The sequence below is a fragment of the Thioalkalivibrio sp. ALE11 genome (assembly GCF_000381205.1).
Taxonomy (GTDB): Bacteria; Pseudomonadota; Gammaproteobacteria; order Ectothiorhodospirales; family Ectothiorhodospiraceae; genus Thioalkalivibrio.
This window is the reverse complement of the sequence record NZ_KB906173.1, coordinates 1-56,418: the sequence shown is the minus strand read 5'-3', so window position 1 is coordinate 56,418 and position 56,418 is coordinate 1. Positions and strand designations below refer to the sequence as shown.

Genomic DNA, 56,418 nt, shown 5'->3' with positions numbered 1-56,418 from the left:
GGCCCTGGCCGAGCGCAAGACCATCGAGCGTGCCAAGGCGCTGCTGATCCAGCACCGCGGCCTCAGCGAGGACCAGGCCTACAAGCTCCTGCGCCAGACGGCGATGAACCAGAACCGGCGCCTGGCCGAGGTCGCCGAGGCGACCGTCGCGATGTCCGACCTGCTGGGCAAGGGCGGCCTGTAGCTAACTCCCCGGGAAACGGATGCCGGCCCTGTGGGAGCGGGCTTGCCCGCGAAGCACCTACCAGTGTCCGCGACTGGCAGGGGCTTCGCCGCCAAGGCGGCTCCTACAGGTAGTGCACCAGCGCGGTTCATCTGCACCGCCGGTGTGCCCCAGGGTGGTGCCGCTTGCGAGTGATATTCCCCTGCGAAGATTCGATTGAGTACCGGGAACCGTCCGATTTTTCCGCGTCAGGATAGGCTTTGCGCCCTATCGGTCGATCAGCAACGGCTAATTGGCACACCTCCTGCAGGAATACCGGCAAGACGAGCCAACGGCGGTTCGTCGCCTGACAACAGGGAGACCCGACGACCGGGCCTCCCACGGGACTGGACAAAGGCGTCCATCACCCGGCTGCAAACGCGGCCGGGCTGATAGGACGCCTTTTTTCGTTTTTGGGATGTGTTTGCTGACAAGGGGAGTGAACCCGCAATGACCGATCACACGAATGACACGAAAAAGACCTCCGGCCTGTCGCGCCGGCGTTTCCTTCAGGCCGGCGGCGTTCTGGCAGGGGGCGCCGCCTTGGGGATGCATCCGGATTTTTTCCGGTCGGCGGCCTATGCCGGGGGATCCGAAGGGCTGGAAAAGACCAAGCTCGAGTTCGGATTTATCCCCTTGACGGATTGTGCTCCGCTCGTAGTCGCCCAGGAGAAGGGATATTTCGCTCGCCACGGGCTCGACGTCCATGTGGCCAAGGAGGCTTCCTGGGCCAATATTCGCGACAAGGTCTCCGTTGGGAGCCTGGATGGCGGGCACATGCTGGCGGGGATGCCGATCGCCGCGACGCTGGGCGTGGGTGCTACCCAGCGCAACACCATCACGGGGTTCAGCATGGACCTCAACGGCAACGCGATTACCGTTTCCAACGAGCTCTACGACCGGATGGTCGAGGCCGATCCGGAGGCTATGAACGAACGGCCGATTTCCGCGCGCGCCCTGAAGAAGGTCATCGATGCCGACCAGGCAGCGGGCCGTGCCCCGATGACCTTCGCCATGGTTTTCCCCGTATCCACGCATAACTATGAACTGCGCTACTGGATGGCCGCTTCCGGGATCAACCCGGATCGGGATGTCCGCCTGGTTGTGATCCCGCCACCCCAGATGGTGGCCAACCTGCGCGCGGGCAACATGGATGGCTACTGCGTCGGCGAGCCCTGGAACATGCGTGCGGTGGACATGGGTATCGGCAAGACCCTGGTCACCAACTACGAGATATGGAACAACAATCCGGAGAAGGTGTTTGGCGTACTGGAGAGCTGGGCGGAAGAACACCCGAATACGCACCAGGCAGCGTTGCGGGCCTTGATCGAGGCCAACGAGTGGATGGACAAGCCCGAGAATCGCGAAGAAGTGGTGCGCATCATTTCGGGCCGCCGTTTTGTCAACGCCCCTGAACACGTAGTGGCCATGTCGATGACGGGGACGCTCCAGTTCAATCCGGACGGAGACCCCGAACCCTTCCCGGACTTCAATGTGTTCCACCGTTACGCGGCCAGCTTTCCGTGGCGCTCGCATGCGGCCTGGTTTGTCACGCAGATGGTTCGTTGGGGGCAGCTGGAAGAGCCTGTGGATATGCGTGCGGTGGCCGAAAAGGTCTATCGCCCCGAACTGTATCGGCAAGCGGCTGCAGAAGTGGGCGTCGCCTATCCCGAGATCGACTGGAAGACGGAAGGCACACGCAATGAACACTGGACCCTGGAGGCGGCCTCCTCGCCGATCGAGATGGGCCCTGACCGGTTCATTGATAACCGCGCCTATGACCCGGATGACCTTGTCGGCTATGTCGACGGTTTCGATGTACACAGTCGCAAGGTCGCCCTCGATGACCTCGCCGACGTCAACGGCTGAGGGAGGCCCACCATGTCCACCAATTACGCCGATATGCAACTGGCGGTTGAACGCGAGAACGACAAGGACGCCGAAGGTCGAACGGAGGCCGCCGCTGGCCGGGAAACCAAACCGGCGGAACGCAACGACACCGCCGGGGCGATCGAATCGGCACACGATGACCGATTCGAGGTGATGGCGGATATGTTCCAGCGCTGGATTCCTGTGCTGGCACTCCCGCTGATTGCGTTCGGATTGCTGCTGGGGGGCTGGGCCTGGCTGCAGTCGACGGTCTCGCCGGACCTCCCGACGCCCGGGCAAGTGTGGGCCGAGGCCGTCTACCTGCTAAGCGATCCGTTCTACGACTACGGTCCGAACGACATGGGGATCGGCTGGCAGGTGATGTATTCCCTTGGCCGCGTCCTGGCGGGCTTCGGCCTGGCAGCACTGGTCGGCATTCCGCTGGGCTTGATGATGGGCGCTTCGCTCTCGATGCGCCGCGCCATTAGCCCGGTCGTGCAGCTGTTGCGTCCCGTGTCCCCGCTGGCCTGGCTGCCGCTCGGTCTGCTGGTGTTCCAGGCGGTCAATCCCTCCGCGATCTTCGTGATCTTCATCACCAGCATCTGGCCGATCCTCATCAATACCGCGGCCGGGGTCCAGGCCATCCCGCGTGACTACACCAACGTATCCCAGGTGCTCCGTCTCGGGCGCCTGGAGGCGGCGCGCAAGATCCTGATCCCCGCAACCATGCCCTACATCCTCACCGGCATGCGGTTGGCGCTGGGGATTGCCTGGATGGTGATCGTGGCGGCCGAGATGCTCACCGGCGGGGTCGGCATCGGATTCTTTATCTGGGACGAATGGAACAACCTCAATGTCGCTTCGATCATCGTGTCGATCTTCGTGATCGGTCTTGTGGGCATCGCCCTGGACGCTGGGGTGGGCCTGATCAAGAAACGCTTCGACTACGCGCCCGCGTAAGGAGAAACACATGAGTCACTATCTCAATCTCGATTATCTGGACATGACGTTTGCGACTCCACGCGGGCCGCTCAACGTGCTGAACAACGTGAATCTGAAGGTCCAGAAAGGCGAATTCGTATCCATCATCGGGCATTCCGGCTGTGGCAAGTCCACCGTTCTGAACATCGTGGCTGGGCTGCTGCGCGCAACCACTGGGGGCGTTCTTCTGGAAGAGCGCGAGGTAGTGGAACCCGGGCCAGAGCGTGCCGTGGTGTTCCAGAACCACTCCCTGCTGCCCTGGATGACGGTGTACGAGAATGTCCGTCTGGCCGTTGACAAAGTGCGCCGCGGAGCTCCCCAGGCCGAGCGCGACGCCTGGACGCTGGAGAATCTCGAACGTGTCCACATGACCCACGCGAAGGATCAGTACCCCGGTGAGATCTCCGGGGGTATGAAGCAGCGCGTCGGGATCGCCCGGGCGCTGGCGATGGAGCCCAAGGTCCTGCTGATGGATGAACCGTTCGGCGCGCTGGATGCGCTGACCCGGGCACATCTGCAGGACGAGGTCATGAAGCTGCGGTCGGATCTGGGCAACACCGTGCTGATGGTCACCCACGACGTGGACGAGGCGGTGCTGCTGTCCGACCGCATCGTGATGATGACCAACGGCCCGGCCGCGACCATCGGCGAGATCCTGGAGATCGACCTGCCAAAGCCGCGCGAGCGCCTGGTGATGGCCGACAACGCGCAGTACAACCACTACCGGGCCGAGGTGCTGCGCTTCCTCCACGAGCGTCACAAGAATCCCGAGTCGGAGGCCGCGTGATGGATACCGCGAACGACAAGCCGCGGCTGGTCCTGATCGGCAACGGCATGGCCGGGATGCGCACGGTCGAGGAGCTGCTGAAGCTCAAGCCGGACATGTACGACATCACCGTGTTCGGTGCCGAGCCCTGGGGCAACTACAACCGCATCATGCTCTCGCCGGTGCTGGCCTCGGAGAAGACCGTCGACGAGATCATGCTGAACGACGATGCCTGGTATGCCGAGCGCGGCATCACCCTGCACAAGGGCCGACGCATCGAACGGATCGACCGCGTGAACCGGCGGGTGATCGCCGAGGACGGCACCGAGGCGCCCTATGACCGCCTGCTGCTGGCGACCGGCTCCGACCCGGTGATGATCCCGGTGCCGGGGCATGAACTGGAGGGCGTGGTCGCTTTCCGCGACATCCACGACGTGGACGCGATGCTCGCGGCCAGCCGCGCACACAAGCATGCGGTGGTGATCGGCGGCGGCCTGCTGGGCCTGGAGGCCGCCAACGGCCTGATGCGCCAGGGCATGGAGGTCACCGTGGTGCACCTGATGGAGCACCTGATGGAGCGCCAGCTGGATGCCGAGGCCGCCGGGATGCTGCGCGGCTCGCTGGAGGAGCGCGGCATGCGTTTTCGCATGGCGCATCAGACCGAGACGATCCTGGGCGAGGGCCGCGTCACCGGTGTGCGCTTCACCGACGGCAGCGAGGTCGAGGCGGATCTGGTGGTGATGGCGGTCGGCATCCGCCCGAACACGGCGCTGGCCGCGTCCGCCGGGCTGCACTGCGAGCGCGGCGTGGTGGTGAACGACACCATGCAGACCTATGACCCGTCGATCTACGCGGTCGGCGAGTGCGTGCAGCACCGCGGCGCCACCTATGGCCTGGTCGCGCCCTTGTGGGAACAGGCAAAGGTCTGCGCCAACCACCTGGCCGAGTACGGTATCGGGCGCTACGAGGGCTCGATGACCTCCACCAAGCTGAAGGTGACCGGGATCGACCTGTTCTCCGCCGGCGACTTCACCGGTGACGAGACCACCGAGGACCTGGTGTTCAAGGATGCCGCGCGCGGCGTCTACAAGCGCCTGGTGCTGAAGGACAACCGCATCCAGGGGGTCGTGCTGTACGGCGATACCCTGGACGGCTCCTGGTACTTCCAGCTGATGCGCGACGCCACGCCAGTGGCCGACATCCGCGAGAACCTGCTGTTCGGCCAGGCGCATATCGGCGACTCCGGCCACGGCGACGAGGCCTCGCGGGTCGCGGCCATGCCCGACGAGGCCGAGATCTGCGGCTGCAACGGCGTGTGCAAGGGCGAGATCGTCCAGGCAATCAGCGAGCACAAGCTGTTCACGCTGGAGGACGTGCGCGCCCACACCAAGGCGTCGAACTCCTGTGGGTCCTGCACCGGGCTGGTGGAGTCCGTGCTCGCCACCACGCTGGGTGGAGACTACTCCGACGCCCCGGCGAAAAAGCCGGTCTGCGCCTGCACCGACCACAGCCACGACGAGGTGCGCGCGGCCATTGCCCGCGACGGCCTGAAGACCATGGACGCGGTGTTCGAGGCCCTCGACTGGAAGACCCCGAACGGCTGCCATGTCTGCCGTCCGGCGCTCAACTACTACCTGCTGGCGGCCTGGCCGAAGGACTACCAGGACGACGCCCAGTCGCGCTTCATCAACGAGCGCGCGCACGGCAACATCCAGAAGGACGGAACGTATTCCGTCGTGCCGCGCATCTGGGGCGGAGTGACCACGCCGGCCGAGCTGCGCGCGATTGCCGAGGTGGCCGAGCGCTACCAGGTGCCCACGGTCAAGTTCACCGGCGGCCAGCGCATCGACCTGCTGGGGGTGCAGAAGGCCGACCTGCCGGCGATGTGGCGCGATCTCGGCGCCGCCGGGTTTGTCTCCGGCCATGCCTACGGCAAGGCCCTGCGCACGGTGAAGACCTGTGTTGGCTCCGAGTGGTGCCGCTTCGGCACCCAGGACTCGACCGGACTCGGCATCCAGCTGGAGCGGATGACCTGGGGCTCCTGGACGCCACACAAGTTCAAGATGGCGGTCTCCGGCTGTCCGCGTAACTGCGCCGAGGCCACGATCAAGGACCTGGGCGTGGTCTGCGTGGACTCGGGCTACGAGCTGCACGTGGGCGGCAACGGCGGGGTGAAGGTGCGCGCCACCGACTTCCTCTGCAAGGTGGAGACCGAGGTCGAGGTGCTCGAATACGCCGGGGCCTTCATGCAGTTCTACCGCGAAGATGCGCGCTACCTGGAGCGCACCGCCCCGTGGATCGAGCGCGTCGGCCTGACCCGGGTGAAGGAACGCCTGGTGGACGACGCCGAGAACCGCGCGGCGCTGTACGCCCGCTTCCTGGAGTCGCAGGAGGTGGCGCAGGTGGACCCCTGGGCCGAACGCGCCGCCGGGCATGCGGCGCACGAGTTCATCCCGATCAAGCCGGTGGACGCGGCCCCGCGCCAGGGGGTGTCGGCATGAGCTGGCTTGCGATCTGTCCGCTCGAGGACATCCCGCCGCTGGGTGCACGCGTGGTGGCGGGCCCGAACGGCGACATCGCCGTGTTCCGCACTGCGGATGACCGCGTGTTTGCCCTGCGCGACCAGTGCCCGCACAAGGGCGGGCCACTGTCGCAGGGCATCGTCCACGGCGAGCGCGTGACCTGCCCGCTGCACAACTGGGTGATCGACCTGCAGTCCGGCGAGGCCACCGGGGCGGACAGTGGGTGCACCCATGCCTTCCCGATCCGGGTGACCGACGGTCAGGTGTGGCTGGACCTCTCCGGCGCCACGGCCAACGCTGCGGACGATTCCGCGGCGGTGCCGTCCGCCTGCCGCGAGGCGGGCTGAGATGGCTGCGGAACAGTCGGTCACCCGTACGACCTGCCCCTATTGCGGGGTGGGCTGCGGCGTGGAGGTGACCGCGACGCCGGAAGGCGAGTTTCCGGTCGCGGTGCGCGGCGACCCCGCCCATCCGGCGAATGCCGGTCGCCTGTGCTCCAAGGGCGCGGCACTGGCCGAGACCCTCGACGACGAGGGCCGGCTGCTGCACCCGGAGATCGGCGGGCGGCGTGTCGACTGGGAGACCGCGCTGGATCATGTGGCGAACGGCTTTCGCGAGACCATCGCGGCACACGGGCCGGATGCGGTCGCCCTGTACGTCTCCGGGCAGATCCTGACCGAGGACTACTACGTCGCCAACAAGCTGATGAAGGGCTTCATCGGTTTGGCCAATATCGATACCAACTCCCGGCTCTGCATGTCCACCGCCGTGGCCGCCCATACCCGCGCCTTCGGGGTGGATGGCGTGCCGGGGAGCTATACCGACCTCGAGCAGGCCGATCTGGTCGTGGTGACGGGCTCCAACATGGCCTGGGCCCACCCGGTCCTGTTCCAGCGCCTGCAGGCCGCCCGCGCGGCGCGCCCGGAGATGAAGCTGGTGGTGATCGACCCGCGGCGTACGGCCACCGCCCAGGCGGCCGACCTGCACCTGCCGCTGGCGCCGGGTACGGATGCCTGGCTGTTCAACGGCCTGCTGGACCATCTGCGCCGGGAGGATGCGCTGGACCCTGGCTTCCTGGAGCGGCATGTCGACGGCTTCGCCGACGCCCTGGCGGCCGCGCGGGCCTCCAGCCCGTCGATCGCCGCGACCGCCGAGGCCTGCGAACTGGAGCCGGAGGCGGTGGCAACGTTCTTCCAGTGGTTTGCCCGTACCGAACGCACCGTGACCGCCTTCTGCCAGGGCATCAACCAGTCCGACAGCGGCGTGGACAAGGCCGGGACGATCCTCAATGTGCACCTGGCCACCGGCCGTATCGGGCGCGCGGGCATGGGCCCGTTCTCGCTGACGGGCCAGCCGAACGCGATGGGCGGGCGCGAGGTCGGCGGACTGGCCAGCCAGCTGGCAGCCCACATGGGCTTCGACGACGCGGCCCTGGACCGGGTCGGACGTTTCTGGGGCGCACCGAACCTCGCGCGCCAGCCGGGGCTGAAGGCGCTGGACCTGTTCCGCGCGGTCGAGTCGGGGCAGGTGAAGGCGGTCTGGATCATCGGCACCAATCCGCTGTTCAGCCTGCCCGAGGCCGCGCGCTTCGAGCAGGCCCTGGCCGCATGCCCGCTGGTCGTGGTCTCCGACTGCGTGCGCGAGACCGAGACCACGCGGGTAGCCGACGTCCTGCTGCCGGCGACCACCTGGGGCGAGAAGGACGGCACGGTAACCAACTCCGAGCGCCGCATCTCGCGCCAGCGCCCGTTCCGGGCGCCCCCGGGCGAGGCCCGCCACGACTGGTGGGCGCTGGCCCGGGTCGCGCAGCGCCTGGGTTTCGCCGACGCCTTTCCCTATACCCGCCCGGGCGAGGTCTTCCGCGAGCATGCGGCGCTGTCCGCCTTCGAGAACCACGGCACGCGCGACTTCGACATCGGCGCGCTGGCCGGGCTGTCCGACGCCGAGTACGACGCCCTGGAGCCGGTGCAGTGGCCGCTGCCGGCGGGGAGTCGGACGGGCGCCGAACACCTCTATGCCGATGGCCGTTTCTTTACCGCCAGCGGCCGCGCGCAGCTCGCGGCCGTGACCCCCCAGACTCCGACCGACCCAGTCGATGCCGAGTATCCGCTGCGCCTGAACACCGGCCGCATCCGCGACCAGTGGCACAGCATGACCCGGACCGCACGCACCCCGCGCCTGAGTGCGCATCAGCCGGAACCGTTCGTCGAGATCCATCCGGTGGATGCCGGACTGTTCCGGGTCCAGGCCGGCGATCTCGCCGAGGTGACCAGTCGCCACGGTCGTCTGCTCGCGCGGGTGCAGGTGAGCCGCGAGCAGCGCCCGGGCAGCGTGTTCGTGCCCATGCACTGGAGCCGGCCGATCGCGCGGCTCGCCCGAGTCGATGCGCTGGTGCCCGCGCATGTCGACCCGGTCTCCGGGCAGCCAGCGTTCAAGCATACGGCCGTGGCCGCCCGCCCGGCGACGCTGGACTGGCACGGCTTCGTGCTGAGCCGCGAGCCGATCGCCGCGCCGGAGGCGGACTATGCGGTCACCGCCCGCGGTCCCCGACACCTGCGCACCGAACTGGCCGGGCGGGGCGCACCGCCCACGATGGATGCGTGGCGCGAGCGCCTGGACGGGCCGGGGGAATGGCTGGAGTTCGCCGACCCCGCCGGGGGACGCTATCGCGCCGCGCGGATTCACGAGGGCCGGCTCGCCTGCGTGCTGTTCGCGGGCCCCGACCGGGGCTTGCCCGAGCGCGAGTGGCTGGCCGGCCTGTTCGCGGCCGAGACGATCAGCGATACCGAGCGCATGGCGCTCCTGACCGGGCGACCGCCGAACGGCCAGGCCGCGCGCGGACGCATGGTCTGCGCCTGCTTCGGCGTGGACGAGACGCGTATCCGGGCCGCGATCCGCGAGCAGGGGCTGGCCACCTGCGAGGCCGTCGGTGCGGCCCTCGAGGCCGGGACCAACTGCGGCTCCTGTAGCCCCGAGATCCAGACCCTGTTGAATGAAGAAGCCGAGGCGCCCACGGACCCCGTGGCGCGGGAGGGATAAGCATGGAACACCTGCCGATCTATATGCAGTTGCACGGCCGCGAGGCCCTGGTGGTCGGGGCCGGGCCGGTGGCCACGCGCAAGGCCGCGCTGCTGCTGGAGGCCGGGGCGCGGGTGCGCCTGCGGGCCCCCGAGTACAGCGCCGCCGCCGAGCGCCTGCTGCGCGAACAACCGGGGGCGATCCGCCGCGATCCGGGGATCTATGACACCGAATGCCTGGCGGGGGTGGCGATCGTGATCGCCGCGACCGACGACGCGGCGGTGAACCGTCAGGTCTCGGAGGACTGCATCGCGCGTTCGATCCCGGTGAACGTGGCCGACCAGCCCGAGCTGTGCAGCTTCATCCTGCCGGCGATCGTGGAGCGCGGGCCGCTGACCATCGCGATCGGCTCCGGTGGCCGCGCCCCGGTGCTGGTGCGCCTGCTGCGCGCGAAGATCGAGAGCCTGATCCCGGCCGGCTATGGCCGGCTCGCCGATCTCGCCGGGCGTCTGCGCGACCGGGTGCGCACCCACTTTGACAGCGTGAACGCGCGCCGCGCGTTCTGGGAACGGGCCTTTGCCGGGCCAGCCACCGAGTTCGCCCTGGCCGGGCGCATGGACGCGGCCGAGGCGCGCCTGGAGCAGGAGCTGGCGGATGCCTCGGCCCGCACGCCGGGCGAGGTCTACCTGATCGGCGCCGGGCCGGGCGATCCCGACCTGCTGACCTTTCGCGCGCTGCGCCTGCTGCAGCAGGCGGATGTGGTCGTCTACGACCGGCTGGTGTCCTCCGAGGTGGTGAACCTGGCCCGGCGCGAGGCCGAGCGCTTCTATGTCGGCAAGGAGCGCGACCATCACTGCGTGCCGCAGGAGGAGATCAGCGCGCTGCTCTCCCGACTGGCGCGCGAGGGCAAGCGCGTGGCGCGGCTGAAGGGCGGCGACCCGTTCGTGTTCGGCCGGGGCGGCGAGGAGCTGGATGTGCTGGCGCGCGACGGCGTGGCCTACCAGGTCGTCCCCGGCATTACCGCGGCCAGCGGCTGCGCCGCCTATGCCGGCATACCGCTGACCCACCGCGACCATGCTCAGTCGGTGCGGTTCATCACCGGCCATACCCGCGAAGGGCGGCTGGATGTGGACTGGTCGCAGCTGACCAGTACCCGCGAGACCCTGGTGTTCTACATGGGCCGCAAGGGCGTGGGCGAGATCTGCCGGGGGCTGAAGGGTGCCGGCCGCGCCGGGCAGACCCCGGCGGCGATCATCGAGAACGGCACCACCGCCCGCCAGCGCGTGGTCAGCGGCACGCTGGATAAGCTGGCCGCGCGTGCCGAGCGCGAGCAGGTGGGTTCGCCCAGCCTGATCGTGATCGGCGAGGTAGCGGCCTGCCACGCGCGTCTGGCCTGGTTCCAGCCGGATGCCGGGGCCGCCACGGTGTTTCCGCAGCCGATGCCGATGTCGGGGCCGGGGTCGCGGGCCGCGGCGGCGAGCGCGGCGTGACGGCCGCATCCGTCCTGCCGGAGGTGGCGGCCAGTGGCCTCGCGGGTCGCCGCGTCGCCTTGCCTGAGAGCCGGGCGCTGGAGGTCTTCGCCGGTCTGCTGGAGCGGCGCGGGGCCGAGGTCTGGCGCTGTCCCCTTATCGCGATCCACGACAGCCCCGACCGCACGGCGATCGAGGCCTGGCTGCACCGGGCGATCGAGGCGCCGTTCGACCGCCTGATCTTCCTGACCGGCGAGGGCTTCACCCGCCTGACCGGTTTTGCCCGGAGTGCCGAACGCGAGGACGCCTGGCTGGCGGCCGTGGCGCGGACGCCGACCCTGGTGCGCGGCCCCAAGCCGGGGCGGGCAATGAAGCCCTTCGGCGTGCGGCCGGATGCGATCGCGGCCACACCGACGACCGAGGGCATCATCGAAACCCTTTCCGGACAGGATCGGGCCGGGCAGCATCTGGCCGGGCAGCGTATCGGGGTGCAGCTCTACGGCGCGGAACCCAACCGCCGCCTGCTCGAGTTCCTGGAGCAGGCGGGCGCCGAGGTCTTTCCCGTCTGGCCCTACCGCTATGCGGACGCCGCCGCGACCGGGCGCGTGACCGGGCTGATCGAGGCCCTGATCGCGGGGGAGGTGGATGCGATCGCCTTCACCAGCCAGGCCCAGGTGCGGCGCCTGCTGCGTGTCGCCCGTGACTCGGGGCATCAGGACACGCTGCTGGCAGCGCTCGGCCGGACCGTCGTCGCCGCGATCGGCCCGGTGGTGGCCGAGGAACTGCGCACCCACGGCATTTCTCCCGCGGTGGTCCCCGAAGGCCGCTACTTCATGAAGCCGCTGGTCTCGGCGCTTACCCGGCATCTGCGGGCGGCTGCGTAGGGAACTTGTGGCCCGGGCGGATGGCCCACGGATTGAATCCCCTGCGGTGATCCGGGCCATGAAACCAACGTCCACACGGCGTTCGCGCCGATCCTTCCTGCGCTGGATGGCCGGCTCCGCCCTTGCGGCCGGTGCCGGCTCGCCGGTCACCGCCAGGGTCGCCACCGCCGCGCCCATGCTCTTGCCGACCACGTACGGGCGCAGGTCCGTGTAACGTTCGTCCAGGGCGCGGAGCAGGGCGCGGGCGTCGACGGCCAGGGCCGTGTGGCCGGCCCAGTACCCGGCCGAGTCGGTGCGGCCGAAGCCGCGCTGGTCCGGGGCGTAGACCGCAATGCCGCTGGCGGCCAGCGGGCGTGCGAGGGCGTGCATGCTGCCGCCGTAGTCATTGAAACCGTGCAGGGCCAGGACCACCCGTTCGGGCTCGCGCGGACCCCAGCGGCGCAGCGGCAGTTCGCTCCCGTCGGGCATCCGGGCCAGACCCTGTTCCAGCCGTGCGGGCTCGGGATTCTCGGTGGCCGGTGCGGGAAGGCCGGCGGGCGTGGCGGCGCAGCCACCGAGCAGCAGGCCGACCAGCAGTGCCGGGATGAGGCGGGCGAGGCGTGTCATGCGCGCTCCGGAGGCGGCGGGGGGTCAGGGCTTGCTGCGCAGGTCCAGGTCATAGAGGTTGTCGCCGCCCAGCCGGAACTCGCGAAACGGCGGTCGCAGCGCCCGCGACAGCGAGTCGATCGGGGGCAGGGTGATGCCCGGGCGGCCGGAGCCGATGATCATCGGGGCGATGGTGAGATGCAGGCGATCCAGGGTGTCGGCGGCCAGGAAGCGCGAGACCGTGCGTCCGCCGCCCTCCACCAGCAGGCGGTTCAGGCCGCGTGCCTCGAGGTGGTCGCGCACCCGGCGGGGGGCAAAGCGTTCGCGCTGTTCGCCGTCGGCCATGACCGTCTCGACGGGCAGCTCCGCGCGTTCCACGTGGGCCGGCAGGTGATCCGGAGCATGCCCGGGCTTGTGCAGGACCAGGGTGGTCGGCCCGCCGGCCGCGAACACCTTGTGATCGGCCGCGAGGCGGCCTTCGGGGTCCAGCACCACGCGCAGCGGATTGCGGCCCTCGACCTCGCGTACCGTCAGCTGCGGGTCGTCGCTGGCCACGGTGCCGGCGCCCACCACGATGGCATCCACCAGGGCCCGCAGTCGGTGCAGGTGGCGGATGTCCTCCGGTCCGGTCACGTACTGGGAGTGCCCGGTATGCGTGGCGATCCGTCCGTCGAGGCTCTGTCCCAGCTGGCCGATGGCGATGGTGTCGGGTTCGAGGATCGGGCCGTAGAGGTCCAGGACCTCGTGGGCGGCCGGGGCCAGCGGGCCCGGCAGGGGCTGGCAGGCCGCATTGTCACAGCGGGTCAGCAGCCATCGCCAGGCTCGCGCTTCGGTGATGATTTCTTCGCTCATGGCTTCTCCCCGAGCAGGGTTTGGGGACGGCGGCGGGGCAGTTGGGGTAGTCTGACCGTTCGAGGAGCTAACTTCATCAACCCGACTCCGTATGGAAGTACCCGATGCACAACGCCGATCGCGGGATCTTTGACCTTCGCCGGGGCCATCCGATTCGTGTCAGCGGTTCCGGAACGGATGTCCTTGCAGCGGCCGTCGAGGGCCTGACACCGGGACAGCTCGATCGTCTGACCGTGATGACCGGCGGACGCCCCCGCCTGATTCTAACCCCCCACCGGGCGTCGGCAATGGGCTGGCCGCAACCGCTGGAAGAAGGCTGGGAAGGCGTGGCACTGCAGCCGACCGGCACGGTGGATCCGGAATCGCTGTTTGTCCTCGCCAGCGCGCCCGAAGGCTCCGATGATGCCAGTTCCGCCGCCCGCCTGCTGGAAGGCGCGGTGCTCCAGCGCGCCGCCGAGAGCGAGGCCGCCGCGCTGGAGCTGGTGCGCGCCGGTCGGCTGCTGCCGGCGGTGGTGACGGCCTTCATCCCCGATCCGGAGCCCGAGGCGATCGCCTCGGCGGTGGCCGACGGCATGCTGCTGGACGTGGACGCCGCGCAGGCGCGCGAGGTGGCGGAGCATCCGCGCCTGGAGCTGGCGCATGTCAGCGAGGCCCCGGTACCGCTGGCGGACGCTCCGGTGACCCGGTTCATGCTGTTTCGCGAGGGCAACGGGATCCAGGAACACGTGGCGTTGGTGATCGGCGAGCCGAGCCGCTGGCCGGATCCGGTGCCGGTGCGCCTGCATTCGGCCTGCCTGACCGGCGACCTGTTCGGCAGCCTGCGCTGCGACTGCGGGGATCAGCTGCGTCGCGGGGTCAAGATGATCAACGACAGCGGTGGCGGGGTGCTGCTGTATCTCGCTCAGGAAGGCCGCGGCATCGGTCTGGCCAACAAGCTGCGCGCCTACACCATGCAGCATGCCGGCATGGACACCATCGACTCCGACTGCCAGCTCGGCTTCGGTGCCGACGGGCGCCGCTACGAGGCGGCGGTGGAGATGCTGGAGTTCCTCGGGATCGAGCGTGTGCGCGTGCTGACCAACAACCCCGCCAAGATCGATGCCCTGCGCGCCGGCGGGATCGAGGTGGCGTCGCGCGAACCGGTGCACGGCACCGTCAACCCGCACAACCTGCGCTATCTCAGCACCAAGGCGGATCGTGGCGGGCACTGGCTGGAAGAACTGCTCGCCGCCGAGGCCGAGCGCGGCTAGGGGGGTGCTCAGACCCCCTTGATCTGATCGTCGCGCCAGGCGTAGAGGAAGCGCTGCTGCGACTCGGTCAGGGTGTCGAGGCCGATGCCCAGGGTCTCCAGCTTGAGCTCGGCCACCTCGCGGTCCACCGCGTCGGGCACCGGGTGGACACCGGGCTCCAGCCCCGCCGCGCGCTCGACCAGATGGCAGGCGGCGACGATCTGCATGGCGAAGGTCTGATCCATCACCTCGGCCGGGTGGCCCATGGCGGTGGGCGTGGCCAGATTCACCAGCCGCCCCTCGCAGACCAGATGCAGGCGGCGGCCGTCGGCCAGGCGATACTCCATGATGCCCGGCCGCGCTTCGTGCGGCGGCTCGACGCTCAGCCCCGCCAGCGCCTCGGCGTCGATCTCCACGTTGAAGTGGCCGGCGTTGGCCAGCAGCGCGCCGTCGGCCATCGCCTCGAAGTGCTCGGCGCGGATCACGTCGCGGTTGCCGGTGGTGGTGATGAAGATCTCGCCCCAGGCGGCCGCCTCCAGCATTGGCATGACCTCGAAGCCGGCCATGTGGGCGCGCAGTGCCTGGCGCGGTTCGATCTCGGTGATCGCCACCCGGGCCCCCAGTGCCCGCGCCTTGCCGGCGATGCCGAGACCGCAGTCACCAAAGCCGGCCACCACCACCCGCTTGCCGGCCAGCAGCAGATTGGTGGTCAGCAGCAGGTTGGTGAGCGACGACTCGCCGGTGCCGTGGATGTTGTCGAACTCGTGCTTCATCGGCGTGTTGTTCACCGCATAGGCGGGGAACGGCAGGGCGTCGGCGCGCGCCATCGCCTGCAGCCGCTGGACACCGGTGGTGGTCTGCTCGCACATGCCGATGAAGCCGTCGAGCAGCGCCGGGCGCTGGTGGACCAGCCGCGCGGTCAGCTCGGCGGCGTCGTCGAGGATGAAGGTCGGTCCGTGGTCCAGCGCCTGTAGGTGCAGCGCCTCCAGCTCCGCCTCGGAGACCCCGCGCCGGGCGTAGCCGGTGATGCCGTCCTGCTCGTTGAGGGCGGCGACCACATCGTCCTGACTGGAGCCCGGCTCGCTGCCGGTGAACACTACCTCGGCGCCGGCGGCGGCGAGCGTCTCGACGAACACGCCCGTCTTGGCCTCCACATGAGAGCAGACACCCAGGGTGATGCCGGCCAGCGGCCGGCTGTGGCCGAGGCGTTCACGCAGGGCGGCGTGCACCGGCATGTGCTCCCTTGCCCAGGCGAGTTTCTGGCGACCCTGTTCGATGTCCGCGGCCATGACGTCCTCCCGTGAATGCGAAAGGCGGGAGTGTGCCGCGCCCCGGTGGGGACGTCCACCGTCGTCAGAGCAGGGCCACCACGAGGATGGCCACCAGGCCCAGGGCGAGCAGGCCGAGCATGACCACGGGCGAGGCTCCCGCGGCACGCTGCGCCCGCCGGCCCGCGCGGCCCTTGAAGGTCATCGCCAGGGCATGCGAGGCGGCATCGAGATGAGCATGCAGTTCCGCGTGCAGCCGCCGCGACCGTTCTTCATCGAGGGGTTCGAGAATCCGGCCGTCGATCCGCGCCCGGCCGTTGTCGAAGCCGACGGTCACGATATCCACCGGCCAGTGGCGTTCGGCGCGGAACAGGTCGACCAGCGCGGTCTGCGCGCTGGGGCTGGTCCTGAGGGCCTCGTGATCCGCTGCAGAGGCGGCGCGAATGCGCACACGCCGGGTCAGCCGTGAATCCGGCAGGGGGCGTTCCAGCGGCCCCAGCAAAGGGCGCAGCAGGCGCTGCCACCAGCGTCGGCGCCGGAGGGTCAGACAAAGGTCCGGCGGGGCGTCCCGCTCGATCCGGAGCAGGTCGCCGGACGCGGCTGCCTGCGACGGGGTCCCGGGGGACGCGCCCGGTGCGGGCCCGGGCAGGTCCGCGCGCAGGGGGGCGGGGTGCCCGGGCGGATGCATGGGTGAATGCATGGGTGAAGGTCCCTCCGATTCAGGATCTTGGCCAGACCTTGAGGGAATTCACACGGCGGAACAATATACCCAATGGGCCATTCCGTTAGCCGGGCGTGAAGCCGCACGGCCCGCGCCGCCTCGGGCTACTGCATGACCCAGTTGCCGTAGACGTCGCGGCAGGCGGTGCCGGTGATGGTCTCCGCTTCGCCGTCGATGGTCGCCAGGACTTCGTATTCGCGGCACGGGCGGCCGTCGCGTTCATAGGTACGTTTCGGCGTGGCCCGGTACTGCTGTCCGGTGTTGGGATTGCGCCACTCCCGGGTTTCGCGGTCTGGGGCGGTCTCCAGGGTCTGCTGCACGCGCATGCGGTCGACCTCGTCCATGGAGCGGCCGATGGCACCGCCAATGGCCGCACCGGCGAGGGTCCCCGCGATGGTGGCGGCCATCTGCCCGCGGCCGCCGCCGATCTGGCTGCCGATGACGCCCCCGGCCGCGCCGCCGATGACCGCGCCGGTCTGTTCGCGGGTGGGAGGGTGGGTGCAGGCGGCCAGGGCCAGGGCGGTGCCGCCAACGATGGTGACGATGAGGGACTGGCGAACGAACTTCATGGTTTTCTCCCCACGGCCGCCCACCGCGCCGCGTGAATGCGGACCTGCAGCCTTGACGTGCCGTTGTAATGGTTCCATTCAGGAGACCCCGCAAGCTGTATCCGGGTTCCCGGCGGCCACGGATCCCGTGCATCCGGTTCCAGCGCATTGAACCAGATCCCCTGCAAGTCACCATCGGCCGTCTCCAGACGCAGCCGCAGATGGCGTCCGTCGCCCATCCGGCGCAGGCCGCGCAGTACTCCCTCCCAGACGAACACCGGGCGCGGGAAACCGCGGCCCCAGGGCGCCAGGGCGTCGATCTGCTCGAGGGTCCCGGCCGCCAGGGCACGCGGGGACGGGCCCTCGCCATCGATCTCCAGCACCGGGCCGGGTGTCCAGCCGTGCTCGCGCTGACTGTCGGCGCAGACCCGTTCCCAGGCACGAGCCAGGCGTTCGCGGTCGGCGCGGGCCAGCGTCAGGCCGCCTGCCTGCGCGTGGCCGCCGTATTTCTCCAGCAGATCGGGTTCGGTGGCGGCCATCGCGGCGAATGCATCGGCGACATGGAAGCCGGGTACCCCGCGCGCGGAGCCGGTCACCCGCCGGTCGCACTCCCATACCGGCGATACGCACAGCACCGGCAGGCCGCGGGCCTCGACCATGCGCGAGGCGATGATGCCGTGTACCCCCGGGTGGCCGTCGGGCAGCCACAGGCACAGACCCGAGACCCCGCGGGCGGCGGCCCGGGCGGCCTCCTCACGCGCACGCACGGTGAGCTCGCGCTCGATGCGGCGCCGATTGTCGTTCTCCTCGTCCAGAGCCGACCACCAGTGCTCGGCTTCCGCTTCGTCCTCCGCCAGCAGGAAGCGGACCCCGGCCATTGCCTCGTCCAGGCGGCCGCGGGCGTTGATGCGCGGGCCCAGACCAAAGGCCAGGTCGGATTCGTCCAGCGGGCGCTCGCCGCCGGTGAGCCGCCGCGCCGCGACCCGCCAGCAGGGCCGCGCGTTGTCGGCGTTCATGCGCCGCAGGCCCTGATGGACCACCACCCGGTTGTTGAGGCTGTCGCCCAGCGTCACGCAGTCGGCCACAGTGCCCGCGGCCACTTCGGCCAGCAGGTCGATCAGCAGCGTGCGTCCGGCGGCGTCCTCGCGGCCGGTGTCCTGCTGGCGCAGGCGGTGGACGCGCATCAGCAGCAGCCAGGCCACCATGCAGCCGGCGATGGCGGGGTCGCCATAGCGGCTGTCGCTGCGCGCCGGGCTGACGCAGGCCAGCGCCGAGGCGGGCACGCCGTCTGTCGGGATCACGTGATGGTCGGTGACGATGGTGTCGATGCCGGCGGCGTGCAGGCGGGCGATGCGTGCCTCGTCGCCGGAGCCGTTGTCGGCGGTGATCACCAGATCCGGCCGGGGGCGGGCGGCGAGGATACGGTCGGCCAGGGCATCGGACAGGCCGTAGCCCTCGCGCAGCCGGTGGCCGATCCAGGACCGCAGACGCACCTCCGGGTGACCCAGTACCCGGGTCAGGCCGCGATACAAAAGCGCGTGACTGGTGACCCCGTCGACGTCGTGGTCGGTTTCCAGGGCCACGGTCTCGCCGGCCTCCAGCGCCCGCAGGATGCGCCGTGCCGCCGTGTCCAGATCGGGCAGGGCATCGGGGGGCGTCAGGGCGCGCAGCGGGCGTTCGACAAAGCCGGCCCGCAGGACATCCGGGTCGGTCTCGCTCACCCGGGCGGCGATCAGGCGGGCCTGCAGCGGGGTCAGTCCGGCCGCGCGCGCCGCGGCCTCCACGTCCGGGTCCGGCCGGCGCCGGACCCAGGCTGGCTCCGGCGGGGGCGCAAGGTTCTGATCAGGCAGGGGATCCGTGCTGGACATCGGGGCACCGCGACCGTGGGTCGTCGGGAAACGGGCGCACAGGATAGAGGGCGCGGCGTCTGCCGAGAAGTGTCCCGTTCGCGGGCAGGGCAATGCCCGTCCCGGACAGCGGTTCGGACAGCGGTTCGGTCCGTCAGTGGTCGGACGCCGCCGCGGGCCACAGGGCCGGCCACAGGCGCAGGGTCAGCAGCGCCAGCCCGGCCGTGGCGAGGGTGATCCCGGCGGCGGCCAGTGCCGGACCGACGAGCCAGCCGCCGATGGCGGTGACGGCTGCCCCGGCGTTGAGCAGGCCCCACTGGGTCCAGGACCACGGGCCCGCGCGCACCGGCCGCTCCATGAAACGCGGGATCATGTGTTCCGCCAGTCCGGCGATGAACGGGGTCACGAACCCGAGCAGGAAGACATGCAGTGCACCCGGCCACGGCCCGCCGGGCGGAAGCAGGTCGCCGTGCAGCGCCAGCAGGCCCCCGGCGATCGCCAGCCACACGACCGCGGACAGCAGATGGGCACGGCTGGACGGCGCCAGGGCGATGCCCACCGGCGCCGAGTGGCCGCTGCGCTCGGGCGTGCCGGCCACGATTTCGCGCGCCTCCTCCGGACTCTGCACACCGACCCCGCGCAGTTCGCCGTCCACGACCGTTGCGGGGACGGTCTTCAGGCGCAGCCGCTGGACCAGTTCGCGGCCTTCGGGCGTGCCCATGTCCACCACGCTGAAGTCGAACTCGCGTTCGGCTGCGATCCGGCTCCACACGGCCTCGGCCGAATCGCAGGAGGGGCACCATTGAGAGACCAGAAGCTGTACGCGCATGCGTGCCTCCGGGATCAGTCGGCGCAGCGCATGCACTGGACGCCGTAACGTTCGATCCACTGTTCCAGCGACTCGCGGGCCCGCTCCCCGGTGTACAGGTGTTCGCGCGCGGTCTCCGGGTCGTCCGGGCGCAGGCGCAGCAGCCAGGCCTCGTCGTAGGGTGCACGGTTGACCAGGTCGGGCTGTGCGGTCACCGCGGCATTCACCTCCTCGATAGTGCCGTCGAACGGTGCGGGCACTCCGCCGGCCCATTTGCCGGATTCCAGCCGTGCCAGCGTCTTGCCCTGCCTGCGGTGCGTGCCGGGGCGCTTGAAGGTGGTGTACTGCAGGCGCCCGGCCATGGTCTGCGCCGGGTCGGTCAGCCCCAGGGTAAAACTGCCGTCGGCCTCCTCGCGGGCCCACAGGTAATCCAGATCGTAGTAGAGATCCTCGGGGATCTCGCAGCCGCGATATTCGCTCATGATCAGGCCTCCCCGGGGCCGCGCCGGCGCACCGTGAGCAGGATGTTGAGGGTGAACAGCAGCATGGCCGCCCAGGTCAGCAGGCCCCCCGCGAGCAGGATCTCGCGGCTGCCGGCCAGCCACCCGGCGGCCATCGCCGGCAGTCCGGCGTTGGCCAGCACGAACTGGACATCGGCGGTGCGCTCGGAAAACAGGTTGCGTCCCGAAAAGCGGGGCAGGGCATGGAGGCCGATCCCGTAGATCATCATGGTGACGAAGCCCAGCAGCATCAGGTGGGCATGCAGGCGCACCGCATCACCGGGGATCGTGCCCGGCGCCAGCAGCCAGAGGACGGCCACCCCGCCACCGAGCAGGGCATAGACAAGAGCGATGGTGATGAACAGACGGTTGCGCGTCAGCACGCCTTTCTCCATTCCATAAAGCTTGATAACAGATACACCTTATAGTCGGAAGGTGTCGGGATCAAGGCGTCGGAATTTTGAACAAGGGGTTTTGCAACCCACAGTAATAAAATCTAACTTGCAATAAGGATACACCTTCGATTAGCGTTCCCGGCTCCACCTGAATACCGAGGAATGTCTGCATGCTGGAATCCGGGACCCGCGAGATCGTCAAATCCACCGTGCCCGTGCTGGCGGAGCACGGCGAAACCATCACCCGGCGCTTCTACGCCCGGATGTTCGAGGCCCATCCGGAGCTCAGGAACGTCTTCAACCAGGCGCATCAGGCCGCGGGAGAACAGCCGCAGGCCCTGGCCCGCGCGGTGATGGCGTGGGCCGAGCACATCGACGAGCCGCAGGTGCTGGAAGACACCGTGCGCCGGATCGCACACAAGCACGTGAGCCTGCGAGTGACCGCGGATCAGTACGCGATCGTCGGGGAGCATCTGCTGGGGGCGATGGGCGAGGTCCTGGGCGAGGCGGCCACACCGGAGATCGTCGGGGCCTGGGAACAGGCGTACTGGGAGCTGGCCCGGATCCTGATCGACGCCGAACAGTCGCTGTACGATGAACAGGCCGCGCAGACCGGTGGCTGGACCGGCTGGCGGCGCTTCCGCATCCACAGCAAGATGCCCGAAAGCCGCGAGATCACCTCGTTCGAGCTGGTGCCGGAGGACGGCGGCGCGATTCCCGAGCACCGGCCGGGGCAGTATGTCTCGGTCCGCATGGATCTGCTGGAGGAGGGCATCGTTCAGCCGCGGCAGTATTCCCTGACCCACCCGCCGGGCAGCGACGCCCTGCGGATCTCGGTGAAGCGGGAAGCCGGCAACGGCGCTCCGGATGGCCGGGTATCCGGTCGGCTGCACGACGCGCTGGGCGAGGGCGATTGCGTGGAGGTCAGCGCGCCCGCCGGCGACTTTGTCCTGCCGCCCGGCGAGCATCCGCTGGTGCTGGTCGCCGGGGGCGTCGGGATCACCCCGCTGCTGTCGATGCTGCACGAGCTGGACCGGGCGGGGATGCCGCGCCCCGTGACCCTGCTGCACGGCGTGCGGGAACGCGAAGTGCGGGCATTCGCGGGGGAAATCGAAGCCCTCCGGGCCCGCCACCCGGAACGCCTGAAGGTCGCCGTGTTCCTGGAGGACGGCGATGCGCGGGAGCCGCACGAGTACGCCGGGCGCGTCGACCCGACGCGGGTCGCATCGGACATGCTGCCGCCCGCGGCGGAGGTGCGGCTGAGCGGCCCGTTGCCGTTCATTCGTGACCAGCGCGATCGTCTGACAGATGCCGGTATCCCCCCGGAACGGATCGTCCACGAGGTGTTCGGGCCCGACGTGCTCCAATGACACCGGTGACATGGGAGTGACGGGCCCGATGTTCGACGCGTGCCGGCGGGTGCGGGTATGCTGAATTAGTTAAAGCTAATACAAGGGCCGGCCCCGGCGTTGCGCATGGGCCGGCCTTTCTGCAAAAGGTCGGTGCCATGCAGCTTACCCGCCATACGGACTATGCCCTGCGCGTGCTTCTGTTCGTGGCCGTGCAGCCCGATGGTGGCCGCACCACGGTCTCGGAGATCAGCGAGCGCTTCGAGGTCCCGCGCAACCACATGGTGAAGATCGTGCACCGCCTGGGGCGGCTCGGCTATCTGGCCAACCGGCGTGGCAAGGGCGGAGGGATCTGGCTGGCGGTGGCGCCCGAGGAGATCAACCTCGGCGAAGTTGTGCGCAACATGGAACCCACGCTGGAAGTGATCGACTGCACCCGGCCATGGTGCCCGGTCGCGCCGGCCTGCCGCCTCAAGCCCCTGCTCGACGAGGCGCGCGACGCCTTCCTCGCCGTGCTCGACCGCTACACCCTCGCCGACATCGTTCGCAACGAAGCCCGTCTGCGCACCCTGCTGCAGATCGAACCGCACGCCCCCGACGCCGGCTGAGCCGACCCGCCCATAAAAAAGGGCCCTCCGGATGGAGGGCCCTCGGGGATCTGCCCGGGGTGCCGGGCAGCGTGCGGCTTAGTTGGAGAAGTAGCGCACGGTCGGGTCGGCCATGTAGGCGCCCACGTCTTCCGGGTCGGCCGGGGTGACGCCGTCGATCAGGTCTTCTTCGGTGTAGTCGGTGTTGGGCAGGAAGATGGCGCAGGTCTCGACCTTCGCACCGTTGTTGATCAGGTTCATCAGCAGCTGCTGGGCGTTGCGGTCGGCGGGCTGCATGGTCGCGCCGTCAAAGTCGTCGGTCGCCATCTTGGCGGCCGGGCCGCACAGCAGCACGCGCACTTCCTGGCCCTGGCCCATGGCCTGGTTGGCCAGCACCATCGACATGAACTGGGTGTGTTCGTCACCGGAGGTGACGCTGGCGAACATCTTCGAGGGTTCGTCGGCCTGAACGGCGCTGGCGCCGGCAAAGGTCAGGACGGCGGCGGCAGCGAGGGTCTTGATGGTACGCATGGGGTACGTCTCCCGTTTGGGTGGTATGTAAGCGTTTTCGAATGTAGTTGAATGCTTATATGTAATGCAAATCAGACTGCGTCCAGATGTCGATTGTGTCGCATCGGTGATTCGTTATTCCGGCCGATTCCCGGCGGGTGCGGCACGCGGCTCCTTTCGGGAAGCTGGCCTTTTGCCGGAATCTCTCCGGTAGATGGGGAACAGGGAGGGAAGTTCCCGAGCCGGCGGCGGAACCGCGAACTGTCCAGTGCTGTCACCCTGTAGTCAGAACGACTGGGGGGGACGTGATGCAGGAGACGCTGGACAGGACGAACCGGCGCGGCGCGCGCGACCGGGCCAGAGGCCCCCGCGGGCGCACCGCGATCATGGGTGCGCTGCTGCTGACGCTGCCGGCCCTTGCCGGTGCGCAGATCGAGACCGCACCGGCCGAGGAGGGCGCCGGCCCGTGGACCGAGGAGGCGCCGCCGCTGGTGAAGCTGGAACGCTTCTTCCGTGACCCGGAATACGCCTCCGCGCGGATCTCCCCGGACGGCGATCGTGTCGCCTTCCTGCGACCCTACGAGGGGGCGATGAACATCCATGTGGTGGCGCGGGGCGAGCCGGTCGAGCAGGCGCAGCCGGTCACCACCGAAGAGCGGTCGGTCTCGGGCTTTTTCTGGTCGCGCGATGGCGAGTACCTTCTGTATGCGCGCGATGCCGACGGTGACGAGGACTTCGAGATCCGCGCCCTGCAGGCCCCGGCCGAACCCGACCCCGAAGCCGGTGAATACCCCGAATCCCGTCACCTGGCCGGCGGGGACGGTGTACGTGCACGCATCTTTCACGTGCCCCGCGAAGCCCCGGGCGAACTGTTCGTGGGGCTGAACGACCGCGATCCCCGGCTGCACGACGTCTACCGGGTCGACATCGCCTCGGGCGAGCGGGAGCTCGTGGCGGAAAACACCGCGGAGATCGAAGGCTGGCATTTCCACGAAGGCGAGCTGCGCAAGGCGACGCGCACCACCGGTGATGGCGGGAGCGAGATCCTGCGCGTGGATGGCGAGGATGATTTTCGGCAGGTCCACGCCTGCGAGTTCGGCGAGAGCTGCTCGCTGGCCGGCTTCCACGCGGACGGCGCCAGGCTCTATCTGCGCACCAACGCGGGCGAGGATCGCGATCTGAGCGAGCTGGTCCTGTTCGACCCGGATTCCGGCGAGGAGACCCGGGTGCACCGCGACCCGGAAGGTGAGGTGGATCTCGGTCGCGCGCTGTTTTCCGACGAGGACCACCGCCTGCTGGCGACGCAGTACACCGGCGACCGGCAGCGGATCTACGCGCACGACGAGGAATTCGGGCAGGCGCTGGACTGGCTGCGCTCGGAGCTGGGCGATGCGGAGCTGTCGTTCACCTCGCGGACCCGAGACGAGGACGTGTGGACCGTGGGCGTGCAGCGCGACGTGGATCCCGGCAGTGCCTGGGTGGCGGATCTGCGCGAACGCGAGCTGGAACGCCTGTACCGCACGCGGCCGGATCTTCCCGAGGATGTGCTGGCGTACATGGAGCCGATCCGCTACGAGGCCCGCGACGGCACCGAGATCCCGGGCTACCTGACCCTGCCGCGCGGGGCGGAGGCCGAGGACCTGCCCCTGGTGGTGATGCCGCACGGCGGTCCCTGGGTGCGCGACACCTGGGGCTACAGCGGACAGGTGCAGTTCCTCGCCAACCGTGGTTACGCCGTGCTGCAGCCGAATTTCCGCGGTTCCTCCGGTTTTGGCAAGGCGTTTCTCAATGCCGGCAATCAGGAGTGGGGCACCGGCGTGATGCAGCACGACGTGACCGACGGGGTGAAACATCTGATCGACGAGGGCATCGCCGATCCGGACCGGGTGGCGATCTACGGCGGCTCCTACGGGGGTTACGCAACCCTGGCCGGGCTGACCTGGACCCCGGAGCTCTACGCCGCCGGGGTGTCGATGGTGGGGCCGTCCAGCCTGATCACCCTGATGGAGTCCATCCCGCCGTACTGGGAAGCGGGGATCAAGCGCATGCACGGTCGTGTGGGTGACCCGGACGATCCGGAGGACCGCGAGCGGCTGAAGGAGCAGTCGCCGCTGTTCCATGTTGACCGCATCGAGTCGCCGCTGCTGGTGGCCCAGGGGGCCAACGACCCGCGCGTCAAGCAGGCCGAGTCGGACCAGATCGTGGTCGCGCTGCGCGACGCCGGGCATCCGGTGGAGTACCTGCTGGCGCTGGACGAGGGCCACGGTTTCGTCAACGAGACCAACCGCCTGGCGTTCTTTGCCGGCCTGGAGGGCTTTCTCGCCGAGCATGTCGGCGGTCGTCGGCAGGCGGAATACCCGGAGCCGGTGCAGGAACGCCTGGAGCTGCTGCGCCAGGACATCGACGAGGTCGAGGCCCCGTGAGCGCCGGCGATGGCCGCCGCCCGGGGCTCGGCCCCGGAGACGTCGAGGTCCTCGAGCGCGAGTCGCTGTTCGAGGGCTTCTTCCGTATGGCCCGCTATACGGTGCGCCACCGGCTGTTCGGCGGTGGCTGGAGCCGGCCGCTGACGCGCGAGCGCTTCGAACGCGGACATGCGGCCGTGCTGCTGCCCTATGACCCGGTGGCCGACCGTGTGGTGCTGATCGAGCAGTTCCGCATCGGCGCGCTGGAGAAGCCGGCCGGACCCTGGCTGCTGGAGTTCGTCGCCGGGGTCATCGAACCGGGCGAGGAGCCGGAAGCCGTGGTGCGGCGCGAGGCCTTCGAGGAAGCGGGGGTGAACCCGGCGCGCATCGAGTTCATGCAGGAGGTGTATGTCAGCCCCGGCGGCAATTCCGAGTCGCTGCGGATCTACTGTGGTGAGGTGGACAGTCTGGGTGTGGGCGGTGTGCACGGACTGCACGAGGAAGACGAGGACATCCGGGTGTTCACCGTGCCCTTCGACGAGGCAATGCAGTTGATGCACGACGGCCGTATCGACTCGGCCGGGCCGGTGATCGCGCTGCAGTGGCTGGCGCTCAATCGCGAGCGGCTGCGGTGCGAATGGGGAGCGGGTGCCCGGGCGGATGAGCCGCGCCGCTGAAGACTCCCCCCGCCCGGACCGGGTTGCGTTGACGCATGGCGGGAGGCTTCCGGATAATTCCCCGCTCGAGACAAGGGCGCAATCGCCGTCCGGGGAGGATACGTGGCGCAGGAATACCTGCTCCGCCTGTACGTGACGGGGCAGACGGCCCGGTCCGCACGGGCACTGGCCAATCTGCAGGCCATCTGTGAAGAAGAACTCCAGGGACGCTATCGGATCGAGGTGATCGACGTGCTCGAAAATCCCGAGCGCGGCGAGAACGAGCGCATCGTCGCCACCCCCACCCTGATCCGTGAGCTGCCTCCGCCGATCCGCCGCATCATCGGCGATCTCTCCGACCGCGACGAAGTGCTGCACGGGCTGGAGCTGGTGACGCCCGGGCAGCGGGAGTCCCTGCAATGACCGCAGAAATGGGTGGAGGAATCGACAAGCTGGCCACCGGGATCCCGGGGTTCGACGCGATCGCCCGTGGCGGTCTGCCCGAGGGGCGCACCACGCTGGTTGCCGGTACCCCGGGCAGTGCCAAGACGGTGTTTGCCGGCCAGTTCCTGGCTGCCGGTATCCAGCGCGATGCCACCCCCGGGGTGTTCGTGACGTGCGAGGAGTCGCCCGCGGATCTGCGGCGCAATTTCAGTGCATTCGGCTGGCCGATGGCGGAATGGGAAGCCGACGGTCGCTGGACCTTCGTGGACGTGTCGCCGGATCCGGACGAGGAGACGGTGGAGGCCGGCAGCTACGACCTCGGGGCCCTGGTGGCGCGCATCGAGCATGCGGTGGAGCGCAGCGGGGCCCGCCGTCTGGCGATCGACTCCCTGGGCGCGATGTTCTCGCGCTTCCCCGACACGCGCCAGGTACGCCGTGACCTGTTCCGCATCGCCTCCCGGCTGAAGGCCCTGGGCGTAACGGCGGTCATGACCGCCGAACGCGAGACCGAATACGGCCCCGTGGCCCGTCACGGGGTCGAGGAGTTCGTCGCCGACAACGTGGTGATCCTGCGCAACATCCTGGAGAACGAGACCCGCCGGCGCACGCTGGAGATCCTCAAGTTCCGCGGTACGCAGCACCAGAAGGGCGAGTACCCGTTCACCATCCTGCCGGAGGGCGGGCTGATCGCCATCCCGCTGTCGGCGATGGAGCTGACCCAGCATTCCACCGACGTGCGCACGACCTCCGGCAACGACGAGCTGGACCGGATGTGCGGCGGCGGTTTCTACCGCGACTCGATCGTGCTGGTGTCCGGTGCTACCGGCACCGGCAAGACCCTGATGGCGACGGAGTTCACCGCGGGCGGACTGGCCGCCGGCGAACGCTGCATGCTGTTTGCCTTCGAGGAAAGCCGCGAACAGCTGATGCGCAACGCGCGCGGGTGGGGTGTGGATTATGCCCCGGCGGAGGAGGCCGGGAACCTGGCGATCCGCTGCGACTACCCCGAGGCCGCCGGACTGGAGGACCACCTGGTCCGGATCAAGGAGGAGATCGACCGCTTCCGCCCGGACCGGGTCGCCCTCGACAGCCTGACTGCGCTGGAGCGCGTGGCGACCCCGCGCGGGTTCCGCGAGTTCGTGATCAGCCTGACCTCGTTCATCAAGGAGCGTCAGATCGCCGGACTGTTCACCGCCTCCACGCCGTCGCTGATGGGCGGCGCCTCGGTGACCGAGGCGCACATCTCCACCCTGACCGATTCCATCATTGTCCTGCGCTATGTCGAGATGCGCGGGCGGGTCCATCGCGGCCTGGCCGTGCTGAAGATGCGCGGCGCGGGGCATGACGCCGGGATCCGGCGCTTCAACATCGACGGTCGCGGGATGCATGTCGGCGAGCCCTTCCGCGGCGTGGAGGGCATCCTCGAAGGCCATCCCGTGCATGTGCAGCCTGGAGAAGAAGACACATGATGCCGAATACGGATCTTTCGATGCCCCCGGCCGCGGTGCCCGGCGCCGTGCTGTGGGCGGGCGACGGGGGCGGCGACTTCGCCGGCTCGGGTCCGTCGGGCGACGGCCTGCGGGCGATCCTCGAGGCCTCCGCCGATGCCATCATCGTGGTGGACTCGGCGGGCGTTCTGCGCTATGCCAACCCGGCCGCCAGCCGGCTGTTCGGGCGCGACCTGCAGGCCCTGAGGGGCACCGGGTTCGGTTTCCCGACGGCTCCCGGACGCACCGAGATCGACGTGCTGCCTCCCGGCGAGGCCCCGCGCGTCGCCGAGATGCACGTGACCGCCCTGACCTGGGACGGGGATGACGCCAGCCTGGCGATCCTGCGCGATGTCACCGAGCGCAAGGCCATGGAAGACGAGCTGCGCCTGGCGGCTCAGGTATTCGAGAACGCCTCCGAGGGGCTGCTGATCACCGATGCGGGGCAGCGTGTGCTCAAGGTGAACCCCGCCTTCATGTCCATCACCGGGTACCAGCCGGGCGAGGTGCACGGCCGGCCGATGGGCGAACTGCTGGATTCGGAATACCAGGACCCGGCCCTGCTGGAAACCATCGAGGCCGCGGTGCACAGCGCCGGCCGCTGGGAGGGCGAGCTGGTCAAGCGCCGGCGCGATGGCGGGCCCTGCTACACCTGGACCACGGTGATCGCGGTCCGCGGCGAGATGGGGCAGCCGACCCATTTCATCGTGACCTTCGAGGACATCACCCGCTGGAAGGAGGCCCAGCAGCGCCTGGACCATCTGGCGCACGCCGATCCGCTGACCGATCTGCCGAACCGGACCGCCTTCCATCAGCATCTCGATCTGGCGCTGGGGCAGGCGCGACGCCACGGCGACATCGTGTCCGTGCTGTTCGTGGACCTGGATCACTTCAAGCCGGTCAACGATGCCCTGGGACATGCGGTGGGCGACGAGATCCTGCAGGCCGTGGCCGCACGCCTGCGCGAGACCGTGCGCGAGAGCGACCTGGTCGCGCGGCTGGGCGGGGACGAGTTCATCGTGCTGGTGCGGGATATCCAGCGCGAGGCCGATGCGGGTGTGGTGGCGCAGAAGATCATTGACGCGCTGCGGGCGCCGTTCCACGTGCGTGATCACGAGATCCACATCGGATCCAGCGTGGGCATTGCCGTTTACCCGGAAGACGGGCGCGACGGCGACACCCTGATCCATGCGGCCGATCAGGCCATGTACCGTGCCAAGGATCGCGGGCGCGGGCTGTTCGCGTTCGCGAACAGTGCCGGAGAAACCCCGCCGGTCCCCCCATTCGCGGGAAGGCCGGCGGACTGCGGCTGACCCCTTGATGCCCGGCGCCGGCCGGGTGCCGTCAGGCCGGGCAGGACTCGTCGGGGATCCGGCGGTCGCGTTCCTCGTCGCGCGCGACGGTTGTATGCGTAGTGCCGGCCGTCATCCCGACGGCCACCGGTTCGCCCATCGAGCGGTCGGTGTCGGCGATCGCGGGGGCGGCCCCGGCGAGCATCAGGCCAAGCGCGGCGGTGCCGGCAAATATGAACGTGGTCTGGCGGTGTTGCATGGCGTTCCTCCCGAGTGTCCCGTAGCCCGAGATCGCCTTCCGCGGTCGGGCGCGCAAGACGGACTCTTTAAGCATGGACGGCGATGGTGCGTCCTGCATTCCCCGCGAGTGGTGGGAATGAACCGGCGCGCCAGGCGTCCCATGGATAATCAATAACGACCGCTCGGGGGTTACCTGATGGAGAGACTGCAATGGATGATGGCCGGATGCCTGTGGCTGGTCATGGCCGCTCCGCTGAGTGCCGACGCGGGGAGCGAGGTCGAGGTCCCGGGGCCGAACGAGCGCCTGAGTGATGCCCGCACCAGCGACCTGGAACGGGTGGACGAACTGCAGCCGGTGCGTGTGGCGGAAGACGTGTACGCGATCATTGGCTCCATCGACGGGCGCAGCTACGACAACCTCGGGCTGACCATGAATCTGGGCTTCGTGGTGACCGACGAGGGGGTGGTGCTGATCGACTCCGGTCCGTCGTACGCCTTTGGCGAGATGCTGGAGGCCGCGATCGGCGAGGTCACCGATCAGCCGGTCACCCATGTCATCGGCATCGGTTCGCAGGATCACCGCTGGATGGCCGATGGCTATTTCCGCGAGCAGGGGGGCGAGCTGATCACCCTGGAACGTACGGCCGAGACCCGCAGGGATTTTGCCGACGACCACATCGAACGCATGTCGGGGATCCTCGAAGACCGTTTCGAGGGTACCGAGGCCGTGGTGACCGACGAGCCGCTGGAAGGTGACCGCCACGAGCTGAAGATCGGCGGCACCGAATTCCATCTGGAGTTCTGGGCGGATGCCCATTTCCCCGGCGACGCGGTGGTGTACCTGCCGCAGACCGATGTCTTCTTCTCCGGGGACATGGTCTATCTCGACCGCATGCTGGGCATCCATCCGTGGAGCGATCCGGTGGCCTGGCTGACCGCAGTGGAAAAGCTGGAAGAGAAGGCACCGGCCGCCGTGGTGCCCGGCCACGGGGACGTCGCGGGCATGGACCTCGTGACCGCGGAAACCGGGGACTACCTGCGGTTCGTGATCAGTGGCGTGGAACAGGCGCTGGAAGACTGGGCCTCGCTGCAGGAGGCGGTGGACGACCTTGGTGATGCCCCGCAGTTCGAGCATCTGGAACATTTCGGCGACTGGCATCGGACCAACATCAATCGAACCTATCTCTTCATGGAGTAGGCGTTTCGGGTTTCCGGTTATCCCACCATTCGCGAGGTTCAATGTGCGGTCGATTCCGTGGTCCCGGACGGGGCGTGCGCTGCTGTGGCTGGTCCTTCTCCTCCTGCCGTCGGGCCTGCTGGCCGACGACGCGGCGAAGGAGTTCACCATCGAACTGGATGGCGGGGATCTGCTGGAGGTAGAGAGCCCTGGTGAGGCCGAAGGCACGGGTCCGCTGTTCATCTGGCTGATCCCGGCCGCCGAGCATCTGGATGCCCCGCGCGAACTGCTGGGCGAACTGGCGGAGCAGGGCGCCACGGTGTGGGTGGTGGACCTGCTCGATTCGCTGCTGCTGGAACGCTCGAGTTCCACCGTGCGAGGGCTGGAGGGCAAGCCCGCCGCGGCGCTGCTGGAGGAGGCCGGGGCGCGGGGTTATGCCCCGGTGACCCTGGTGGCCTCCGACCGCATGGGCGTGCCCGCGCTGCGTGGGCTGCGCGAATGGCAGTTGGCGACCGACGACCCGGATGCCGTGGCCGGCGCGATCCTGCTGTTCCCCAACCTGTATCGCGGTACCCCTGCCGCCGGGGATGACCCGGAGCTGTTCGGGATCGTGGATGCGACCAACATGCCGGTGGCGGTGTTCCAGCCCGCCGAGGGGGCCCATGCGGCCCGCCTGCCGGAACTGATGCGGCATCTGTACGCGGCCGGCAGCCCGGCGCTGGCGCGCATCATCGCCGGCGAGCGCGACTACTACATGCGCCCCGAGGAGGCGGGCAGTGACGCGGTCGGGCGAACCCCGCGGCAACTGCTGGCCACGGCGCGCGTGCTGGCGGGCCTGCCGCGCCCGGCGCAGGTCGCCGAACTGGACGCGGAGCGCGACCAGCCGCTGGGCAGCGAGCACGGGATGGTCGAGCGCGAGCCCGAGGAGCCGCCCGGCTACGAGTTGACCGCCGCGCGCGGCGAGACCCATCGTCTGGAGGATCGTGCGGGTCAGGTGACGCTGGTGAACTTCTGGGCCAGCTGGTGCCCGCCCTGCGTGCACGAGATCCCTTCGATGAACCGCCTCGAAGGCTCGTATGACGAGGACGAGTTCGCGATCGTGTCGATCAATTTCCGCGAGTCGCCCGAGCACATCCTGGAATTCATGGAAGAGGTCGAGGTCGATTTCCCGGTGCTGATGGACGAGGATGGGGCGGTCTCGCAGGAATGGGGCGTGTTCGCCTTCCCCAGCTCGTTCCTGCTGGACCGCGAGGGCCGGGTGCGGTATTCCGTGAACGAGGCCATCGAGTGGGACACCGACGAGGTGCGTGAAGTGATCGACGAGCTGCGCGACGAACCCGCCCCTGACGCCACGCCCTGAGCCCCAGTCCCGAGGAGATCCCTTGATCGACCTGCGCCGCCTGCTGCCCCTGCTGATCCTCGCCCTGCTGGCCGTGGCGATCGCGGGCACCCTGTGGATGGGGGATCGCAGCGAAGATACCGCCGCCCCGCAGCCCGTGTCGGGCGATCCGGCGGAGCGAAAGGGGGCGCTGGTCGACGAGGTGGTGTTCACCGTGGAATCCGACCCCGGCCGCATCACCGCGCTGATCGAACGGGGGTCGCACCACCTGTTCGGCCAGGGGCTGGATTCGGCCACGCTGTTCCGCCAGATCCAGGCTTCGCCCGCGGTGGGGCATCATTTCTCGCGCGGTTCGGTGGCCGAGCTCACGCTGAATCCGGCCGAGTTCGAGGACGGCCAGCTGAACCCCTTCGCCGATCGCGAGATCCGCGAGGCGATGAACTGGCTGGTGGATCGCAGCCATATCGCGGAAGAGCTGTACGGCGGGCTCGCCACGCCGCGTTATCTCCCGCTGAACACCGCCTTTCCGGACTACGCACGCCTGGCCGGACCGGCGCGCGAGCTCGAGATCCGTTACCGCCACGATGCCGAACGCGCGCGCCGGGTGATCGGCGAACGCATGGAGGCCCTGGGCGCGGAGCGACGCGACGGTCGCTGGTTCCATGACGGCGCGCCGGTCCGCATCCGGGTGCTGATCCGCACCGAGGACAACCGCGAGCGGGTGGGCGACTACGTGGCCAACCGGCTGGAGGACCTCGGTTTCGAGACCGAGCGGCTGTACCGCACCGCGGACGAGGCGACGCGCCTGTGGATCGCCAGTGATCCCGCCGATGGGCGCTGGCACGTGTATACCGGCGGCTGGATATCTACGGTCATCAACCGCGATGTCGGCGGCGACTTCAACTATTACTACACTCCCCGCGGGCGCCCCGATCCGCTGTGGCAGGCCTACGATCCCGATCCCGAGCTGGACGAGCTCGCCGAACGCCTGGAACGCCGCGAGTATCAGTCCGTGGAAGAGCGCGAGGAGCTGATGGCCCGGGCGCTGGAGCTGGCCATGAAGGATTCGGTGCGCATCTGGCTGGTGGATCAGCAAAGCGTCTGGCCGCATGCCGCGAACCTCGAGGTGGCGGTGGATCTGGCCGGCGGCGTGACCGGCTCCGGCCTGTGGCCCTATACCCTGCGTTTCCGCGACGGCCTGGGCGGACGCGTGGTGGTCGGCACGCCCAGCATGCTGACCGAGCCCTGGAACCCGGTGGCCGGTTCCAACTGGATCTTCGATCAGATGATCCTGCGTTCCCTGTCGGACCCGGCGGCGCTGGCCGATCCGTTCACCGGGCTCTATCGGCCGCAGCGCATCGCGCGCGCCCGGGTCACGGTGGAAGAGGGCGCGCCGGTCGGGCGCACCCTGGACTGGTTGGAGCTGGAGAGTGTGGAGCGCATCGAGGTGCCCGGCGACGCCTGGCTGCGCTGGGACGCCGCAGAAGGGCGCAAGGTGACGGTGGACGAGGCCGAACCGGAGGGCCTGACGGCGCGTTCGCGTACCGAGATCGAATTCCACGACGGGTACCTGGATCGCCACTGGCACGATGGTTCCCGGTTCTCCGTCGCCGACATGATCCTGCCGTGGATCCTGACCTTCGAACGTGCCGACGAGGACAGCGCGCTGTTCGATCCGGGGCATGTACCCACGTTTTCGGTCTATGAGCGCCATTTCCGCGGCTGGCGCATCACGGATACCGACCCGCTGACGGTGGAGGTCTACAGCGATCAGGTGTTCCCGGATGCGGAGAACCTGGTGGCCAACCGCGTGCCCGCCACCCAGCCCTGGCACGTGCTGGGGCTGGGGATCGAGGCCGAGCGCCAGGGCGATCTGGCCTTTTCCACCGGTCAGGCCGACCGGCGCGGCGTGGAGCAGACCAACCTGGTGGGCGGGCCGGCGCTGGAGATCCTGCGCGACTACCTGAGCGCGGCGCGCGCGGCGGAGCGGCTGCCGTTCGAGGAGACCCTGAGCGAGTGGGTCGATCCGGAGGAGATCCGCGAACGCTACGCGGCGCTGGAGCAGTGGCAGGCCGAACGCGGACATTTCTGGGTCGGCGACGGGCCGTTCTACCTGCACCGCGTGCGCGCGGTGGAGGGCAGTCTGGTGCTGCGCCGCTTCGAGGACTTCCCCGATCCGGCGGACAAGTGGCTGCGCTTTGCGGAGCCGCGGATCCCCGAGGTCAGCGTGGACGGCCCGCTGATCGCCGAGCTGGGCGAGGCGGTCAGTCTGGATCTCGACATCCGTTTTGGCGGCGAGCCGTATCCGCATGAGGACATCGACGAGGTGCGCTGGATGCTGTTCGATGGCGACGACCGCCTCGCGCGGCGCGGCGAACTGGAGCCGGATGCGGAAGGGCGCTGGCGCCTGCATCTGGATGCGGAGATCCTCGCCGCACTGGGTACCGGGGCCAACAGTCTGGAGTTCGCGGTGACCGCGACGCCGGTCGCCCTGCCGGCCTTTGCCACCCATGCGTTCGCCACGGTGCCAGGCGGGCGGGTGCCGCAACCCCGGGCCGAACCAGCGGAGCAAGGCGATGACTGACGGGTCCGTCAACGCCGCCCGACGCGGCTGGCTGCGCGATCTGCGCCGCCTGGCCGTGTTTACCGGCAAGCGCCTGCTGGCGCTGCTGGTGACGGTGCTGATCGGGGTCTATCTGACCATCGTGATCGCCAACATGGGCGGGCAGGTGGATGACCTGCGCCTGGCCCAGATCGAGACCACGGCGGCCGAGGCGGTGCGTGCGGATCCGGCGTTTCATGATCTGCCCTCCGATGAGCGGACCGAGCTGGTCGAGCAGCAGGTGGCGCTGGAAGTGGAGCGCCTGCGCCTGGACGAGCCCTTCATCTGGCGCAGCTTCGACTACCTCTACCAGGCGATGATCCTGGACCTGGGGCGGGCCGAGGAGATGCACTCGGATGCCGGCTCGCGCCAGGTCTTCAATATCATCGCCGAACGCCTGCCGGCCACCCTGCTGCTGTTCGGCACCGCCAACCTGCTGGTGTTCTTCGTCGCGGTGTTTGCCGCGCTGGGGCTGTCGCGGCGCTACGGCTCGGCGCTGGATCAGAGTGTCATCGGGCTGGCGCCGAGCTCGGCGGCGCCGGGCTGGTTCTACGGCATCTTCCTGATCCTGCTGCTGGCGTTCATCTGGCCGCTGTTTCCGGCGGGAGGGATGGTCTCGGTGCCACCGCCGGAGGACGGCTGGGCCTACGCCGCCAGCGTGCTCCGGCACATGGCGCTGCCGGTGCTGGCGATGTTCATCTCGCAGATCTTCATCTCGATCTACTCCTGGCGCACCTTCTTCCTGATCCATTCCAGCGAGGACTACGTGGAGATGGCGCGTGCCAAGGGGCTGCCGGACCGCATGATCGAACAGCGCTACATCCTGCGGCCGACGCTGTCGCCCATCGTGACCAGCTTCCTGCTGATGCTGATCGGGCTGTGGAGCGGCGCGATCATCCTCGAACAGGTGTTCAACTGGCCGGGTCTGGGCACGCTGCTGTTCGAGGCCATCGGCCATCGCGACACCCCGGTGATCATCGGATCGGTGGTGATCTTCGCCTACCTGCTGGCCATCACCGTGTTCGTGCTGGATTTCCTCTACGCCATCCTCGATCCGCGCGTGCGCATTGAAGGAGGCCGTTCATGAGCCCCTGGAGCGAGGGCCTGCGCCGGCTGCGGCGCTATCCGTCGGCGGTGGCGGGGATGCTGATCATCCTCGCCCTGCTGGGCACGGCGATCTACGCGGTTACCGCCATCCCGTACAGCGAGGCGCAGAAGCTCTGGCGCGGCGGCGAGGTCTGGCAGGATCTGCCGGTGAATGCCGCACCGGTGTGGACGGACCGGCTGTTCGGCGGCAACGCGCCGCGCACCGTGAAGGCCGGGAGCGAGGCGGCCGAGCGGGAATTCGCGGCCTTCGACGGCGGACGCATCGAGGAGCAGACCCTGCGCTTCGACTTCCCCTATGACGATTTCCCGGGGGAGATCAACCTGTTCCTGCAGGCCGAGTTCGAGCAGAGGCCGCCGTTCGTGCGCATGAGCTGGCACCGGCCCGACGGCAGCGAGGTGGCCCTGGGCTCGCGGCGGGTCAGTGCCGAGGACCGGGTGTCGATCTCCCAGGACCAGGGCCTGGAGGGGCGCCTGGGGCATGCCCCGCAGGTTGGTCTGTTCAGTGACGCCGATGTCGAAGACCCGGAACCCCGGGTCCTGCCGGGGACCTACGAGCTGGTACTGGAAACCGTGCATTTCGAGCCCGAAGGCCGCATGGATGCCGAACTGGTGGCCTACGGGCAGGTCCACGGGCTGTTCGGGACCGACCATCAGCGCCGCGATCTGTCCGTGGCCCTGCTGTGGGGCACGCCGGTGGCGCTGGCGTTCGGGCTGATCGCCGCGGTGGGGACCACCATCACCACCCTGATCATCGCCGCCGCCGGCGTGTGGTACGGCGGCTGGGTGGATGCCGCGATCCAGCGCCTGACCGAGGTCAACATCATCCTGCCGCTGCTGCCGATCCTGGTGATGGTCGGAACGCTCTATTCCACCAGTATCTGGCTGATGCTGGGCGTGGTGGTGGCCCTGGGGATCTTCTCCGCCGGGATCAAGATGTACCGCGCGATGCTGCTGCCGATCCGCCAGGCCCCGTACATCGAGGCGGCGCGCGCCTACGGGGCCAGCAGCCCGCGGATCGTGCTGCGCTACATGGTGCCGCGCATCCTGCCGGTGCTGATCCCCACGTTCGTGACCCTGATCCCGACCTACGTCTTCCTCGAGGCCTCGCTGGCGGTGCTGGGCCTCGGGGATCCGGTGCTGCCGACCTGGGGCAAGGTGCTGCACGACGCCCAGGCGCAGTCGGCCCTGTACCACGGGTTCTACTACTGGGTGGTCAGCCCGGCGGCGCTGCTGATGCTGACCGGACTGGGCTTCGCCATGCTCGGCTTCGCCCTGGACCGCGTGTTCAATCCCCGGCTGAGGAACCTGTGATGACGGTGGCGGCCAACCCCGACAGCCCTCTGCTGGAGATCGAGGACCTGCGCATGCAGTACCGCACCGAGCAGGGGCCGGTGAACGCGGTCGACGGAGTCAATCTGGAGATCCGCCGCAACGAGGCGCTGGTGGTGCTGGGCGAGTCCGGCTGCGGCAAGTCCTCGCTGGCGAAGGTCCTGCTGCGCACCCTGCCGCGCAATGCCGCGCGACCCTCCGGCCAGGTCCGCCTGGACGGGCGCGACGTGCTGGGCCTGTCCGAGGAGCGCTTCCGCCGCGAGGTGCGCTGGGTGCGCATCGCCCTGGTGATGCAGGCCGCGATGAATGCGCTGAACCCGGTGGTGCGGGTGGGCGAACAGGTGGCCGAGCCGCTGCGCATCCACCGCGGCTGGTCGCGGCGGGCGGCGATGGCCCGTGCGGCCGAGGCGTTCGAGGAGGTCGGTATCGCCACGGACTTCCTGCAGCGCTACCCGCACGAGCTGTCCGGCGGCATGCGCCAGCGCGCGGTGCTGGCGATGGCGCTGGTGACCGACCCCGACCTGGTGATCCTCGACGAGCCCACTTCGGCGCTGGACGTGCTGACCCAGGCCTCGATCATGAACGTGCTCAAGCGCATCAAGCGCGATCGTGGCACCAGCTTCGTGCTGATCACCCACGACGTGGGCACCTCCAGCGAACTGGCCGACCGCGTCGCCCTGATGTATGCCGGGCAGGTGGTGGAGGAGGCGTCCGCCGAGGCCTTCTTCACTGCCCCCGCGCACCCCTATTCGCAGATGCTCATGGCCTCGGTGCCGCGGCTGCGCCAGGAAGAACCGCCGGTGCCCATTCCCGGGCGTCCGCCCAGCCTGCAGGATCCGCCGACCGGCTGCCGTTTCGCCGCGCGTTGCCCGCGTCGTTTCGAGCGCTGCGCCGAGGACCCGGCGGTGTTCCACCCGGATGCGCGCCATCGCGTGCGCTGCTGGCTGCATGACGCGGGAGGGACCGGATGAACACCCGTGCTCAACAGGAACCGCTGCTGGTCGCCGACGACCTGCAGACCCACTTCGAGCTGCGTCAGTGGGGCTTCATCCGCACCGGGACCGTGCGCGCGGTGGATGGCGTGCGTTTTACCCTGGATGCCGGCGAGGCCGCCGCGGTGGTGGGCGAGTCCGGCTGCGGCAAGTCGTCGCTGGCGCGCACCCTGCTGGGGCTGAACCGGCCCACCGGCGGGGCCGTGCGCTTCGAGGGGCAGTCGCTGGCCGAACTGAAGGGAGCCGAACTGAAGGCATACCGCGCCCGGGTGGGGTACGTGCAGCAGGATCCCTACGGGGCCCTGCCGCCGTTCATGGACATCCGCCGGGCGCTGGAGGAACCGCTGATCGTGCACGGGATCGGCCCGCGCGCCGAGCGCGAACGGCGCATCGACGCGGCGCTGGAGGAGGTCGGGCTGACGCCGGTGGCGCAGGTGCGCGGCAAGTTCCCGCATCAGCTGTCCGGCGGGCAGCAGCAGCGGGTGGTGATCGCCCGCGCCCTGCTGCTGCGGCCGAAGCTGATCATCGCCGACGAACCGGTGTCGATGCTGGACGCCTCGGTGCGGGTGGAAATCCTCGACCTGCTGCATCGCGTGCAGCGCGAGCACGACATCGCGCTGCTCTACATCACCCATGACCTGTCCACCGTGCGTCACTACGCCGGGCGGGTGATGGTGATGTACGCCGGCCGCATCGTGGAGCAGGCGCCGGTGGACGCGCTGCTGGACGCCCCGCAGCACCCCTACACCGAGGCGCTGCTGTCCGCGCTGGCCGACCCCGACCCCGCCAACGCGCGGCAGATGCGCGAGATCCCCGGCGGCGAGGCCCCCAGCCTGGTCAGCCCGCCGCCGGGCTGCCGTTTCCATCCACGCTGCCCGCAGGCCATGGCCGGCGTCTGCGAGACCCGCGACCCGCCCGATTTCCGCCCCGCACCGGACCACCGCGCCGCCTGCTGGCTGCGCGAACCGGAGTAAACGGCGCTCTCCACCCGTGGGCTGCTACCATGATTCCAGCATTGAATCTCGTAACGGAGCAGGACCATGACGGAACCGGCGGTACTGCGTCGCGCCCTTGAAGACCTCGACGGACTGGACTTCGTGGTACTGATCGGCAGTCGCGCGAGGGGCGAGGCGCACGAGCAAAGCGACTGGGACCTGGCCGTGCAGTGGTCGGACGCCCCTGATGATGCCCTGGATGCTTTCGCGCGGGACGAGTCCCTGCGGCGCCGGATTGCGGCCGCGTTGGACATCCACGACGACCGGGTCGACATCGTCAATCTGGAGCGGGCCGGACTGGCCATGCGGGCCGTGGTCGCCGAGGAGGGCATTCCGGTGATCGGCGAGGATCGACCGCCATGGGCGTGGTTTCTGACACGTACCTGGCGCGAGCTGGAGTTCTGGGAATGGGAGCGCGAGCATGCAGCTTGAACTCTATCTCCAGGAAGTGCGGCATCTGGCCGGCCGCCAGAGGGCCGTGCTGGACGAGGCCGCCGAACGCCTCGATGACGGCGGGTCGTTGTCGCCGCTGGAGGAGAACGGGGTTCTCCACGCGTTGCAGGTGCTGGCCGAGAATGCCATCGGAAAGGCGAAACACATGCTCAAGGCCGCAGGGCAGCCAGTCCCGGTGTCGGCTCACGACGCCTTCCAGGCACTGGCCGGGCTCGGATTCGTGGATCCGGCGGAGGTGCCTCGCTGGAACGCGATCGTCGGGATCCGCAATCGCATCGTGCATGACTATCTCAATCTCGACATTGGATTGATTCTCGAGCTCGTTCGGCGAGGAGAACACCAGTTCATCCACGATTTTCTGGTAGCGGACTTGCCCGAATCCCTCCGGCCCCGGTCCTGAAGCCCGAGCCTCTGAACGAAAAAGGCCCGGACGTTTCCGTCCGGGCCCTTTTGTGCGCCCGCCGGTCGGGGCGGGTGCGGGGTGTCTGGCGGGGCGGCCTCAGCTGAAGGCTTCGCCCGGCTTCACGCCCAGGGCCTTGAGGATCATGGCCAGCGGGCAGAAGCCGGTGAAGGCGGACTGCAGCAGGTTGAGGCCGACGAAGCCGGTCAGCAGGAGCCACAGCGGGCTGAACTGCCAGGCCAGGATGGCACTGATGATGATGACGGTGCCGGCAAACGCCATGACGATGCGGTCGATGCTCATGGGGATCTCCTCCTCGTATATCGATTTCTTATAATGTACAGCCGTCGCCGGGCGTCCACAAGGGAGACACCCGGCGTGGCCCGGTGCTCCGGTGCGCGCGACCGGACTCAGCGCTCCTCGATCGGCACGTACGAGCGCTCGGGATACCCCGTATATAGCTGACGCGGGCGTCCGATGCGCGATTCGGGGTCCTGCATCATCTCGTTCCAGTGCGAGATCCAGCCGACCGTGCGGGCCAGGGCGAAGATCACGGTGAACATGTTCAGCGGGATGCCCATCGCACGCAGGATGATGCCGGAGTAGAAGTCGACGTTGGGGTAGAGCTTGCGCTCGATGAAGTAGTCGTCCTCCATTGCGATGCGCTCCAGCTCCATGGCCACGTCGAACAGCGGCTGGTTGTCGGCGCCCATGTCGCCCATCTCTTCCAGCAGTTCGTGGCACATCTTGCGGATGATCTTCGCGCGCGGGTCGTAGTTCTTGTACACCCGGTGGCCGAAGCCCATCAGGCGGAAGGAGTCGTTCTTGTCCTTGGCCCGGGCGACGAACTCCTCGACGCTCTTCCCGCTGTGCACGATCTCCTCGAGCATGCGGATGACCTTCTCGTTCGCGCCGCCGTGCAGCGGGCCCCACAGCGAGGCGATGCCGGCGGAGATCGCGGCGAACGGGTTGGCCTCCGAGGAGCCGGACAGGCGCACGGTTGACGTCGAGGCGTTCTGCTCGTGGTCGGCGTGCAGGATCAGGATCAGGTCCAGCGCGCGCACGAACACCGGGTTCGGCTGGTAGGGCTCGCTGGGCACGCCGAACATCATCGACAGGAAGTTGGCGGTGTAGGACAGGTTGTTGTCCGGGTACATGAACGGCTGGCCGTTGGCGTACTTGTACGACCAGGCGGCGATGGTCGGCATCTTGGAGATCAGCCGGTGCGCGGCGATGCGCCGGTGTTCCGGGTTATGCACGTCCACGTTGTCGTGGTAGAAGGCCGACAGCGCCCCGACCACGCCGACCATGATCGCCATCGGGTGCGCGTCGTGGCGGAAGCCGTCGAAGAAGCGGCGCACCGCCTCGTGCAGCATCGAGTGTTCCTTGATGATGCGCGAGAAGTCGTGCAGCTCGTCGGAGGACGGGAGGTCGCCGTTGAGCAGCAGGTAGCAGACCTCCAGATAGGTGCTCTCGGAGGCGAGTTGCTCGATGGGGTAGCCGCGATACAGCAGGGTGCCTTCGTCGCCGTCGATGAACGTGACGTCCGAGCGGCAGCTGGCGGTCGACATGAACCCCGGATCGTAGGTGAAGTAGCCGAGCTCCTTGTACAGCGCGCGGATGTCGATGCAGTTGGGCCCGTGCGAACCCTCCTGCAGCGGCAGCTCGATGCTCTTGCCGGTGGAGTTGTCGGTCAGCGTGACGGTCTTGCTCATGGAACGGCCTCGCGTGGAATCGATGATGGCGACCAGACCCGAATGGTAAACCAATCGTTCCGCGGCCACAGCCGCACATGAAAGCGACTCGAGCGCGAGCGTGCACATGGTTCAGCGTTTCCCCAGGGAAACGCTGATCCATATGCACGTTCGCGTTGGCACCCCGGGTTTTCCGAGACAAGGCGCGTCGCGCAGCGGGTAGTGGTTCTACCCGCAAGCGGCGCAACGCAGGGTCGGGGAACCCGGGGCGCCAACCCCGAAGGGGCTCGGCCGCTTTTGCGCGCGCACGGCGTTGCGGCTCCCTTGTGCAGAATGACTGCACGGCGGTCGCCGCGCCTTGTTCGCACGCAAAAGCGACTCGAGCGCGAGCGTGCACATGGTTCAGCGTTTCCCTAGAATCCGGGACATGGAACGAGATGCCGAACACCAGCGCCTGCAGGGCGTGCTGCAGACCCACCCCGAGCTGGAGCTGGTGATGCTGTTCGGCTCGCTGGCCCGCGGCACCGCGACCGCCGACAGCGATCTCGACATTGCCGTAAGCGCCGGTGCCCCGCTGGACGTGGAAGCCCGCATCCGGCTCATCGACGAGCTGGCCCTGGCCGCCGGTCGCCCCGTCGACCTTGTCGATCTCACCCGCGCCGGCGAGCCGCTGCTCGGGCAGATCATGACCACCGGGGTGCGCCTGTGGGGCAGTGACGAGGCCCAGGCCCGCTTCCTGACCCGCCATCTGTTCGATCAGGCCGATTTCCTGCCGTACCGTGATCGCATCCTCGCCGCGCGGAGGGATGCATGGATCAACGGGTGATCGAACAGAAGATCGAGACCCTGCGCTACTGCGTCGAGCGCGTGGCCCGGCGTTGCCCGGGCAATCCCGATGAACTGGCGTCCGATCCGGATGCCCAGGACATCATCGCCCTGAATCTGGCGCGCGCTGTCCAGCAATGCGTCGATGTGGGCGCCCACCTGCTCATATCCAGGGCCTATCCTCCGCCGGACACCATGGGGGAGACCTTCGAGCGGCTGGCGGAGGCCGGGGTCATCGACGCGGCGCTGGCCGAACGGCTGCGCAAGGCGGTCGGCTTCCGCAACATTGCCGTGCACAACTACGAGCGGATCAATTGGGACATCGTGCATGCCGTCTGCTCCCGCCATCTCGATGATTTCCGCGATTTTGCGCGCGCGGTGCTGACGCGGCTGGACTGAGCCGGTTCAGCGGGTGTGGCGCTGCCGCAGGAGGTCGCGTTCGGCGAGGTGGGGAGTGTGCTGCAGGCCCTCGCCCGGGTGGCGCAGGGCGCGGCCGGTTTCGATCGCGGGGTGATGGTCCCGCAGGGCCGTGCGGATCTCGGCGTAGCGTCGTTCCAGGGCGTCGGGGCCGGTGTCCACCAGGAGCAGGCCGAACCGGTTGCCGGCGATACGCGCCACACGGTCGCCGGGGAGCAGCAGGCCCTGCAGGATCGGTCCGAGCTCTGCCAGCAGCCGGTCGCCCTGGCCGATGCCCGCCTCCCGGTTGATGGCCTCCAGATCGGTGACCTCGGCGAGGACCACCGCGCAGGGCTGCCCGTTGCGCTGGCAGCGCTCTTCCTCGCCTTCCAGGGCCATGTCCCAGCCGCGTCGGTTCAGGGTGCCGCTCACCGGGTCGGAGCCGGGCAGCAGGGCCGTGGCCTGGCGTTCGCGGTCGAGGATGTCGTTTTCGCGCTGCAGGGCCAGCAGGTGGCCTGCGGTGCCGGCCAGGGCCTCCAGCGCGGTGTAGCGGTCGTGGAGCTGCGGGTCCACGGGCTCGGGGTGCACGCCGCACAGGGTGCCGAACAGGTTCCCGTCGCGGTCGTGCAGCGGAAAACCGACATAGGCGCCCACCGGGAGCTGGTGGTTCACCGGCGCGTCGCGATAGACCGGGATCCCGCTCGTATCCGGGGCGATGGACGGGGCGTCGCCGCAGGCCATGTGGATGCAGCAGGAGCCGTGCCAGTCGAGGACGACGCCCGGGGCGATCGTGTCGCCCTGATCCAGGGCGTGCAGGATGATCCAGTCGCGTCCTTCGACCCGGGTCAGCAGCCAGGTGTCCAGCGGGGCCACGGCGTACAGCGCGTCCATCAGCGAACGGACGGCGCCGGAGAAGGCGTCGATGCCGGGCTCGGCGTGCTGCGGGGGGCGGGGATTCGGGGCTTCCATGCGCGGATTCCGGGTCGGGTTGTCGGGGGGATCGGCCGTGATGATCAGAACCGGGGCAGGTCCGGGTGCGGTGGTTGCGCCGAGCGCACGTGCTGGCGGCCGAATTCGGCGCAGCGTGCCAGTGTGGGCACCGCCTTGCCGGGATTCAGCAGACCGCGGGGGTCGAACGCGCGGCGCAGGGCATGGAACTGCTCCAGTTCGGCGGAGGCGAACTGCACGCACATGCCGTCCAGCTTTTCCACCCCTACGCCGTGCTCGCCGGTGACCGTGCCGCCCACCGCCACGCACAGCTCCAGGATCGCCTCGCCGAAGGCCTCGGCGGTCTCGATCTGGCCCGGCTGGCTGGCGTCGTAGAGGATCAGCGGGTGCAGGTTGCCGTCGCCGGCGTGGAACACGTTGCACACGCCCAGGCCGTGTTCGGCGGAGAGCGCATCGATGCGTTCGAGCACGTACCCGAGCTGGTGGCGCGGGATGGTGCCGTCCATGCAGTAGTAGTCGGGCGAGATGCGGCCGGCGGCGGGGAAGGCGGCCTTGCGCCCGGCCCAGAAGCGCGCGCGCTCGGCATCGTCCTGCGCGGTGCGGACCTCGGTCGCGCCCAGCCCCAGCAGCTTCTCGCGCACGAACATCACGCTCTCGGAGACCTCGCTGTTGCTGCCGTCCAGCTCGCACAGCAGGATGGCCGCGGCATCCACCGGATAGCCGGCATGGACGAAGTCCTCGGCGGCGCGGATCGCGGCGTTGTCCATCATCTCCAGGCCCGCGGGGATCAGCCCGGCGGCGATGATGCCGGCGACCGCGGCGCCGGCGGTCTCCACGTCGTCAAAGCTCGCCATCAGCACCTGGGTGCGCTCCGGGCGCGGCAACAGGCGCACGGTGACCTCGGTGACGACCCCCAGCATACCCTCCGAGCCGATCAGGAAGGCCAGCAGGTCCGGGCCCTCGGTGTCCAGGGTCCTGCCGCCGACGCGGATGACTTCGCCGTCCAGGGTCACGAACTCCAGCCCGGTCACGTTGTGGACCGTGAGGCCGTATTTCAGGCAGTGCACGCCGCCGGCGTTCTCGGCCACGTTGCCGCCGATGGAGCAGGCGATCTGCGACGAGGGGTCGGGGGCGTAGTACAGCCCGGCCGGGGCCGCAGCCTCGGAGATCGCGAGGTTGCGCACGCCCGGCTGGACCACCGCGCAGCGGTTGTCGGCGTCGATCTCGAGGATGCGGTTGAAGCGCGCCATCGACAGCAGCAGGCCCTCGGCGCTGGGCAGCGCACCCCCGGACAGGCCCGTGCCCGCACCGCGCGGCACCACCGGCACGCCGTGTTCGCGACAGGTCTTCAGGCACAGCTGGAGTTGTTCCATGCTGGCGGGCAGGGCGACCGCGCCGGGGACCTCGCGAAAGGCCGAGAGGCCGTCGCATTCGTAGGCACGGCGCTCGCTTTCCTCGACGATCAGCGCTTCCGGCGGCAGCTGCTCGCGCAGGGTGTCGATCACGGCGGCCAGACCGGGCTGAGGGGTGGTTACGGCACTCATGACCGTGATGGTAGACCGTTGCCCGCCGGCCGGGACAATTCCGCAGTTTCCGGAGGGCTCACGCGAGCCGGTCCAGGGGGAAGGCGCGGGCGTCGCGCAGGGCGGCGGCCAGGTGGGTGGCGTAGTGGTCCACCAGGGCCGCGCCCTCGGCGGCGGTGGCCGCTGCCGCATTCCCGGTGGTGCCGGCGGGGTTGAGGTCGCCGGCCAGCCAGGCGAATCCGGCCGGTCCCTCGGGTCGCAGGACCTCCAGCGAGGCCTCCAGCTCCTCGCCCAGCGATCCCGCGTGGCGGGCCTCGGCGTCGTGTACGCTGGCGGGCGCCAGATGACGCATCATCGCCGTCTCGATGCGCCCGCCGTGCAGGCCATGGCGGCATTCCGCGGCCGGGATGCCGATCTGCGACGGCGGATCCTGCAGGAAATAGTGATGCCGCACGATCAGCATACGCTGCCGGCGGCGCAGTTCCAGCGCTGCGGTGTCGGCCACCGCCCGGTTGCCGCCGTGACTGTTGTGCAGCACCAGGCGGCGCACGCCGGCGCCGGCCACGGCCCGGCCGGTTTCCACCAGCACGCGGATGGCGGTCTCCGGTGTCAGGCTCAGGGTGCCGGCGAAGCGGGCGTGCTCGGGGCTGGCCAGGATCGCCAGCGGCGGCAGGGCCAGCAGGGGGAAATCCGCGGGAAGCCGCGCCCACGCCGCCTGCAGCAGGCCCTCGCCGATGCGCAGGTCGGTGTCCAGCGGCAGATGCGGCCCGTGCTGTTCGATGGCTGCCAGCGGCAGCACGGCCACCGGGTCGCGGCCGGCCAGTTCGGCGGCCTCGGCGGTGGTCAGGTCCTGCCAGCGGGGCAGGGGGCGGGGTGCGTCAGGATCGGGCATGCGGCATGCGCAGGCGGGCGTAGAGATCGCCGGAGCCGTAATCCGCGGCGTGGGCCTCCAGCCACAGCCGCACCCGGCCCCGGTCCTGCCAGCGGGCGAAGCGGTATTCGCGCTGCTCGCCGGCGATCACGTTGAATTCGTAGTCGCCCAGCTCGGCCAGGCGTTCCATGCCGGCGATTGCGATGTCCAGCGCGCCGGCGACGAACTCCAGCGACAGCGCCGGGATCGGCTGTGACAGCCCGGCCAGCACCTCGACTTCATAACCTTCGGCGTCGATCTTGCAGAACGCCGGCATGCCGTATTCGGCGATCAGATCGTCGAGGGTGATGACCGGCACCCGTACATGATCTTCCCAGCGCACGCGGCGGAAGCCGTCGTTGCGCCGCGGCAGCTCGTCGGTCCAGCGCGGGGACAGCGTGGAGACCGTGGGAGTCCGGTGGCTGATGTACAGGTTGGCCGTGCCGGGTTCGGCGCCTACCGCTTCGCCGCGCACGGTTACGTTGCGCCGCCGGCCGGGCCCGCGCTCGAGCCAGCGGCGCAGGGCAGGCTGTGGCTCCACCGCGATCACGTGGCCGCCGAGGCGGGAGAAGGCCAGCGTGCGATCCCCCAGATGGGCGCCGATGTCGAACACCCGGTCGTCGCGTCCGATGAACGGACGATACAGCCGGCGCAGGGCCCGCTGGCGCCCGGGGCGCCGGTAGATCGCCAGCGAACGCAGCAGGCCGAGGGCGGCGTTCAGCCGCTCGCGCGCGGCCGGAGACGGGTCGGGATTCGGGGGCGCGTCCATGCTTCCCAGCTTAGGGAAACGCGGATCAATGTGCACGCCCGTCCGGCCTTGTTCGCCTGCAAGCAGGCTCCTACGGGCGCGCAGCGGCTGGGTCGGGAGGGTTTGGCAGCAGATCCTGCGCAGCCCGTTCCAGGCGGTCGCGCGTTTGTTCCAGCAGGGCCACGAGTTCGAGCGCCCGCTGCAGTGCCTCGGCGAACTCCTCCCGGATCCGGGTTCAGTGCCACAGGACAACCCCCTGTTCGCGCGCACGGTCGTGGATGGGCTGGTGCCGGGTATTGGGATCGACGATGAGGACGTCGATGTGCTGATCGCCGAGCGCCCTTTGCAGGCGAGCCGTGTAGCGGGCCGCCATCGCCGCCCGGTTTTCCACCGGGCGGGGCGTTTCCACCAGCAGGTCGATATCGCCACCGCGGGCCGCATCGTCGACGCGCGATCCGAACAGATAAACGGTACAGTCCCCGAACAGTTCGTGGGCGGTGTGGTGGATCGTTTTACGCTGGTCTTCGCTCAATCGCATCGTGGTCCTCCGGGTCCCGGATGGGATTGTAGGCCGAGTACGGGCCGGAACGCTCGGGGGCGGGGCCGGTCCCAATGGACATTGCGTATTCTGGCTGGAGAAGCTTGATGAGGCTGTTTCCGAAGTGTGAGTGGCGGACCCTCGTGGCGCCGTCGTTGCTGGCCCTGACGGCCACCGTGTTCGCTCTGGGGCCCTCTGCACCCCATGCAGATGTGCCATCGGGCGCGGACTGTGTGCAGCCCGGACAGTGGGCCACGCCGGAGGGTGAGGACGTGGATGCCGCGGAGCTGTTCGCCGAACTGGCCGGCGCCGATGCGGTGCTGCTGGGCGAAACCCACAACCGCATGGACCACCATCGCTGGCAGGTCGGGACCCTGGCCGCGCTGCACGGTCAGCGCCCGGACATGGTGATCGGCCTGGAGATGCTGCCGCGCTCGGCACAGCCGGTGCTGGATGACTGGGTGGTGGGTGAACTGGACGAGGAGCAGTTCCTGCAGGAAAGCGACTGGTACGAGCACTGGGGCTTCAACCCGCGGCTGTACTGGCCGATCCTGCATTTCGCGCGGGTGCACGACGTCCCGCTGGTGGCGCTGAACGCCGAGCGCGACCTCGTGCGCCGTCTGGGCCACGAGGGCTGGGACAGCGTGTCCGCCGACGAGCGCGACGGGGTCTCCGCCCCGGCCGAACCCGCCGATGCCTATCGCGAATACCTTGAAGAGGTGCTGGCGCGCCATCCGGCCGCGCCGGGGGACAGTGATGCGTTCATCGGTACGCAGCTGGCCTGGGACCGGATGATGGCCGCGGCCATCGCCGAGGTGATCGAGGCGGGCGATGACCAGCCGCCGCTGGTGGTCGGGATCATCGGCTCCGGCCATCTCGAATACGGCCACGGCGTGCCGCATCAGCTGGCGGACCTGGGTGTGGTCAATGCCCCGGTGCTGCTGCCACGCGAGAGCGACGGGGCGTGTACGGGGCAGGACCCGGAGCTGGCGCGGGCGGTGTTCGGCGTGCAGGGCGGCGAGCGCTTCCAGCCGCTGACCCCGATCCTGGGGGTGCAAATGCAGCGCCCCGAAGAGGGCGACGGGGTGGAGATCCGCGGCGTGATGCCCGATTCGGTGGCCGGCGCCGCCGGCATCGAGAGCGGCGACCGTCTGGTCGAGGCCGGTGGTCGCGCGGTGGAGACGCCGGCCGATCTGCAGCGCATCGTTCAGGCCGTGACCCCGGGCACCTGGTTGCCGCTGGTGCTGGAACGCAACGGCGAGCGCCAACAGGTGATCGCGCGCTTCCCCTGGCAGGAGAGCGCGGGGGCGCGGCCGGCCGCGGGGAACGGTCACTGATGGCCCGCCTGCGGCGTACCCCGGGGCACAATCGTCCCGGCACCACCGCGCTGGCGTGCCTGCTGAGCGTGCCCCTTGCGGGGTGGGCGGCACCGGTCGTCGCCGGCGAACCGCCCGCCCGCGAGCTGACGATCGAACTGTTCCCCGCCGAGCAGCGGCTGCAGGGTCGTCTGAGCCTGCCCGCCGCGATGCTGGAAGACGCGGACGGGGATCTGCGCTTTCGCTTCGCACGCGGTTTGCGGGTGGACGCGGTGGAGCGGGGCGGGCACGCGCTGAACCACGAGCACAGCGACGCGGGATACCTGCGGGTGACGCTCGATGGCGACGGGGACGTCGCCCGGGATCTCGACGGCGGGCCGCTGGTCATCGCATACCGTGCCCGGCTGCAGGCCCCGGAGGACGCCGGCCCCGGAGGCGGATTCCTCGGCGCGGCCGGCGGCTTCCTGCCGGCGGGGGCCGACTGGTATCCGCGGCGGCCGGACGCCGAACCGGCGCCGGTGCGCCTGGAGGTGCTTGCGGCCGATGGCCATCGCGTCGTGGCCTCCGGGTCGTGGCGCGAGGAGGCCGCTGAAGACGCGGACGCGGAGGGCGTGACCCGCGCGGTGTTCGAGCATCCCGGCGGGCGTGCGCTGGCGCTGGCCAGCGGCCCCTGGGAGGAGGGGCGCAGCGAGACCGCCGATGGCGTGGAGGTGCGCACCCTGTTCCCGGCGGAGCTGGAGGACGCGTTCGGCGCGACCTACCGCGAGAAGACCGTGGAATACCTCGAGCGCTTCAGCGACCTGCTCGGGCCGTATGCCTTCGACAGCTTCACCGTGGCGGCCAGCCCGGCGCCGGTGGGGCTGGCCTTCTCCGGATTCACCCTCCTGGGCGAGCAGGTGATCCCGCTGCCGTTCATCCCGCACACCTCGCTGGGCCACGAGGTGTTGCACAACTGGTGGGGCACCGGGGTGTACGCGGATCGTCGCCAGGGCAACTGGACCGAGGGTCTTACCACCTTCATGGCCGATTACCGGTTTGCAGACGAACGCGGCGAGGCACGCGAGGAGCGGGGCCAGTGGCTGCGTGACTACGCCGCCCTGCCGGCAGGCGAGGATTACCCGCATGGCGAGTTCGTCGGCGGCAATGCCGGGGCCGACCGCATCGCCGGTTATCACCGCGGCGCGATGCTGTGGCGGATGCTGGAGGACCGCATCGGCGAGGAGGCGCTGCATGCGGGGCTGGCCGATTTCTACGCGGAATATCGTTATCGGGAAGCCGCCTGGCCGGATCTGATCGCGGCGGTGGACGCGGCGACCGAAGATGATCTGGAAGCGTTCTTCGAGCAGTGGATCGGCCGGGCCGGCGCGCCGCGCGTCGAACTGACCGAGGTGCAGGCCCGTGACGATGGCGGGCGCTGGGGCGTGACCGGTCGCCTGGAACAGGCCGATGCCGATCATCCGTGGCGGGTGCGCGTGCCGCTGGTGGTCGAGTTCGCGGAGGATGGGGGCCAGGAGACGCACTGGGTGGATCTGGAGGAGGCCGCGACCGATCTGGAGCTGGAACTGACCACCGACGCGCGGCCGGCGCGTATCGCCGTGGATCCTGACTGGCGGGTATTCCGGCAGCTGGGCGCGGATGAATATCCGCGCATCCTGCGCGAGGCGCAGCTGGATCCCGCGACCCGCGTGATCGCCCCGGACGGCGCTGCCCCGGCGGAACTGGCCCCGTGGCTGGGCCGGGTGCCGGAGACGGCGGAACCGGATGCCGATCCCGATCCCGATTCTGATTCCGCTTCCGGGGCCGGGGCCGGGGCCGGGGCCGGGACCGATGCCCCGCGGGTGCTGCTGGGTTCGCGCGCGGCGGTCGCTGAATGGCTGGGCGACCGCGGACTGCCGACGCGCCCGCAGGAGGCGCACGCGGATACGGACGACCTGCCCGATGCCGCAGCCGATGTCGGGGCCCTGGCCTGGACCGTGCCCGAGACCGGCATCACCGTGATTGCGGCCGACTCGGCCAGTGAGCGGCGTGCACTGGCGGGTGCGCTGCGACACCGCGCGCAGGAGAGCTATCTGCTGCAGGACGATGGCGAGCCGGTGGCGCGCGGGCTGTGGCCGGTGCCGGGGCCCTGGCGGGCGCTGGCGGATTGAGCTCCCGGCCCGATCAGTACGGCAGGCGCTGGTGTTCGAAGTCGAACAGCCCGCCGGAGTCCTCGGGACCGAGGGCGTCCAGCACCTCCAGCAGCGCGCCGGTCGCGCGTTCCGGCGTCAGCACCTCGGGGGCGCGGGCGCGGTAGGGCTCCGACAGCGGGGTTTCCACCGTGCCCGGCTGCAGTGCGGCCACCACCGCGCGGCGGTGGCTGAAGCGCATCTCCAGCGCGGTGGTGCGCACGATCTGGTTGAGCGCGGCCTTGGAGGCGCGATAGCTCAGCCAGCCGCCGGAGTGGTTGTCGGCGATGGAGCCCACGCGCGCCGACAGCGTCGCTAGCACCGCCTTGCGGTCCTTCGGCAGCAGCCCCACGAAGTGCTTGAAGATCAGCGCCGGGCCGATGGCATTGACCGCGAAGGCCTGCGTCATCACCGCCGGATCCAGCTCGCGCAGACGCTTCTCCGGCCGGTGGCCGTCAATGGTGAGCACCCCGGTGGCGTCGATGATCAGGTCCCACTCGGGGGCCTGATCCGCCAGCCATGCGGCCGCGTGGCGGATGCTGTCCTCGTCGGTGAGCTCCAGCGGCGGGTCGGTGGAGCGGCCCAGCGCCACGACCTGCGCGCAGTTCGGGTCGTTCTCCAGATGGGTGACGAAGGCGCGGCCGAGGCCGCCGGTGGCGCCGATCACCACGGCGCGGAAGGGGTGTGCGAGCGAGTCCATGTGGCTGTGACCACAGGCATCGCGATTCGATCCGTTCGTTTGCGTATGGCCTGTACCGGGACCGGGTCGTGTATGCTCTGCGCCGAGTGCAGACGGGAATCCGCGCATGAATTTCCTCCATACCCTTGGCCACGCCGCTCGCAACCTGGCCCCCATCGTGATCGTGGTGGTGGTGTTCCAGATGTTCGTGCTGCAGACGGTGCCCGAGGGCGTGCTGTCCATGGCCATCGGTCTGGTGATCGTGGTCTTCGGGGTGGCGCTGTTCCTGCAAGGGCTGGAGATGGGGATCTTCCCCATCGGCAAGAACCTCTCCAACGCGCTGGCGCGGCGCGGCTCGCTGATCCTGCTGATGGCCTTCGGTTTTACCCTGGGCTTTGCCACGGTGATCGCGGAGCCGGCGCTGATCGCGGTGGCGGAACAGGCCGAGGTCATCTCCGAGGGGCACATCCAGGGCTTCATCCTGCGCCTGATCGTGGCGCTGTCGGTGGGCGCGGTGGTGGCGCTGGGCATCCTCCGCACCGTGCTCGGCCACCCGCTGCACTGGTACATCCTCACCGGCTACGTACTGGTGGTGCTGGTCACCTTCTTCGCGCCCGAGGAGATCGTGGGCCTGGCCTACGACTCCGGCGGCGTCACCACCAACATCGTGACCGTGCCGCTGGTGGCCGCGCTGGGGCTGGGGCTGGCCGCGTCGCTGGCCGGGCGCAACCCGCTGCGCGACGGCTTCGGCCTGGTGGCGCTGGCCGTGATGGTGCCGATGATCACGGTGCAGCTCTACGGCATCGTGGTGTTCGCCGGGGCCGACATCGACGGCCCGGCACCCGGCGCCGGCGACGGAGCGGCCATGGATACCGACACGGATCTGCCCGGGGCGGGCGAGGAACGCCACTTCCTCAGCGCCATGGGCATGGACCTGCTGCTGATGCTGCGCGACGTCGCGCCCATCATCGGCGTGATCGTGGTGTTCCAGTACTTCGTGCTGCGCAAGCACATTCCGTATCTGCCGCGGGTGCTCTTCGGTTTCGCCCTGGTGGTGTTCGGCCTGTATGCCTTCGTGGTCGGGCTCAAGCTGGGCCTGTTCCCGATCGGCGAGAGCATGGCGGAGCAGCTGATCGCCAACGACCGGTTCGTGTGGGTGTACCTGTTCGCGTTTGCGATCGGCTTTGCGACCACCATGGCGGAACCCGCGCTGATCGCCATCGGCCAGAAGGCGGAGGAAGCGGCCAAGGGCTCGCTGAAGGGCAGCGCCATCCGCATCCTGGTGGCGCTGGGGGTGGCCGTGGGCATCACCATCGGGGTGCACCGCATCCTCAGCGGGGACTCCATCCACCTGTACATCATGGCCGGCTACGTGCTGGTGATCGTGCTGACCATCCTCGCGCCCAAGGACATCGTGGCGCTGGCGTTCGACCTGGGCGGGGTGACCACTTCGGAGGTCACCGTGCCGCTGGTCACCGCGCTGGGGATCGGCCTGGCCACGCATCTGGACGGGCGCAACGTGCTGATCGACGGCTTCGGTCTGATCGCCTTCGCGTCCATCTTCCCCATCGTGACCGTGATGCTTTATGCCATCGTGGTCGATCTTTATGAACGCTTGATCCGCAAGGACAGGAGGGACACGGCATGAGATTCTCGGCCCTGGTGGCGGTGCTGCCCGACGAACTGGAACAGAAGGCCGTGGATGCGGCGCGCGAGGCCGGTGCCGCCGGCGTGACCATCATGGATGCGCGCGGCATCGGCGCGGAGGCGCGCAAGACCTTTCTCGGCATGACCTACGAGGGCAGCCAGTCGGTGTTGCTGTGGATTCTGGAGAAGCGCCTCGCGCTGACGGTGCTGAAGTCCCTGTTCCGCGAGCTTGGGCTGGACGAAGACCCGCGCGGGGTGGCCTTCATCACCGACATCTCGCATCTGGCGGGCATTGACCGGCGGCAGATCGACCGCTTCGAGGAACAGGTCAAGGACGAAATCTGACCCCAACTCCGACCGGAGGGAGACTTCATGCTGGTTCGCGACATCCTGACCGAGAAAGTCATCACCGTGGCCCCGCTGGCCCCGCTGCGCGAGGCCATGCAGCTGATGCGCGACAACAACGTGCGCTCGCTGGTGGTGGACAAGCAGCACCCGCACGATGCCTACGGCATCATCACCTACACCACCATCCTCAAGACCATCGTGGCCGAGGAGGGCGACATCGACCTGGCCAACGTGTACGACGTGGCCACCAAGCCGGTGATCACCGTGCCCGCGGAGATGGACGTCAAATACGTGGCGCGGATGATGGTCAACATGGACGTGCGTCGCCTGGTGGTGCTGGAGGGCAACCAGCTGGAGGGCATCGTCACCACCAGCGACATCGTGGGCTCGATCCTCGGCATGCTGGACGAGGTCTGAAGCCGGTGACGCCCCCCGGTTCACTGGATATCCCGCAGGGTCTCGCACGGCTCGAGCTGCTCAATGCCGCGATCGAGGACACCGCGCACAGCGTGTTGATCACCGACGCGGATCTCGATGCCGGTCCGCATATCGTCTACGTGAACCGCGGCTTCGAGCAGATGACCGGCTACCGCCGGGACGAGGTCCTGGGCCGCACCCCCCGCATCCTGCAGGGGCCGAAGACCTCGCGCCCGGTGCTGGACGACCTGCGGGTGACCCTGGAACGCGGCGAGGGTTTCGATGCCGAGACCATCAACTACCGCAAGGACGGCGAGCCCTACAGCGTTCGCTGGCATATCTCGCCGGTTCGCGCCCGGGGCGAGCACGAAAGCATCACGCATTTCGTCTCGGTGCAGCGCGATGTGACCGAGGACCGGCGCCGCGAGGAGCAGTTGCGGCTGCTGTCCGCTGCGCTGGAGGCCTCCGGCGATCCGGTGATGATCACCGACCCCGGGGGCGTGATCGTGTTCGCCAACACGGCTTTCCTGGATCTCAGCGGTTTCGATGCCGACAGCGTCATCGGCGCGACACCGGCGCTGTTCAAGTCGGACGAGCACGACGATGATTATTTCGCCGCCATGTGGCAGCAGCTCCGCCAGGGCGAGACCTTTCGCGGCGAGTTCGTGAACCGGCGCCCCGATGGCGCGAAGCTCCACCTGGAGCAGACCATCACCCCGATCCGCGATGACTGCGGCGAGATCACGCATTTCGTGGCTTTCGGCAAGGACGTGACCGAACGTGTGCGCATGGAGGACGAAGTGCGGCGTCTGGCCGAGACCGACTGGCTGACCGGACTGGCCAACCGGCTGACCCTGGGCAACCGCCTGGAGGCCGAGCTGGATCGCTGTGATCGCTACCAGCGGCCGATGGCCGTGATCATGTTCGACATCGACCATTTCAAGGCGGTGAACGACGAACACGGGCACGATGCCGGTGATGTGGTGCTCAAGGCGGTTGCCCGCACGGTGGGCGAGCAGCTGCGCGAGCAGGACACGCTGGGACGCTGGGGCGGGGAGGAGTTCCTGATCGTGCTGCCGGAGACGGACGGCGAGGGTGCCGCCGCGGCGGCGGAGAAACTGCGCCGTTCGATCGCGGAGCTGGATCTGCCGGATGCACCGGCGGTGACCGCGAGCTTCGGGGTGACCGAGCGGCAGCCGGACGACACGCCGCGCGCGATCACGCGGCGGGTCGATCAGGCGATGTATCAGGCCAAGGAGGGCGGACGCGACCGCGTCGTCCTCCTGTAATGGCCCTTGCTAACAGAACGGCCTCGTGCCCCGGTGACCCGAGGCGCGAGGCGGGGTATCAGGCCTTGCGGCGCAGGACCCAGATCTCCAGCAGCGCCCATTCCTCGCCCGGATAGTTTTCCTGCTCCAGGTCGGACATGCGGCGGTGACGGCTGGCGGTGCTGCCCACGAACTCGAAGCGGTCCAGCAGCATGCGCTTGGTCTCGTCGGCCTTCTCCAGCGCGAAGGGGTTGAGGAAGTTCACCAGCAGGTAACCTTCGCCCTCGCCACGGCGGAACGCATCCAGCAGCGACGCGATGGCCGGCGGATCCAGGTACACCAGCGACGCGGTGGACAGCAGGATGTCCGCCTCTTCCAGCGACTTCTCGATCGCGTCGCGGGTCTCCGGGGCCGGATTGTTCAGGTCGGCCGCGTGGGTCTCGTCGAACAGGCCGGCACGCTGACCGTAGGCCAGGGCGTTCTCGGAGATGTCGATGCCGGTGGTGTGCATCGGCAGGCGGCGCGGCTTGCTGATGGTGTTGCAGACCGTCTCCGAGGCCCAGTTCTCGCGGATCTCGTCCACGGTCATGTTGTGCACCGCCGCCATCGTGGTGTTGCCGAAGCAGCAGGCCAGGTCGACGTAGTTGAGGGTGCGGCCGTCGGCGGCCTGCTGCTCGGCCCACGGCAGGATGAGCCGGTCGAAGGTCTGGCGGTTGAAGTCGTCGGAGATGTAGTCCAGCGCATCGATGATGCGCTCCTTGAACGGCACCGGCGTCTCGGCGACGTAGATGTCGTCAAAATGCTGTTTCTTCTCCTCGGTCTTCACTTCGGACTGGCTCATCGGGGCAAACCCTCATCATTGGAAAGCCCAACAGTCTCCGGCCAAGCCACCCGACCGTCAAGCAAACACGCCCCGATCGGCCCCGGGCCAGATCGGTAGGAGGCCGGCCCTCCGGCCGATTCCACGTCCGGCCGATCTCCCGCGCCCGATCGGCCAGAGGCTGGCCTCCTACGGCCCCCGCCGCGTAGACATGATGGATTGACCTGCCCGACCTCGAGAGCGTGGGTTATGTTCTCGGGGTTGGGACAACCACCTTCAACACAGAGCCAATATCGAGGGGGCAGGTCATGAACCAGTTTAGCGCGGAAGGGATGAAGGATGCAGGGCCGG

General features: G+C 69.1%; 53 protein-coding genes and 1 pseudogene (1 of these 54 only partly in view). 34 read left to right on the top strand and 20 right to left on the bottom strand.

Annotated features, from left to right (window positions below; all coding sequences use genetic code 11):
• The 9 genes from F620_RS0110750 to F620_RS0110710 all read left to right on the top strand — a co-directional run.
• Positions 1–184 carry the 3' end of a nitrate regulatory protein gene (locus F620_RS0110750; protein ID WP_019570562.1) on the top strand. It extends 1,130 nt beyond the left edge of the window, so the window shows 184 of its 1,314 coding nt (coding positions 1,131–1,314); the start codon falls outside the window, past its left edge; it ends in the stop codon at positions 182–184.
• A 468-nt stretch (positions 185–652) separates the two neighbouring features.
• The gene (locus tag F620_RS0110745) at positions 653–2,071 is read left to right on the top strand and encodes a CmpA/NrtA family ABC transporter substrate-binding protein (protein ID WP_019021055.1); all 1,419 of its coding nucleotides are present in this window, start codon (positions 653–655) and stop codon (positions 2,069–2,071) included.
• A 12-nt stretch (positions 2,072–2,083) separates the two neighbouring features.
• The gene (gene ntrB, locus F620_RS0110740; protein WP_019570561.1) at positions 2,084–3,031 is read left to right on the top strand and encodes a nitrate ABC transporter permease; all 948 of its coding nucleotides are present in this window, start codon (positions 2,084–2,086) and stop codon (positions 3,029–3,031) included.
• A 10-nt stretch (positions 3,032–3,041) separates the two neighbouring features.
• Positions 3,042–3,839, top strand: coding sequence for an ABC transporter ATP-binding protein (locus F620_RS0110735; RefSeq protein ID WP_019021053.1), 798 nt, complete (start codon positions 3,042–3,044; stop codon positions 3,837–3,839).
• A complete protein-coding gene (gene nirB / locus F620_RS0110730; RefSeq protein ID WP_019021052.1) occupies positions 3,839–6,319 on the top strand; it encodes a nitrite reductase large subunit NirB in 2,481 nt (826 codons plus the stop codon). Before F620_RS0110735 ends, nirB begins: the two co-directional genes overlap by 1 nt.
• Positions 6,316–6,687, top strand: coding sequence for a nitrite reductase small subunit NirD (gene nirD, locus F620_RS0110725; RefSeq protein ID WP_019021051.1), 372 nt, complete (start codon positions 6,316–6,318; stop codon positions 6,685–6,687). The genes nirB and nirD overlap by 4 nt, the downstream gene beginning before the upstream one ends.
• A 1-nt stretch (position 6,688) precedes the next feature.
• Positions 6,689–9,379, top strand: a complete 2,691-nt coding sequence (locus F620_RS0110720; protein WP_019021050.1) for a nitrate reductase — start codon at positions 6,689–6,691, stop codon at positions 9,377–9,379.
• A 2-nt stretch (positions 9,380–9,381) separates the two neighbouring features.
• Positions 9,382–10,848, top strand: coding sequence for a siroheme synthase CysG (gene cysG, locus F620_RS0110715; protein ID WP_019021049.1), 1,467 nt, complete (start codon positions 9,382–9,384; stop codon positions 10,846–10,848).
• Positions 10,845–11,711 carry a uroporphyrinogen-III synthase gene (locus F620_RS0110710; protein ID WP_019021048.1) on the top strand — a complete coding sequence of 289 codons (867 nt, stop codon included), beginning with the start codon at positions 10,845–10,847 and terminating at the stop codon, positions 11,709–11,711. Before cysG ends, F620_RS0110710 begins: the two co-directional genes overlap by 4 nt.
• 192 nt (positions 11,712–11,903) lie before the next feature.
• Here the strand turns inward: F620_RS0110710 and F620_RS15650 are convergent.
• A pseudogene (locus F620_RS15650) lies at positions 11,904–12,080 on the bottom strand (serine aminopeptidase domain-containing protein); the annotation flags it as partial.
• A gap of 261 nt (positions 12,081–12,341) precedes the next feature.
• Positions 12,342–13,148: a RibD family protein gene (locus F620_RS0110705; protein ID WP_018871195.1), complete on the bottom strand. Its 807-nt coding sequence runs from the start codon at positions 13,146–13,148 to the stop codon at positions 12,342–12,344.
• Positions 13,149–13,252: 104 nt separating this feature from the next.
• Here F620_RS0110705 and ribA point away from each other — a divergent pair, with 104 nt between their 5' ends.
• Positions 13,253–14,398, top strand: a complete 1,146-nt coding sequence (gene ribA, locus F620_RS0110700; RefSeq protein WP_019570559.1) for a GTP cyclohydrolase II RibA — start codon at positions 13,253–13,255, stop codon at positions 14,396–14,398.
• A gap of 8 nt (positions 14,399–14,406) precedes the next feature.
• On the opposite strand, the gene F620_RS0110695 is transcribed toward ribA, so the two are convergent.
• From F620_RS0110695 to F620_RS0110665, 7 genes are all read right to left on the bottom strand, one after another.
• Complete coding sequence (locus F620_RS0110695; protein WP_019570558.1) at positions 14,407–15,666, bottom strand: adenosylhomocysteinase; 1,260 nt, start codon at positions 15,664–15,666, stop codon at positions 14,407–14,409.
• A 64-nt stretch (positions 15,667–15,730) separates the two neighbouring features.
• Positions 15,731–16,345: a hypothetical protein gene (locus tag F620_RS0110690; RefSeq protein ID WP_231373388.1), complete on the bottom strand. Its 615-nt coding sequence runs from the start codon at positions 16,343–16,345 to the stop codon at positions 15,731–15,733.
• Positions 16,346–16,470: 125 nt separating this feature from the next.
• Complete coding sequence (locus F620_RS0110685; RefSeq protein WP_018871199.1) at positions 16,471–16,935, bottom strand: glycine zipper 2TM domain-containing protein; 465 nt, start codon at positions 16,933–16,935, stop codon at positions 16,471–16,473.
• The gene (locus F620_RS0110680; RefSeq protein WP_026331432.1) at positions 16,932–18,782 is read right to left on the bottom strand and encodes a DHH family phosphoesterase; all 1,851 of its coding nucleotides are present in this window, start codon (positions 18,780–18,782) and stop codon (positions 16,932–16,934) included. Before F620_RS0110680 ends, F620_RS0110685 begins: the two co-directional genes overlap by 4 nt.
• Positions 18,783–18,915: 133 nt before the next feature.
• Positions 18,916–19,590 carry a thioredoxin family protein gene (locus tag F620_RS0110675; RefSeq protein WP_026331431.1) on the bottom strand — a complete coding sequence of 225 codons (675 nt, stop codon included), beginning with the start codon at positions 19,588–19,590 and terminating at the stop codon, positions 18,916–18,918.
• A 14-nt stretch (positions 19,591–19,604) separates the two neighbouring features.
• On the bottom strand, positions 19,605–20,051 hold the full coding sequence (locus F620_RS0110670) for a glycine cleavage system protein H (protein ID WP_019570554.1): 447 nt from the start codon (positions 20,049–20,051) through the stop codon (positions 19,605–19,607).
• 2 nt (positions 20,052–20,053) lie between these two features.
• Positions 20,054–20,452, bottom strand: coding sequence for a hypothetical protein (locus F620_RS0110665; protein WP_019570553.1), 399 nt, complete (start codon positions 20,450–20,452; stop codon positions 20,054–20,056).
• 182 nt (positions 20,453–20,634) lie between these two features.
• On the opposite strand from F620_RS0110665, the gene hmpA reads away from it, so the two are divergent.
• Positions 20,635–21,834 (top strand): NO-inducible flavohemoprotein, encoded by a 1,200-nt coding sequence (gene hmpA, locus F620_RS0110660; RefSeq protein ID WP_019570552.1) that lies wholly within the window; start codon positions 20,635–20,637, stop codon positions 21,832–21,834.
• A 137-nt stretch (positions 21,835–21,971) separates the two neighbouring features.
• The gene (locus tag F620_RS0110655; RefSeq protein ID WP_019570551.1) at positions 21,972–22,421 is read left to right on the top strand and encodes an Rrf2 family transcriptional regulator; all 450 of its coding nucleotides are present in this window, start codon (positions 21,972–21,974) and stop codon (positions 22,419–22,421) included.
• Positions 22,422–22,499: 78 nt separating this feature from the next.
• Here the strand turns inward: F620_RS0110655 and F620_RS0110650 are convergent, their stop codons facing one another.
• Complete coding sequence (locus F620_RS0110650; protein WP_019570550.1) at positions 22,500–22,931, bottom strand: DsrE family protein; 432 nt, start codon at positions 22,929–22,931, stop codon at positions 22,500–22,502.
• 287 nt (positions 22,932–23,218) lie between these two features.
• On the opposite strand from F620_RS0110650, the gene F620_RS0110645 reads away from it, so the two are divergent.
• The 5 genes from F620_RS0110645 (at position 23,219) to F620_RS0110625 (ending at position 29,212) form a co-directional block, all read left to right on the top strand.
• On the top strand, positions 23,219–25,333 hold the full coding sequence (locus F620_RS0110645) for a S9 family peptidase (RefSeq protein WP_019570549.1): 2,115 nt from the start codon (positions 23,219–23,221) through the stop codon (positions 25,331–25,333).
• A complete protein-coding gene (locus tag F620_RS0110640) occupies positions 25,330–25,989 on the top strand; it encodes an NUDIX domain-containing protein (RefSeq protein WP_019570548.1) in 660 nt (219 codons plus the stop codon). Before F620_RS0110645 ends, F620_RS0110640 begins: the two co-directional genes overlap by 4 nt.
• A 102-nt stretch (positions 25,990–26,091) precedes the next feature.
• The gene (locus F620_RS0110635; RefSeq protein WP_018871300.1) at positions 26,092–26,391 is read left to right on the top strand and encodes a circadian clock KaiB family protein; all 300 of its coding nucleotides are present in this window, start codon (positions 26,092–26,094) and stop codon (positions 26,389–26,391) included.
• Positions 26,388–27,881 (top strand): circadian clock protein KaiC, encoded by a 1,494-nt coding sequence (kaiC, locus tag F620_RS0110630; RefSeq protein ID WP_019570547.1) that lies wholly within the window; start codon positions 26,388–26,390, stop codon positions 27,879–27,881. The genes F620_RS0110635 and kaiC overlap by 4 nt, the downstream gene beginning before the upstream one ends.
• Positions 27,878–29,212, top strand: a complete 1,335-nt coding sequence (locus tag F620_RS0110625) for a diguanylate cyclase domain-containing protein (RefSeq protein ID WP_019570546.1) — start codon at positions 27,878–27,880, stop codon at positions 29,210–29,212. The genes kaiC and F620_RS0110625 overlap by 4 nt, the downstream gene beginning before the upstream one ends.
• Positions 29,213–29,243: 31 nt before the next feature.
• Here the strand turns inward: F620_RS0110625 and F620_RS0110620 are convergent, their stop codons facing one another.
• Positions 29,244–29,450: a hypothetical protein gene (locus F620_RS0110620; RefSeq protein WP_018871297.1), complete on the bottom strand. Its 207-nt coding sequence runs from the start codon at positions 29,448–29,450 to the stop codon at positions 29,244–29,246.
• A 195-nt stretch (positions 29,451–29,645) separates the two neighbouring features.
• Between F620_RS0110620 and F620_RS0110615 the strand changes: the two genes are divergently transcribed.
• From F620_RS0110615 to F620_RS0110575, 9 genes are all read left to right on the top strand, one after another.
• Positions 29,646–30,629, top strand: coding sequence for an MBL fold metallo-hydrolase (locus tag F620_RS0110615; protein ID WP_019570545.1), 984 nt, complete (start codon positions 29,646–29,648; stop codon positions 30,627–30,629).
• 43 nt (positions 30,630–30,672) lie between these two features.
• Positions 30,673–31,968, top strand: coding sequence for a TlpA disulfide reductase family protein (locus tag F620_RS0110610; RefSeq protein ID WP_019570544.1), 1,296 nt, complete (start codon positions 30,673–30,675; stop codon positions 31,966–31,968).
• 22 nt (positions 31,969–31,990) lie between these two features.
• On the top strand, positions 31,991–34,531 hold the full coding sequence (locus F620_RS0110605; protein ID WP_019570543.1) for an ABC transporter substrate-binding protein: 2,541 nt from the start codon (positions 31,991–31,993) through the stop codon (positions 34,529–34,531).
• The gene (locus F620_RS0110600) at positions 34,524–35,636 is read left to right on the top strand and encodes an ABC transporter permease (RefSeq protein ID WP_019021030.1); all 1,113 of its coding nucleotides are present in this window, start codon (positions 34,524–34,526) and stop codon (positions 35,634–35,636) included. Before F620_RS0110605 ends, F620_RS0110600 begins: the two co-directional genes overlap by 8 nt.
• Entirely contained in the window at positions 35,633–36,967 is a 1,335-nt protein-coding gene (locus tag F620_RS0110595) for an ABC transporter permease (RefSeq protein ID WP_019570542.1), read from the top strand. Before F620_RS0110600 ends, F620_RS0110595 begins: the two co-directional genes overlap by 4 nt.
• A complete protein-coding gene (locus tag F620_RS0110590; RefSeq protein WP_019570541.1) occupies positions 36,967–37,956 on the top strand; it encodes an ABC transporter ATP-binding protein in 990 nt (329 codons plus the stop codon). The genes F620_RS0110595 and F620_RS0110590 overlap by 1 nt, the downstream gene beginning before the upstream one ends.
• On the top strand, positions 37,953–38,951 hold the full coding sequence (locus F620_RS0110585; RefSeq protein ID WP_019570540.1) for an ABC transporter ATP-binding protein: 999 nt from the start codon (positions 37,953–37,955) through the stop codon (positions 38,949–38,951). The genes F620_RS0110590 and F620_RS0110585 overlap by 4 nt, the downstream gene beginning before the upstream one ends.
• A 66-nt stretch (positions 38,952–39,017) precedes the next feature.
• Positions 39,018–39,404, top strand: a complete 387-nt coding sequence (locus tag F620_RS0110580; RefSeq protein ID WP_019570539.1) for a nucleotidyltransferase domain-containing protein — start codon at positions 39,018–39,020, stop codon at positions 39,402–39,404.
• Positions 39,394–39,825, top strand: a complete 432-nt coding sequence (locus F620_RS0110575; RefSeq protein WP_019570538.1) for a DUF86 domain-containing protein — start codon at positions 39,394–39,396, stop codon at positions 39,823–39,825. The genes F620_RS0110580 and F620_RS0110575 overlap by 11 nt, the downstream gene beginning before the upstream one ends.
• A gap of 99 nt (positions 39,826–39,924) precedes the next feature.
• On the opposite strand, the gene F620_RS0110570 is transcribed toward F620_RS0110575, so the two are convergent.
• Positions 39,925–40,128 carry a DUF2892 domain-containing protein gene (locus F620_RS0110570; protein WP_018871287.1) on the bottom strand — a complete coding sequence of 68 codons (204 nt, stop codon included), beginning with the start codon at positions 40,126–40,128 and terminating at the stop codon, positions 39,925–39,927.
• Between the two features lie 107 nt (positions 40,129–40,235).
• A complete protein-coding gene (locus F620_RS0110565) occupies positions 40,236–41,540 on the bottom strand; it encodes a citrate synthase (RefSeq protein ID WP_026279629.1) in 1,305 nt (434 codons plus the stop codon).
• A 406-nt stretch (positions 41,541–41,946) separates the two neighbouring features.
• Here F620_RS0110565 and F620_RS0110560 point away from each other — a divergent pair, with 406 nt between their 5' ends.
• Positions 41,947–42,345 carry a nucleotidyltransferase domain-containing protein gene (locus F620_RS0110560; RefSeq protein WP_018871366.1) on the top strand — a complete coding sequence of 133 codons (399 nt, stop codon included), beginning with the start codon at positions 41,947–41,949 and terminating at the stop codon, positions 42,343–42,345.
• On the top strand, positions 42,330–42,743 hold the full coding sequence (locus tag F620_RS0110555; RefSeq protein ID WP_019570537.1) for a DUF86 domain-containing protein: 414 nt from the start codon (positions 42,330–42,332) through the stop codon (positions 42,741–42,743). Before F620_RS0110560 ends, F620_RS0110555 begins: the two co-directional genes overlap by 16 nt.
• 6 nt (positions 42,744–42,749) lie before the next feature.
• Here the strand turns inward: F620_RS0110555 and F620_RS0110550 are convergent, their stop codons facing one another.
• From F620_RS0110550 to F620_RS0110530, 5 genes are all read right to left on the bottom strand, one after another.
• Positions 42,750–43,709, bottom strand: coding sequence for a GGDEF domain-containing protein (locus F620_RS0110550; protein ID WP_019570536.1), 960 nt, complete (start codon positions 43,707–43,709; stop codon positions 42,750–42,752).
• A 44-nt stretch (positions 43,710–43,753) separates the two neighbouring features.
• Complete coding sequence (locus tag F620_RS0110545) at positions 43,754–45,232, bottom strand: FAD-linked oxidase C-terminal domain-containing protein (protein WP_019570535.1); 1,479 nt, start codon at positions 45,230–45,232, stop codon at positions 43,754–43,756.
• 58 nt (positions 45,233–45,290) lie between these two features.
• On the bottom strand, positions 45,291–46,103 hold the full coding sequence (locus F620_RS0110540; protein WP_019570534.1) for a creatininase family protein: 813 nt from the start codon (positions 46,101–46,103) through the stop codon (positions 45,291–45,293).
• A complete protein-coding gene (locus F620_RS0110535) occupies positions 46,090–46,890 on the bottom strand; it encodes an FkbM family methyltransferase (protein WP_019570533.1) in 801 nt (266 codons plus the stop codon). The genes F620_RS0110540 and F620_RS0110535 overlap by 14 nt, the downstream gene beginning before the upstream one ends.
• 214 nt (positions 46,891–47,104) lie before the next feature.
• The gene (locus tag F620_RS0110530; RefSeq protein WP_019570532.1) at positions 47,105–47,407 is read right to left on the bottom strand and encodes a nucleotidyltransferase domain-containing protein; all 303 of its coding nucleotides are present in this window, start codon (positions 47,405–47,407) and stop codon (positions 47,105–47,107) included.
• A 272-nt stretch (positions 47,408–47,679) separates the two neighbouring features.
• Here F620_RS0110530 and F620_RS0110525 point away from each other — a divergent pair, with 272 nt between their 5' ends.
• Both F620_RS0110525 and F620_RS0110520 read left to right on the top strand, forming a co-directional pair.
• A complete protein-coding gene (locus F620_RS0110525) occupies positions 47,680–48,744 on the top strand; it encodes a ChaN family lipoprotein (protein WP_026331429.1) in 1,065 nt (354 codons plus the stop codon).
• Positions 48,744–50,870 carry a M1 family metallopeptidase gene (locus tag F620_RS0110520; RefSeq protein WP_019570530.1) on the top strand — a complete coding sequence of 709 codons (2,127 nt, stop codon included), beginning with the start codon at positions 48,744–48,746 and terminating at the stop codon, positions 50,868–50,870. Before F620_RS0110525 ends, F620_RS0110520 begins: the two co-directional genes overlap by 1 nt.
• Positions 50,871–50,883: 13 nt before the next feature.
• Here F620_RS0110520 and F620_RS0110515 read toward each other — a convergent pair whose 3' ends face one another.
• Positions 50,884–51,588, bottom strand: coding sequence for an SDR family NAD(P)-dependent oxidoreductase (locus F620_RS0110515; RefSeq protein WP_019570529.1), 705 nt, complete (start codon positions 51,586–51,588; stop codon positions 50,884–50,886).
• A 106-nt stretch (positions 51,589–51,694) separates the two neighbouring features.
• Here F620_RS0110515 and F620_RS0110510 point away from each other — a divergent pair, with 106 nt between their 5' ends.
• From F620_RS0110510 to F620_RS0110495, 4 genes are read left to right on the top strand one after another with little or no spacing between them, the layout of a single operon-like run.
• Positions 51,695–53,215 carry a DUF1538 domain-containing protein gene (locus F620_RS0110510; protein ID WP_019570528.1) on the top strand — a complete coding sequence of 507 codons (1,521 nt, stop codon included), beginning with the start codon at positions 51,695–51,697 and terminating at the stop codon, positions 53,213–53,215.
• The gene (locus F620_RS0110505; RefSeq protein ID WP_018871355.1) at positions 53,212–53,559 is read left to right on the top strand and encodes a hypothetical protein; all 348 of its coding nucleotides are present in this window, start codon (positions 53,212–53,214) and stop codon (positions 53,557–53,559) included. The genes F620_RS0110510 and F620_RS0110505 overlap by 4 nt, the downstream gene beginning before the upstream one ends.
• Before the next feature lie 27 nt (positions 53,560–53,586).
• Positions 53,587–53,979: a CBS domain-containing protein gene (locus F620_RS0110500; RefSeq protein ID WP_018871354.1), complete on the top strand. Its 393-nt coding sequence runs from the start codon at positions 53,587–53,589 to the stop codon at positions 53,977–53,979.
• A 5-nt stretch (positions 53,980–53,984) separates the two neighbouring features.
• Positions 53,985–55,268 (top strand): GGDEF domain-containing protein, encoded by a 1,284-nt coding sequence (locus F620_RS0110495; RefSeq protein WP_019570527.1) that lies wholly within the window; start codon positions 53,985–53,987, stop codon positions 55,266–55,268.
• A gap of 58 nt (positions 55,269–55,326) precedes the next feature.
• On the opposite strand, the gene F620_RS0110490 is transcribed toward F620_RS0110495, so the two are convergent.
• On the bottom strand, positions 55,327–56,088 hold the full coding sequence (locus F620_RS0110490; RefSeq protein WP_019570526.1) for a class I SAM-dependent methyltransferase: 762 nt from the start codon (positions 56,086–56,088) through the stop codon (positions 55,327–55,329).
• Between the last annotated feature and the right edge of the window lie 330 nt (positions 56,089–56,418).

Excerpts from the sequence above, each read along its gene's own strand:
- F620_RS0110745 (WP_019021055.1), top strand. The coding sequence starts at position 653 with ATGACCGATCACACGAATGACACGAAAAAGACCTCCGGCCTGTCGCGC.
- ntrB (WP_019570561.1), top strand. The coding sequence starts at position 2,084 with ATGTCCACCAATTACGCCGATATGCAACTGGCGGTTGAACGCGAGAAC.
- F620_RS0110735 (WP_019021053.1), top strand. The coding sequence starts at position 3,042 with ATGAGTCACTATCTCAATCTCGATTATCTGGACATGACGTTTGCGACT.
- nirB (WP_019021052.1), top strand. The coding sequence starts at position 3,839 with ATGGATACCGCGAACGACAAGCCGCGGCTGGTCCTGATCGGCAACGGC.
- nirD (WP_019021051.1), top strand. The coding sequence starts at position 6,316 with ATGAGCTGGCTTGCGATCTGTCCGCTCGAGGACATCCCGCCGCTGGGT.
- F620_RS0110720 (WP_019021050.1), top strand. The coding sequence starts at position 6,689 with ATGGCTGCGGAACAGTCGGTCACCCGTACGACCTGCCCCTATTGCGGG.
- cysG (WP_019021049.1), top strand. The coding sequence starts at position 9,382 with ATGGAACACCTGCCGATCTATATGCAGTTGCACGGCCGCGAGGCCCTG.
- F620_RS0110705 (WP_018871195.1), bottom strand. The coding sequence starts at position 13,148 with ATGAGCGAAGAAATCATCACCGAAGCGCGAGCCTGGCGATGGCTGCTG.
- ribA (WP_019570559.1), top strand. The coding sequence starts at position 13,253 with ATGCACAACGCCGATCGCGGGATCTTTGACCTTCGCCGGGGCCATCCG.
- F620_RS0110695 (WP_019570558.1), bottom strand. The coding sequence starts at position 15,666 with ATGGCCGCGGACATCGAACAGGGTCGCCAGAAACTCGCCTGGGCAAGG.
- F620_RS0110690 (WP_231373388.1), bottom strand. The coding sequence starts at position 16,345 with ATGCATTCACCCATGCATCCGCCCGGGCACCCCGCCCCCCTGCGCGCG.
- F620_RS0110685 (WP_018871199.1), bottom strand. The coding sequence starts at position 16,935 with ATGAAGTTCGTTCGCCAGTCCCTCATCGTCACCATCGTTGGCGGCACC.
- F620_RS0110680 (WP_026331432.1), bottom strand. The coding sequence starts at position 18,782 with ATGTCCAGCACGGATCCCCTGCCTGATCAGAACCTTGCGCCCCCGCCG.
- F620_RS0110675 (WP_026331431.1), bottom strand. The coding sequence starts at position 19,590 with ATGCGCGTACAGCTTCTGGTCTCTCAATGGTGCCCCTCCTGCGATTCG.
- F620_RS0110670 (WP_019570554.1), bottom strand. The coding sequence starts at position 20,051 with ATGAGCGAATATCGCGGCTGCGAGATCCCCGAGGATCTCTACTACGAT.
- hmpA (WP_019570552.1), top strand. The coding sequence starts at position 20,635 with ATGCTGGAATCCGGGACCCGCGAGATCGTCAAATCCACCGTGCCCGTG.
- F620_RS0110655 (WP_019570551.1), top strand. The coding sequence starts at position 21,972 with ATGCAGCTTACCCGCCATACGGACTATGCCCTGCGCGTGCTTCTGTTC.
- F620_RS0110650 (WP_019570550.1), bottom strand. The coding sequence starts at position 22,931 with ATGCGTACCATCAAGACCCTCGCTGCCGCCGCCGTCCTGACCTTTGCC.
- F620_RS0110645 (WP_019570549.1), top strand. The coding sequence starts at position 23,219 with ATGCAGGAGACGCTGGACAGGACGAACCGGCGCGGCGCGCGCGACCGG.
- kaiC (WP_019570547.1), top strand. The coding sequence starts at position 26,388 with ATGACCGCAGAAATGGGTGGAGGAATCGACAAGCTGGCCACCGGGATC.
- F620_RS0110625 (WP_019570546.1), top strand. The coding sequence starts at position 27,878 with ATGATGCCGAATACGGATCTTTCGATGCCCCCGGCCGCGGTGCCCGGC.
- F620_RS0110620 (WP_018871297.1), bottom strand. The coding sequence starts at position 29,450 with ATGCAACACCGCCAGACCACGTTCATATTTGCCGGCACCGCCGCGCTT.
- F620_RS0110615 (WP_019570545.1), top strand. The coding sequence starts at position 29,646 with ATGATGGCCGGATGCCTGTGGCTGGTCATGGCCGCTCCGCTGAGTGCC.
- F620_RS0110600 (WP_019021030.1), top strand. The coding sequence starts at position 34,524 with ATGACTGACGGGTCCGTCAACGCCGCCCGACGCGGCTGGCTGCGCGAT.
- F620_RS0110595 (WP_019570542.1), top strand. The coding sequence starts at position 35,633 with ATGAGCCCCTGGAGCGAGGGCCTGCGCCGGCTGCGGCGCTATCCGTCG.
- F620_RS0110590 (WP_019570541.1), top strand. The coding sequence starts at position 36,967 with ATGACGGTGGCGGCCAACCCCGACAGCCCTCTGCTGGAGATCGAGGAC.
- F620_RS0110585 (WP_019570540.1), top strand. The coding sequence starts at position 37,953 with ATGAACACCCGTGCTCAACAGGAACCGCTGCTGGTCGCCGACGACCTG.
- F620_RS0110580 (WP_019570539.1), top strand. The coding sequence starts at position 39,018 with ATGACGGAACCGGCGGTACTGCGTCGCGCCCTTGAAGACCTCGACGGA.
- F620_RS0110575 (WP_019570538.1), top strand. The coding sequence starts at position 39,394 with ATGCAGCTTGAACTCTATCTCCAGGAAGTGCGGCATCTGGCCGGCCGC.
- F620_RS0110570 (WP_018871287.1), bottom strand. The coding sequence starts at position 40,128 with ATGAGCATCGACCGCATCGTCATGGCGTTTGCCGGCACCGTCATCATC.
- F620_RS0110565 (WP_026279629.1), bottom strand. The coding sequence starts at position 41,540 with ATGAGCAAGACCGTCACGCTGACCGACAACTCCACCGGCAAGAGCATC.
- F620_RS0110560 (WP_018871366.1), top strand. The coding sequence starts at position 41,947 with ATGGAACGAGATGCCGAACACCAGCGCCTGCAGGGCGTGCTGCAGACC.
- F620_RS0110555 (WP_019570537.1), top strand. The coding sequence starts at position 42,330 with ATGGATCAACGGGTGATCGAACAGAAGATCGAGACCCTGCGCTACTGC.
- F620_RS0110550 (WP_019570536.1), bottom strand. The coding sequence starts at position 43,709 with ATGGAAGCCCCGAATCCCCGCCCCCCGCAGCACGCCGAGCCCGGCATC.
- F620_RS0110545 (WP_019570535.1), bottom strand. The coding sequence starts at position 45,232 with ATGAGTGCCGTAACCACCCCTCAGCCCGGTCTGGCCGCCGTGATCGAC.
- F620_RS0110540 (WP_019570534.1), bottom strand. The coding sequence starts at position 46,103 with ATGCCCGATCCTGACGCACCCCGCCCCCTGCCCCGCTGGCAGGACCTG.
- F620_RS0110535 (WP_019570533.1), bottom strand. The coding sequence starts at position 46,890 with ATGGACGCGCCCCCGAATCCCGACCCGTCTCCGGCCGCGCGCGAGCGG.
- F620_RS0110530 (WP_019570532.1), bottom strand. The coding sequence starts at position 47,407 with ATGCGATTGAGCGAAGACCAGCGTAAAACGATCCACCACACCGCCCAC.
- F620_RS0110520 (WP_019570530.1), top strand. The coding sequence starts at position 48,744 with ATGGCCCGCCTGCGGCGTACCCCGGGGCACAATCGTCCCGGCACCACC.
- F620_RS0110515 (WP_019570529.1), bottom strand. The coding sequence starts at position 51,588 with ATGGACTCGCTCGCACACCCCTTCCGCGCCGTGGTGATCGGCGCCACC.
- F620_RS0110510 (WP_019570528.1), top strand. The coding sequence starts at position 51,695 with ATGAATTTCCTCCATACCCTTGGCCACGCCGCTCGCAACCTGGCCCCC.
- F620_RS0110505 (WP_018871355.1), top strand. The coding sequence starts at position 53,212 with ATGAGATTCTCGGCCCTGGTGGCGGTGCTGCCCGACGAACTGGAACAG.
- F620_RS0110500 (WP_018871354.1), top strand. The coding sequence starts at position 53,587 with ATGCTGGTTCGCGACATCCTGACCGAGAAAGTCATCACCGTGGCCCCG.
- F620_RS0110490 (WP_019570526.1), bottom strand. The coding sequence starts at position 56,088 with ATGAGCCAGTCCGAAGTGAAGACCGAGGAGAAGAAACAGCATTTTGAC.